The sequence below is a fragment of the Mycobacterium sp. MS1601 genome (assembly GCF_001984215.1).
Lineage (GTDB): Bacteria > Actinomycetota > Actinomycetes > Mycobacteriales > Mycobacteriaceae > Mycobacterium.
Map to the genome: position 1 here is coordinate 2,900,199 of NZ_CP019420.1, position 56,686 is coordinate 2,956,884.

Annotated in this window: 54 protein-coding genes and 2 pseudogenes (2 of these 56 only partly in view); 21 read left to right on the forward strand and 35 right to left on the reverse strand. The window is 65.4% G+C overall.

Annotated elements, in window-relative coordinates; genetic code table 11:
- From BVC93_RS14165 to BVC93_RS14210, 10 genes are all read right to left on the reverse strand, one after another.
- A protein-coding gene (locus tag BVC93_RS14165; RefSeq protein WP_083738022.1) for a metal-dependent hydrolase family protein crosses the window boundary here: on the reverse strand, positions 1-20 show its 5' end (the start). Its footprint begins 1,180 nt before the window's first position; the window shows 20 of its 1,200 coding nt (coding positions 1-20); it begins with the start codon at positions 18-20; its stop codon lies off the left edge, out of view.
- On the reverse strand, positions 17-988 hold the full coding sequence (locus BVC93_RS14170) for a TRAP transporter substrate-binding protein (RefSeq protein WP_192860320.1): 972 nt from the start codon (positions 986-988) through the stop codon (positions 17-19). Before BVC93_RS14170 ends, BVC93_RS14165 begins: the two co-directional genes overlap by 4 nt.
- 209 nt (positions 989-1,197) lie before the next feature.
- Positions 1,198-2,595 carry a dihydropyrimidinase gene (gene hydA, locus BVC93_RS14175; RefSeq protein ID WP_236950361.1) on the reverse strand — a complete coding sequence of 466 codons (1,398 nt, stop codon included), beginning with the start codon at positions 2,593-2,595 and terminating at the stop codon, positions 1,198-1,200.
- Positions 2,592-2,993, reverse strand: coding sequence for an allophanate hydrolase-related protein (locus BVC93_RS14180; protein ID WP_083738025.1), 402 nt, complete (start codon positions 2,991-2,993; stop codon positions 2,592-2,594). Before BVC93_RS14180 ends, hydA begins: the two co-directional genes overlap by 4 nt.
- 31 nt (positions 2,994-3,024) lie before the next feature.
- Positions 3,025-3,456, reverse strand: coding sequence for an EamA family transporter (locus BVC93_RS14185; RefSeq protein WP_157516916.1), 432 nt, complete (start codon positions 3,454-3,456; stop codon positions 3,025-3,027).
- Positions 3,453-3,881: an EamA family transporter gene (locus BVC93_RS14190; RefSeq protein WP_206780399.1), complete on the reverse strand. Its 429-nt coding sequence runs from the start codon at positions 3,879-3,881 to the stop codon at positions 3,453-3,455. The genes BVC93_RS14185 and BVC93_RS14190 overlap by 4 nt, the downstream gene beginning before the upstream one ends.
- A gap of 31 nt (positions 3,882-3,912) precedes the next feature.
- Positions 3,913-5,181 carry a CaiB/BaiF CoA transferase family protein gene (locus tag BVC93_RS14195; RefSeq protein WP_083738028.1) on the reverse strand — a complete coding sequence of 423 codons (1,269 nt, stop codon included), beginning with the start codon at positions 5,179-5,181 and terminating at the stop codon, positions 3,913-3,915.
- Between the two features lie 31 nt (positions 5,182-5,212).
- Positions 5,213-6,100: a dihydrodipicolinate synthase family protein gene (locus BVC93_RS14200; RefSeq protein ID WP_083738029.1), complete on the reverse strand. Its 888-nt coding sequence runs from the start codon at positions 6,098-6,100 to the stop codon at positions 5,213-5,215.
- A gap of 26 nt (positions 6,101-6,126) precedes the next feature.
- Positions 6,127-7,302, reverse strand: a complete 1,176-nt coding sequence (locus BVC93_RS14205) for an acyl-CoA dehydrogenase family protein (protein WP_192860321.1) — start codon at positions 7,300-7,302, stop codon at positions 6,127-6,129.
- A 16-nt stretch (positions 7,303-7,318) separates the two neighbouring features.
- Positions 7,319-8,755 carry a class I adenylate-forming enzyme family protein gene (locus BVC93_RS14210; protein ID WP_192860322.1) on the reverse strand — a complete coding sequence of 479 codons (1,437 nt, stop codon included), beginning with the start codon at positions 8,753-8,755 and terminating at the stop codon, positions 7,319-7,321.
- A gap of 99 nt (positions 8,756-8,854) precedes the next feature.
- Here BVC93_RS14210 and BVC93_RS14215 point away from each other — a divergent pair, with 99 nt between their 5' ends.
- The 4 genes from BVC93_RS14215 to BVC93_RS14230 all read left to right on the forward strand — a co-directional run bounded on the left by BVC93_RS14215 (position 8,855) and on the right by BVC93_RS14230 (position 13,341).
- The gene (locus tag BVC93_RS14215) at positions 8,855-10,342 is read left to right on the forward strand and encodes an amidohydrolase family protein (protein WP_083738032.1); all 1,488 of its coding nucleotides are present in this window, start codon (positions 8,855-8,857) and stop codon (positions 10,340-10,342) included.
- A 46-nt stretch (positions 10,343-10,388) separates the two neighbouring features.
- A complete protein-coding gene (locus BVC93_RS14220) occupies positions 10,389-11,144 on the forward strand; it encodes a GntR family transcriptional regulator (RefSeq protein ID WP_083738033.1) in 756 nt (251 codons plus the stop codon).
- Positions 11,145-11,318: 174 nt separating this feature from the next.
- The gene (locus tag BVC93_RS14225; protein WP_192860323.1) at positions 11,319-11,951 is read left to right on the forward strand and encodes a TetR family transcriptional regulator; all 633 of its coding nucleotides are present in this window, start codon (positions 11,319-11,321) and stop codon (positions 11,949-11,951) included.
- A 142-nt stretch (positions 11,952-12,093) separates the two neighbouring features.
- A complete protein-coding gene (locus BVC93_RS14230) occupies positions 12,094-13,341 on the forward strand; it encodes a mechanosensitive ion channel family protein (protein WP_083738035.1) in 1,248 nt (415 codons plus the stop codon).
- On the opposite strand, the gene BVC93_RS14235 is transcribed toward BVC93_RS14230, so the two are convergent.
- Positions 13,235-13,957: a VTT domain-containing protein gene (locus BVC93_RS14235; RefSeq protein ID WP_083738036.1), complete on the reverse strand. Its 723-nt coding sequence runs from the start codon at positions 13,955-13,957 to the stop codon at positions 13,235-13,237. The two genes, BVC93_RS14230 and BVC93_RS14235, sit on opposite strands and share 107 nt — an antisense overlap.
- Before the next feature lie 198 nt (positions 13,958-14,155).
- On the opposite strand from BVC93_RS14235, the pseudogene BVC93_RS14240 reads away from it, so the two are divergent.
- Positions 14,156-15,047: pseudogene (locus BVC93_RS14240) on the forward strand (DUF1295 domain-containing protein).
- A complete protein-coding gene (locus BVC93_RS14245; protein ID WP_083738037.1) occupies positions 15,044-16,165 on the forward strand; it encodes an FAD-dependent oxidoreductase in 1,122 nt (373 codons plus the stop codon). The pseudogene BVC93_RS14240 and the gene BVC93_RS14245 overlap by 4 nt, the downstream one beginning before the upstream one ends.
- Here the strand turns inward: BVC93_RS14245 and BVC93_RS14250 are convergent.
- The 5 genes from BVC93_RS14250 to BVC93_RS14270 all read right to left on the reverse strand — a co-directional run bounded on the left by BVC93_RS14250 (position 16,162) and on the right by BVC93_RS14270 (position 21,021).
- Positions 16,162-17,298: an acyl-CoA dehydrogenase family protein gene (locus BVC93_RS14250; protein ID WP_083738038.1), complete on the reverse strand. Its 1,137-nt coding sequence runs from the start codon at positions 17,296-17,298 to the stop codon at positions 16,162-16,164. The genes BVC93_RS14245 and BVC93_RS14250 overlap by 4 nt on opposite strands.
- Positions 17,291-18,484: an acyl-CoA dehydrogenase family protein gene (locus BVC93_RS14255; protein WP_083738039.1), complete on the reverse strand. Its 1,194-nt coding sequence runs from the start codon at positions 18,482-18,484 to the stop codon at positions 17,291-17,293. Before BVC93_RS14255 ends, BVC93_RS14250 begins: the two co-directional genes overlap by 8 nt.
- A 63-nt stretch (positions 18,485-18,547) precedes the next feature.
- Positions 18,548-19,783: a lipase LipE gene (gene lipE / locus BVC93_RS14260; protein WP_083738040.1), complete on the reverse strand. Its 1,236-nt coding sequence runs from the start codon at positions 19,781-19,783 to the stop codon at positions 18,548-18,550.
- Positions 19,783-20,250, reverse strand: coding sequence for a hypothetical protein (locus BVC93_RS14265; protein ID WP_083738041.1), 468 nt, complete (start codon positions 20,248-20,250; stop codon positions 19,783-19,785). Before BVC93_RS14265 ends, lipE begins: the two co-directional genes overlap by 1 nt.
- A 51-nt stretch (positions 20,251-20,301) precedes the next feature.
- Positions 20,302-21,021, reverse strand: a complete 720-nt coding sequence (locus tag BVC93_RS14270) for an HAD family hydrolase (protein WP_083738042.1) — start codon at positions 21,019-21,021, stop codon at positions 20,302-20,304.
- A gap of 289 nt (positions 21,022-21,310) precedes the next feature.
- Here BVC93_RS14270 and BVC93_RS14275 point away from each other — a divergent pair, with 289 nt between their 5' ends.
- Positions 21,311-22,417: a GGDEF domain-containing protein gene (locus BVC93_RS14275; protein ID WP_157516918.1), complete on the forward strand. Its 1,107-nt coding sequence runs from the start codon at positions 21,311-21,313 to the stop codon at positions 22,415-22,417.
- 30 nt (positions 22,418-22,447) lie between these two features.
- Here BVC93_RS14275 and BVC93_RS14280 read toward each other — a convergent pair whose 3' ends face one another.
- Positions 22,448-23,044 carry a TetR/AcrR family transcriptional regulator gene (locus tag BVC93_RS14280; protein ID WP_083741046.1) on the reverse strand — a complete coding sequence of 199 codons (597 nt, stop codon included), beginning with the start codon at positions 23,042-23,044 and terminating at the stop codon, positions 22,448-22,450.
- 118 nt (positions 23,045-23,162) lie between these two features.
- On the opposite strand from BVC93_RS14280, the gene BVC93_RS14285 reads away from it, so the two are divergent.
- Positions 23,163-25,442: an MMPL family transporter gene (locus BVC93_RS14285; RefSeq protein WP_083738044.1), complete on the forward strand. Its 2,280-nt coding sequence runs from the start codon at positions 23,163-23,165 to the stop codon at positions 25,440-25,442.
- A gap of 33 nt (positions 25,443-25,475) precedes the next feature.
- Here BVC93_RS14285 and BVC93_RS14290 read toward each other — a convergent pair whose 3' ends face one another.
- Entirely contained in the window at positions 25,476-26,102 is a 627-nt protein-coding gene (locus tag BVC93_RS14290) for a TetR/AcrR family transcriptional regulator (protein WP_083738045.1), read from the reverse strand.
- Between the two features lie 44 nt (positions 26,103-26,146).
- On the opposite strand from BVC93_RS14290, the gene BVC93_RS14295 reads away from it, so the two are divergent.
- Together BVC93_RS14295 and BVC93_RS14300 are read left to right on the forward strand one after the other, a co-directional pair.
- Complete coding sequence (locus tag BVC93_RS14295; protein WP_197687554.1) at positions 26,147-27,883, forward strand: glycoside hydrolase family 3 protein; 1,737 nt, start codon at positions 26,147-26,149, stop codon at positions 27,881-27,883.
- A gap of 10 nt (positions 27,884-27,893) precedes the next feature.
- On the forward strand, positions 27,894-28,769 hold the full coding sequence (locus BVC93_RS14300) for a rhomboid family intramembrane serine protease (RefSeq protein WP_083738046.1): 876 nt from the start codon (positions 27,894-27,896) through the stop codon (positions 28,767-28,769).
- Here BVC93_RS14300 and BVC93_RS14305 read toward each other — a convergent pair.
- The 3 genes from BVC93_RS14305 to BVC93_RS14315 all read right to left on the reverse strand — a co-directional run bounded on the left by BVC93_RS14305 (position 28,762) and on the right by BVC93_RS14315 (position 32,066).
- Positions 28,762-29,982, reverse strand: coding sequence for an MFS transporter (locus tag BVC93_RS14305; RefSeq protein ID WP_442929086.1), 1,221 nt, complete (start codon positions 29,980-29,982; stop codon positions 28,762-28,764). The genes BVC93_RS14300 and BVC93_RS14305 overlap by 8 nt on opposite strands.
- Positions 29,983-30,063: 81 nt before the next feature.
- On the reverse strand, positions 30,064-30,942 hold the full coding sequence (locus tag BVC93_RS14310) for a LysR family transcriptional regulator (protein ID WP_083741048.1): 879 nt from the start codon (positions 30,940-30,942) through the stop codon (positions 30,064-30,066).
- Positions 30,939-32,066 (reverse strand): GGDEF domain-containing protein, encoded by a 1,128-nt coding sequence (locus BVC93_RS14315; RefSeq protein WP_083741049.1) that lies wholly within the window; start codon positions 32,064-32,066, stop codon positions 30,939-30,941. The genes BVC93_RS14310 and BVC93_RS14315 overlap by 4 nt, the downstream gene beginning before the upstream one ends.
- A gap of 449 nt (positions 32,067-32,515) precedes the next feature.
- Here BVC93_RS14315 and BVC93_RS34020 point away from each other — a divergent pair, with 449 nt between their 5' ends.
- The gene (locus BVC93_RS34020) at positions 32,516-32,896 is read left to right on the forward strand and encodes an SRPBCC family protein (protein ID WP_236950362.1); all 381 of its coding nucleotides are present in this window, start codon (positions 32,516-32,518) and stop codon (positions 32,894-32,896) included.
- A gap of 34 nt (positions 32,897-32,930) precedes the next feature.
- Here BVC93_RS34020 and BVC93_RS14325 read toward each other — a convergent pair whose 3' ends face one another.
- Complete coding sequence (locus BVC93_RS14325; protein ID WP_083738047.1) at positions 32,931-33,674, reverse strand: glucose 1-dehydrogenase; 744 nt, start codon at positions 33,672-33,674, stop codon at positions 32,931-32,933.
- Between the two features lie 76 nt (positions 33,675-33,750).
- Here BVC93_RS14325 and BVC93_RS14330 point away from each other — a divergent pair, with 76 nt between their 5' ends.
- Positions 33,751-34,830: an NAD(P)H-dependent amine dehydrogenase family protein gene (locus tag BVC93_RS14330; RefSeq protein WP_083738048.1), complete on the forward strand. Its 1,080-nt coding sequence runs from the start codon at positions 33,751-33,753 to the stop codon at positions 34,828-34,830.
- A 38-nt stretch (positions 34,831-34,868) separates the two neighbouring features.
- Here BVC93_RS14330 and BVC93_RS14335 read toward each other — a convergent pair whose 3' ends face one another.
- Positions 34,869-36,536, reverse strand: a complete 1,668-nt coding sequence (locus BVC93_RS14335) for an acyl-CoA synthetase (protein WP_083738049.1) — start codon at positions 36,534-36,536, stop codon at positions 34,869-34,871.
- A 51-nt stretch (positions 36,537-36,587) separates the two neighbouring features.
- Complete coding sequence (gene zwf / locus BVC93_RS14340) at positions 36,588-38,087, reverse strand: glucose-6-phosphate dehydrogenase (protein ID WP_083738050.1); 1,500 nt, start codon at positions 38,085-38,087, stop codon at positions 36,588-36,590.
- Between the two features lie 91 nt (positions 38,088-38,178).
- Here zwf and BVC93_RS14345 point away from each other — a divergent pair, with 91 nt between their 5' ends.
- Positions 38,179-39,531 carry an FAD-dependent oxidoreductase gene (locus BVC93_RS14345; protein WP_083738051.1) on the forward strand — a complete coding sequence of 451 codons (1,353 nt, stop codon included), beginning with the start codon at positions 38,179-38,181 and terminating at the stop codon, positions 39,529-39,531.
- Here BVC93_RS14345 and BVC93_RS14350 read toward each other — a convergent pair.
- The 8 genes and pseudogenes from BVC93_RS14350 to BVC93_RS14385 all read right to left on the reverse strand — a co-directional run bounded on the left by BVC93_RS14350 (position 39,503) and on the right by BVC93_RS14385 (position 45,524).
- Positions 39,503-40,465 (reverse strand): threonine ammonia-lyase, encoded by a 963-nt coding sequence (locus BVC93_RS14350; protein WP_083738052.1) that lies wholly within the window; start codon positions 40,463-40,465, stop codon positions 39,503-39,505. The two genes, BVC93_RS14345 and BVC93_RS14350, sit on opposite strands and share 29 nt — an antisense overlap.
- Positions 40,466-40,540: 75 nt before the next feature.
- Positions 40,541-40,723 (reverse strand): annotated as a pseudogene (locus BVC93_RS34620) (hypothetical protein); the annotation flags it as partial.
- 280 nt (positions 40,724-41,003) lie between these two features.
- Positions 41,004-41,741, reverse strand: a complete 738-nt coding sequence (locus BVC93_RS14360; protein WP_083738054.1) for a L,D-transpeptidase — start codon at positions 41,739-41,741, stop codon at positions 41,004-41,006.
- A gap of 69 nt (positions 41,742-41,810) precedes the next feature.
- The gene (locus tag BVC93_RS14365; protein ID WP_083738055.1) at positions 41,811-42,566 is read right to left on the reverse strand and encodes an alpha/beta hydrolase; all 756 of its coding nucleotides are present in this window, start codon (positions 42,564-42,566) and stop codon (positions 41,811-41,813) included.
- Positions 42,563-43,336, reverse strand: coding sequence for an SGNH/GDSL hydrolase family protein (locus BVC93_RS14370; protein ID WP_083738056.1), 774 nt, complete (start codon positions 43,334-43,336; stop codon positions 42,563-42,565). The genes BVC93_RS14365 and BVC93_RS14370 overlap by 4 nt, the downstream gene beginning before the upstream one ends.
- A 20-nt stretch (positions 43,337-43,356) precedes the next feature.
- The gene (locus tag BVC93_RS14375; protein ID WP_083738057.1) at positions 43,357-44,355 is read right to left on the reverse strand and encodes a magnesium transporter CorA family protein; all 999 of its coding nucleotides are present in this window, start codon (positions 44,353-44,355) and stop codon (positions 43,357-43,359) included.
- Positions 44,352-44,957 carry an FMN-binding negative transcriptional regulator gene (locus tag BVC93_RS14380; RefSeq protein WP_083738058.1) on the reverse strand — a complete coding sequence of 202 codons (606 nt, stop codon included), beginning with the start codon at positions 44,955-44,957 and terminating at the stop codon, positions 44,352-44,354. Before BVC93_RS14380 ends, BVC93_RS14375 begins: the two co-directional genes overlap by 4 nt.
- A gap of 174 nt (positions 44,958-45,131) precedes the next feature.
- Complete coding sequence (locus tag BVC93_RS14385; RefSeq protein WP_083741050.1) at positions 45,132-45,524, reverse strand: TIGR03668 family PPOX class F420-dependent oxidoreductase; 393 nt, start codon at positions 45,522-45,524, stop codon at positions 45,132-45,134.
- A 30-nt stretch (positions 45,525-45,554) separates the two neighbouring features.
- Here BVC93_RS14385 and BVC93_RS14390 point away from each other — a divergent pair, with 30 nt between their 5' ends.
- Complete coding sequence (locus BVC93_RS14390; RefSeq protein WP_083738059.1) at positions 45,555-46,463, forward strand: TIGR03564 family F420-dependent LLM class oxidoreductase; 909 nt, start codon at positions 45,555-45,557, stop codon at positions 46,461-46,463.
- Between the two features lie 17 nt (positions 46,464-46,480).
- Here BVC93_RS14390 and BVC93_RS14395 read toward each other — a convergent pair whose 3' ends face one another.
- Positions 46,481-47,422: a hypothetical protein gene (locus BVC93_RS14395; RefSeq protein WP_192860324.1), complete on the reverse strand. Its 942-nt coding sequence runs from the start codon at positions 47,420-47,422 to the stop codon at positions 46,481-46,483.
- Between the two features lie 45 nt (positions 47,423-47,467).
- Positions 47,468-48,625 (reverse strand): DUF3500 domain-containing protein, encoded by a 1,158-nt coding sequence (locus tag BVC93_RS14400; RefSeq protein ID WP_083738061.1) that lies wholly within the window; start codon positions 48,623-48,625, stop codon positions 47,468-47,470.
- A 249-nt stretch (positions 48,626-48,874) separates the two neighbouring features.
- Between BVC93_RS14400 and BVC93_RS14405 the strand changes: the two genes are divergently transcribed.
- From BVC93_RS14405 to BVC93_RS14435, 7 genes are all read left to right on the forward strand, one after another.
- A complete protein-coding gene (locus tag BVC93_RS14405) occupies positions 48,875-49,666 on the forward strand; it encodes a sugar phosphate isomerase/epimerase family protein (RefSeq protein WP_083738062.1) in 792 nt (263 codons plus the stop codon).
- On the forward strand, positions 49,663-50,850 hold the full coding sequence (locus tag BVC93_RS14410; protein ID WP_083738063.1) for a Gfo/Idh/MocA family protein: 1,188 nt from the start codon (positions 49,663-49,665) through the stop codon (positions 50,848-50,850). Before BVC93_RS14405 ends, BVC93_RS14410 begins: the two co-directional genes overlap by 4 nt.
- The gene (locus BVC93_RS14415) at positions 50,847-51,938 is read left to right on the forward strand and encodes an ABC transporter ATP-binding protein (protein WP_192860325.1); all 1,092 of its coding nucleotides are present in this window, start codon (positions 50,847-50,849) and stop codon (positions 51,936-51,938) included. Before BVC93_RS14410 ends, BVC93_RS14415 begins: the two co-directional genes overlap by 4 nt.
- 10 nt (positions 51,939-51,948) lie before the next feature.
- Positions 51,949-52,842, forward strand: a complete 894-nt coding sequence (locus tag BVC93_RS14420) for an ABC transporter permease (RefSeq protein ID WP_157516921.1) — start codon at positions 51,949-51,951, stop codon at positions 52,840-52,842.
- Positions 52,839-53,639: an ABC transporter permease gene (locus BVC93_RS14425; RefSeq protein WP_083738065.1), complete on the forward strand. Its 801-nt coding sequence runs from the start codon at positions 52,839-52,841 to the stop codon at positions 53,637-53,639. Before BVC93_RS14420 ends, BVC93_RS14425 begins: the two co-directional genes overlap by 4 nt.
- A 66-nt stretch (positions 53,640-53,705) precedes the next feature.
- Positions 53,706-54,767 carry an ABC transporter substrate-binding protein gene (locus tag BVC93_RS14430; protein WP_083738066.1) on the forward strand — a complete coding sequence of 354 codons (1,062 nt, stop codon included), beginning with the start codon at positions 53,706-53,708 and terminating at the stop codon, positions 54,765-54,767.
- Between the two features lie 100 nt (positions 54,768-54,867).
- Positions 54,868-55,872 (forward strand): LacI family DNA-binding transcriptional regulator, encoded by a 1,005-nt coding sequence (locus tag BVC93_RS14435; RefSeq protein ID WP_083738067.1) that lies wholly within the window; start codon positions 54,868-54,870, stop codon positions 55,870-55,872.
- 64 nt (positions 55,873-55,936) lie between these two features.
- Here BVC93_RS14435 and BVC93_RS14440 read toward each other — a convergent pair whose 3' ends face one another.
- Positions 55,937-56,686, reverse strand: partial view of a HugZ family pyridoxamine 5'-phosphate oxidase gene (locus BVC93_RS14440; protein WP_083738068.1) — the 3' portion only. The gene runs 57 nt beyond the window's last position; the window shows 750 of its 807 coding nt (coding positions 58-807); the start codon falls outside the window, past its right edge; its stop codon occupies positions 55,937-55,939.

The window sequence follows — 56,686 nt, forward strand, 5'->3', positions numbered from 1 at the left end:
TGCGGCACTGCGCTTTTCATGGCGTGTCGCGAACCTCGTCGATCAGTGCCTGCCCACCGACGGCTTCCGCGTTCTGTGCATACACAGGCTCGACCGCGTCCACGAAGGCCTGGCGCTGCTCATCAGTGAGCTCGACGACCTGGACACCCTCATCGGGAAGCATCTCGATGGCTGCGTTGGCCTGCTTCTGCACTTCGGCCAGCTCCGCTTCGGCAGCGGCCTTGCCTGCTTCACGAACCACCTGCTGGTCTTCTTCGGACAGTTTCGCCAGTGAGCTCTCTGACACCAGTACCGGCGCAAGTCTGACGAATTGACTCAGGAGAGTGACGTTGTCGACGACCTGGTAGAACTTCAGGTCGACGATGTCGACGACACCGGAGTCCAATCCTTCCACGATTCCGCTCTGCAATCCCTGATACAACTCTCCGAAGGCGAGCTGTGCGGGCAGAGCCCCCAACGCCTCGTAGGTCTGGGTGGCGATGGCACTTGTCGAAGTTCGGATCTTCAACCCCGCCATGTCCGCTGGCGAAGACACCGGGCGAACCGTGTTCGCAAGTACCGCTTCTCCGATGGATCCCCATCCCACTGTCTCGGCGCCGACCTTCTCCTGGATGGCGTCGACCATCCGCTGACCGACAGGCCCCTCCGTCACCCGCAGCGCCTGAGCTTCATCACGAAACAGGAAGGGCAGGAAGAACAGCTGCAGCTCCTCGACAGTCGGCTCCAGTGACGGCACATTGACGATCGTGGCGTCGACCGCGCCACTCTTGAGTCCATTGATGGCCACCGACTCCTCACCGAGCTGCGCGGCGGGGAAGATGTTCACCTGGACACGTCCGTCCGTGCCCTCTTCGACCTTGGCTTTGAACTCTTCAGCCGCCTTCTGATAGGGGCTGGACGTCGGACTGTCATGGGCGAACTTCAACGTGACGGTGCCTCCACCGGCTTCGTCGGAGCCGCCGCCACACCCGATGGCCGCAGTCCCCACCAGACCGACCATCAAAGCCGTCAGAAACCGCCGACCCCTTCGGTGCTTGCTTTCCTGCATCGTAATCGCCCTTTCGTGAGAACCCCGGCAGGCCATGTCCGACTGGCCAGTTCGTAATACATATCATGTATTACGAACTGGGCGGCACCGTTTGTGCCTCTCGACCGGATCTTTAACACGATGGGAACATGGGCGCCGCCGCTATCCCCTCAGTACAGCGTCACGTCGACAGGAGCGGACTGGATGCTGCGCCCAATCGTGGTGTCGCCGTTGGTGAGGGAGCCGTTCTCGACGACGACGTGCCCGTTGACGATCACCGTCACCGGCCAGCCCGTCACCTCACGCCCTTCGTACGGGGTGTAGTCGGTGGTCATGTGCAGCTCAGCCGTGCGGACGGTCCGGGTGAGGGCCGGATCCCAGACCGCGATGTCGGCGTCGGAGCCCACCGCGATGACACCCTTGCGCGGATAGAGGCCGTTGAGCCGTGCCGGGTTGGTGGCGCTCAGCGCAACCAGCTTCTGCACCGACATCCCGCCCTGGTGCACCAACTGGTCGAACAGCACCGGCATTCGCGTCTCCACCCCGGGCAGGCCGTTCGGCATGATCCGGACGTCACCGGGAGTCTTCTCCTTCTGCGCGGTGTCGTAGCAGCAGTGGTCGCTGGCAAGCGTGTCGATGAGCCCGCGATGCACGGTGTCGCGCAGACCCTCCACCGTCTCCCGCGGCCGTAACGGCGGGCAGCAGACGAAGCGCTCCGGGTTGGCTCCCGAATACTCGCTGTCATCGAGGGTCACGTGGTGTGCCACCACTTCGGAGAACGCCCGGACACCGCGCATCCGCGCCCGGTTCACCAACTCGACGGCTTCGGCGCTCGACTGGTGCACGAAGTAGACTGGTGTGTCCAGTGCCTCGGCGATGGCCAGGATCTCAGCAACCGAGGCAGTCTCGGACAGCTCGGTCCTGCTGAGATGGTGATGACATGCTGAGATCATTTGTGCCGCAGCAAGCTCCAGCTGGGTGTCCTCGATGATGTGATTGGCCTCGGCGTGCACCACCGCCATCCCGCCCAACTCTTTGAGCGTCTTCATCACCTTGAGGATGGTGTCTTCGTTGGCCATCACCTCACCGCGGTAGGTGGTGAACATCTTGACAGTCATGATGCCGATGTCGGCCGCCTTGGCGAGCTGAGCCGGCACAGTGTCATCCCACTCGACCACGCACGCGTGTAAAGCACTGTCACACAGCGCCTCTGAAGCCAGCGCCTGACGCTCGACGATGGCTTCCCAAGGCGACTGACCAGGCCGCGGGATGGCGAAGTCGATGATGGTTGTGGTTCCCCCGAGCACCGCAGCCTTGGTGGCCTCCAGGTAGGTGTCGAGGCTGGTGAACTCCCCCGACGTGAAACCCACGTGACAGTGCGGGTCGACACCGCCCGGCAGCAGCAGCATGCCACCCGCATCCACCACCCGCTCGGCCGAATCGGCAGGTGTTCCGGGAGCCAGAACTGCAGCGATGCGCCCGTCGCGGATCCCGAGGTCAGCGGGGCCCGACCAGTCCGAATTCACCACGGTGCCACCGCGGATCAATAGATCATAGGGCGCCGTCACTGGTTCGAACCGATCGAACGCAGGTACTCGCGCCAGCCACCACGGTCACTGATGTCGACCACACCGTCGAACTCGTGGGCTCCTTCCCGGACCTGCATACACAGTGATCCCGAGCCATCCTCCAGCTCGATCACCGTCAACTCCAGCTCCGGTGGTTCGTTGGGTAGAAGGTGTTGCCGCAGAATGTCGTAGGTGACCTGGTACACCTCGCCGGGAACAGCGTGGCCCTGTTCTGCGGGGCCGGCCACGCGCAGGCCGGGGAACTCGTCCCGGAACGAGTGGAATCGGTACTTCGCCGATGTCCTGGCCGGTCCCAGGAACGTCGCACCTTGCAGCGCGAAGTTGATCGACCCACCGGACATCGCCTGTCCGTTGACGAACATCCTGAGTTCTGACATGGGATGAATGCTCCTTCTGATCACTTGACCATCAACACTTCTGAGGCCCAAGACGGACTGGGATCCGTTGGGCAAGAATCACCGAAACCACCACCAAGCCGGCTCCCACGACCTGCACCGCGGTGAACGGTTCAGCGAGCATGGTGACCGACACCCACACAGCCAGCACTGGTTCCCAGGTGCTGAGCACCGCCGACGCGGTGGCACCCAGATCCGTCAGCCCTACCAGGAGGGTGGGCAACCCGACCACCGGCACCAGGGCGAGGCCGCCGATCAGCAGCCATCCCGTTGCCGTCGTCGGACTAACCGGATCGTTGCGCAGGACAGCCAGGACGGTCAGAGCGCCCGCGCCCATCGCGAGTCCCACTGCGCACACCAGAAGGCTTGGCGCATCATGCATCCGGACTTCGGCGTACAGGAAGTAGCAGGCGTTGGCCACGGCCGCCCCGGTGACCAGGATCATGCCGACCACCGATCCCGCCCGGGGTCACCGACCGTGAGCACCAACCCGAGGAACCCGGCGACCAATGCGGCCAGTACCGAGCCGGTGAGCGGCCGCCGCAGGAAAAGCCACCCCGCCATCGCGACCATCGTCGGGAACGTAAAGAACAGCAGCACCGCAATGGACGCCGGTGTCGACTTCAGCGCCACGAAAAACATCAGTGTCTGAGCTGCATAGAGTACTCCGAGCACCACTGCGCCCGGCAGATGCTGGCGCGCCCCCCGGATGCGGTGCCGCTCGAAGATCAACGCCAACAACAACAGTCCCAGTGCGGCGAACCAGAACCGCAGCGGCAGCAGTTGCGACACCTCCAAGCCGTGTGCGTACGCTTCTTTCGCGAGAATCGGCATGATGCCGAACACCGACGCCGAGACCAGGATGAGCACCGTACCTCGCAGTCGCGAACGATGCCGGTGGTCAGGAACCGGCATCGCGGAGCCGAGCGAGGCGGGGATGTTCGAACACAACACCCGTCTCGGTCAACCTATCCACCTCGGCGTCGTCGAGGCCGAGGATATCCCGCAGGATCTCCCGGTTGTGCTCCCCGAGATCCGGTGCCACTCCGCGGGGGTCGGAGGCGGTGTTCCTCAGCGTGATACCGGAATTCATCACTCGTACCTCGCCGACGATCGGGTGCTGATACCGGGGCAACATGTTCCTGGCTTCCAGTTGAGGATGCGCGACGGCTTGAGCGACACTGTTCACCCGCTCCGCCGGCACACTGGCGGCCACTAGTGCATTCACAGCTTGTTCCGCGGATGGTTGTGTTGCACACCATGTCTCGACCGCGCCGTAGATGACGTTCCGCTCTCGGGTGCGACCCTCGTAGTCCGCGTATCGCGGATCAGCCAGCAGGTCATCTCGGCCCATTACTGTCGCCAGACTGCGCCAACTGCTGTCGTTGCCCGCCATGATGCAGATCCATTCTCCGGCGACGGCGAAGAAGCCCCAGGGAACCCACGTGACGTCTCGGATGCCGCGACGCGTCATCTGGACCTCGCCGCCGGTGGCCAGATACTGCTGGACGGCCATGTCGTGCATCTGGAACGCCGACTCGAGCAGCGAGATGTCGATGTATTCGCCGCGGCCGGTGCGTTCTCGGTGGTACAGCGCGGCACAGATGGCTGCAAGTGCGCGAGCGGAGGCGATGTTGTCGGCGATCGGCAGCACCGTCGGCATCGGAGCTCCGTCGGGATCCCCGGACAACTCGGGAACCGCGGCGGCTGCCTCCGCAACGGGCCCGTAGCCGGGCCGTTGCGCATAGGGCCCCGTCTGCCCATACGCCGAGACCGAGCACATGATCAGCGACGGATTGATCTCGACCAGTTGGTCGTACCCGAAACCCAGCTTGGTCATCACGCCGGGGCGGAAGTTCTCGATCACGACGTCGGCTTCGGCGACCAGCTTCCGGATGATCTCCTTGGCATCAGCGTGTCGCAGGTCGATACTGAGACTCTTTTTGCCCCAGTTCAATTGCATGAAGCCGGCGCTGAGACCATCGTCGTAGATGTACGGATCCATGCGGGTGTCGTCACCGTAGACGGGACGTTCGATCTTGATCACCTCAGCGCCGAGGTCGCTGAGGTGCCGGGCTGCATACGGCCCGGCCAACACCCGGCCGAAATCCAAGACGCGAACGCCGCTGAGCAATCGAGCGGAGGCCGATTCGTGTGAACTGGTTGACATCACTGCAACCCTTCGGTGTTGGGAGAGGTGGTCATCGCGGAAGGAGCCCCAGCTGGTCCAGAATGGATCGCAGGCGGTCCAGTTCCTCGCCCTGCAGCGGGCGACGCGGCGCACGGGGCGCGCCTGCCGGCCGATTCATCAGCGTGAGAGCGGCTTTCGGCATCTGCACGAATTTGTTGGTGTCTTCTTCCATCTTCATCAGCGGGAATATCGCTGCATGCATCTCGGCGGCGGTGGCGAGATCGCCCGACAGCGCGGCGTCAGCCAACCGCGCACACTGTGACGGGGCCATCAGTCCGGGAATGGACACCCAGCCGGCGGCGCCGACAGCCATGGATTCGTAACCGAGCAGTCCCGCGAAGACTTTCATCGATCCGCCACTGAGCGCGGTGATCTCCAGTACTCGCTGCACATTGAAAGACGTGTCCTTGACGTAGCGGATCGTCTCTTCAGCGGCAGCCAGATCGGCGAGGAACTCCGGGGTCAGTTCGACACCCGTGGTGAAAGGATTGTTGTACACCATCACCGGGAGATGCGAGGCGCGGGCCACACAGCGAAAGTGCTCAGTGAGCTCGTCCTGGTCGACCTGCGAGTAGTACGGCGGAGCCACCATAACGCCATCGGCGCCGATTTCCGCCGCGAACTCGGCGCGTTCGACAGCCAGCTTGGTGGAATCAGCGGTGATCCCCAGGATCACCGGAACCCGTCGCCGTGCTGCATTGACCGTCTCCGACGCCATCAACCGGAACTCGTCGTCATCGAGTTGGAGGAATTCCCCTGCGCTACCCCCGGGGATCAAGCCGTGCAGGCCCTCTGCGATCCACCAGTCCACATTGTCGTGGATGCCGGCTACGTCCAGTGAACCGTCCGGAGTGAATGGGGTGATGGTCGGGATGTAGGTTCCGCGGAACTCCGTCATCGCGTGATTCCTTCCAGGCGTTCGGGTCAGGTCAGTTCGGCGAAGCTGGGCTTGAACTCGTTGGCCAGTTCCCGTGCGATCACGATCTGCTGCACGTTGCTGGTGCCCTCGAATATCTGACAGACCCTGGCATCGCGCAGGCAGCGTTCGACGGGATTCTCGCGGGTGTATCCGTTGGCGCCGAAGACCAGCATTGCCTGCTCGCAGGCCCACACTCCGGCATCGGCTGCAAACAACTTGGCTTCTGAGGCGACCCGAGCCAGACCAGGTGCCCCGCTGTCCCGGATTCGTGCCGCGTGCAGGTAGAGCAGCCGTGCGGCATCGAGTTTGGTTGCCATCTGCGCCAATTGGAACTTGATGCCCTGGAACTTGAAAATGGGGCGACCGAACTGCTCGCGCTGTAGGCTGTAGGCCAGCGCGGCGTCGAGGGCACGTTGTCCCAGACCCACGGACATCGCAGCCGTCGAGATCCGGCCCAAATTGATCGTCGCGAGTGAGAGTTCGAGCCCTTGGCCGGGCTCACCCAGCATGTTGGCCGCCGGCACCACCACCTCGTCGAAGCTCATCGAGCTGGTACCGAGCCCGCGGACTCCGTGGTTGTCCTCCGGTTGACCCTTGTGTACGCCCTCCCAGCCGGTCTCCACCAGGAATGCGGTCGGAACGCGTTTCTGCTCGGGCCCATCGGTCATGGCGACGACGATGATGACGTCGGCCTGAGCACCCGCGGTAACCCACGCCTTCTGTCCGCTGATCACATAATCTCTGTCACCGTTGGAGCGTGCCACCGTCTTGAGATTGCTGGCGTCAGACCCGGCCTGTGGCTCGGTGAGTGCGAACGACGCCTTGATCTCGCCGGTGGCAATGCGCGGAAGGTATTTGGCCTTGAGCTCGTCGGTGCCATGCAAGCTGATGAACAGGCCCTCTTCGATGGCACCGACCTGCGAGTTGGCGATCGAACCGGAGGCGTACGCCAACTCTTCCTGCACCAGCGCCTGGCTCACCATGTCACCACCCTGTCCCCACTCTTCGGGAAGCAGCAGGCTGAGAAGGCCGAGGTCACCCATCCTTCGGAACAAGTCCTTCCAGTCCTCGGTCTGGGCGTCGATTCCGCGGGCCCGCGGGCCGACCTCCTTGCGCGCGAAGGCACGCACCGTGTCCCTGAGTTGTCGCTGCTCGTCGGTCAGTAGTGAATCGATGTTCATTGGTGGCATCCTGTACTCAGTGGTTTCGTTCTTCGAAACTGGTTGCGGTGGTGGACAGATGGATCTCTGACGGGATAGCGCGGCTGTCCTCGACCACGGAGCGCAGATGGTCGGTCAGCGAGCCAGCATCGAGGCCGCTTCCGGCCGAGACGACCACCGACGCCCGGACGCGCTCCCCGAGTCGGTCATCGGGCAGGACAGACAGGTCGACGTCCTCCACGCCCTGCACAGACATGATATGGCTACGAATATCGTTCAGCGAGAACGAGACTCCACCGGAACGGACCGATTCGGAGCGCCGACCGACGATATGGAGGCCCCCCTCGGTGTCGAAGTAGCCGAGGTCACCGGTGTCATACCAACGTTCGACCGTTTGCAGGGGTTGCCCCCAATACCCCTCGAACATATAGGGACTGCGCACGCGAATGCCTCCGGGTTCTGAGGGGCCGGCTCCTGACTCAACCGATATACGGTTGGGGTGCAGCGGCTTCCCGACACTCGAGAGAAGCGTCGGGTTGTCCAGTCCGCGAACGTGATCCTCACGCGTCAGTACCGTCACCGGCTCTGGAACCTCGGTCATGCCGTAGTCCTGGATGAGCCGGTCGCCGAAACGTTCGGCGAGCGCCCGCTTAAGGTCCACGGTCACCGGACCGCTGCTGTAGTAGAGCGTGCGCAGATCGGGGAGTGATTCGGCACTGTAATCCTGCTTCACCATCTCGGCGAGACCGACACTGACGCTGAACGTTGCCGTTATGCTGTTGTCGCGCAGTGCATTCGGCAACTCGGTGGTTCTCGTAGGAAGGATCAGGTTGTGAGCCCCGGCGGCCACCGACCCCCATAACAGCCAACCCGCGCCTCGCTGGATCGGCAGATGGTGCAACACCGAGTCGCTCGCTCGGATACCGGTAACGCGCCCAATCGAGGTGGCCGCGAACCAGTAGGACTCTGGGGAAAGAACCACGAGTTTGGGCTGCCCGGTCGAGCCCGACGTCGCGGCAACCACCCGGCCGTCGGCGAGATCGGAAACACCGGAACGCTCTCGAGGCGCCCAGGCGACACTCACCGAGGCGGTCCGTTCGTCGACCAGAAGAAGTCCGGCATCACTGCGGGCCGCCTCGGCGAACTCGCTGCCCGGCGCCAGCGCGTACCACCTCGGCTCGCAACGGGTCCGCACATCGTCGAGCAGGTACGGCGCGTCTGTCGGGACACCCACGAACACGGCTCCGAGATCGACGAGAGCCGCTTGCAGGACCAGGTAGGCGACCGAGGACCGCAACGCCACAGCCACTACGTCGCCCGGCTGGAGCCGGGGCCGCAGCATCTCCTTCAGCGCTGAAATATGTTGCAGGAGTTCTATTCCCGTGAGACTCAGATTGGTGTCGTCGACGAGGGTCTGGCCTCCTGCTCTCGAGAGCATCGGCGTGAGGTTGCGCAGGAACGCGTCCCCGTCCATGCACTCTCCCATCACTCACGCCACAAGGGCATTTCTCATACGTATGATATATTACGCTTTGTCTAATCGGCTACCGAACCGCGAAAGGGCGTCAGCTCCGTGACGAGAGTTCTGCTTCGCAATCTGACCGTTGAGCTCCCGGATGGCCGATTCGCGCCGCGCAATCTCCAGATCGTCGACGGTTCGATAGCTGCCATCACCGAAACAAGCGATGTCCCCGCTGGTTTCGCGAACCACGACATGTCGGGACAGCTCGGGGTTGCGGGCCTGGCGAACTGTCACACGCATTCCAACGAGAACTGGTTTCGCGGGCTGTTCGACAATCTGCCGCTCGAACCCTGGATGATCTACTCCTATCCCACTCTTTTTGCGCCCGAGCCCAGCGAGCAGGATGTCTACCTGCGCACCATGGTCGGGGCGATGGAAGCGGCCCGTACCGGAACCACCGCTGTCGTTGACTTCATCTACGAATTCACCGGCTTCACCGAAGCTCGACTGGCGGCCATGGTGCGCGCCTACCGCGACGTCGGTATCCGGGCGCTGATCTGCCTGGCCATCGCCGATCGGCCCTTCGAAGACACTGTGATACTGGACCGGACACGGCTCAGCGATGAGACGCGGCGCAAGCTGAACGCTCATCCCCCTATGTCCAGCGCGGAATCGATGGACCTGATCCGGGCCATGGTGTCCAAGTTCCACGATCCCGCCAACGGCATTGCGATCGGTCTGGGGCCGTCCGGCCCCCAGCGGTGCACTGACACCATGCTTCTGGAATCACGGGCACTTGCCGACGAGCTCGACCTGCAGATCCACACCCATGTCCTGGAAACCAAGATGCAACGGCGTTCCGGCATGGATCTCTACGGCAAGTCCATCGTGGGCCACCTCGGCGATATCGGGTTCCTTTCCCCCAGAACCCATCTCGTCCATGGTGTCTGGCTCAACGAGGACGACGCCGACACCTTGGCGGGCACCGGAGCCACAGTGGTGCACAACCCGATCTCGAACCTGAAACTGGGTAGCGGGGTCAGCCCCATCACGGTCCTACGCGAGCGCGGGGTACCCGTCTCGCTGGGCACCGACGGGATGTGCGCAGGCGACGGTCAGAACATGTTCGAAGCAGTGAAACTGGCCGGAATCCTACACAAGGTCGAACCCGTCCCGTATGCGCGCTGGATCGGCGGGCGGCAGGCGTGGGAGATCGCCACCTTGGGTGGAGCAGTCGCGACCGGTGCTGCGGGTCAACGGGGTTCGATCTCTGTGGGACAGCAGGCCGATATCTTGATGTTGGATCTCAACGACTATGCATTCACCCCGCTCAACGATCCGATGTTGCACCTCACTCTGCAGATCCCGACCCAGGCTCTCACCCACGTGATGGTGGCAGGACGGTTCGTGATGGAAGCCCGGGTGTTGACCGGCGTGAACGAGGTGCAATTGCTCGATGAGATCCGCGGCCGCGCCGGTGACGTGGTGGCGGCGCACAAAGAGGCATTCGATTTCGGCGACCAACTGATCCCCAGCCTCGCTGCCGGTTGGGAGGAGGTGCTGGCGTGGGACGCGTCGACGAACAGCTATCTCCGATAGGCTCACGCGATCGACGTCACCTGACGTACGGCGGGGTGAGGGACACATGAACACGGGCATTCAATCAAGCGCAGGCGTCACTCAATCACTGCGCGGACGAGGTTCGCTGACCGACCAGGCCAAGGAGTCCATCCTGAGGTCGATCATCGCCGGCGAGTATCCCGGCGATCGTCTGCCACGCGAGGATGATCTCGCGCTCCAACTCGGCGTCAGCCGCACGACGATCCGGGCGGCATTGCAGGCCCTCGAACGCGCCGGACTCGTCGCACGCCGCCAAGGCATCGGTACCGTCATCAACCAGCACGTCCGGCCCGCCACGCTGGGTTTGCAGCGGCTCGCCGGATTCGAGGTGCTTCTCTCCGAGTCGGGCTACTCCGCGGCAATAGACGTGACCACCGGATTCGTCGACGCCGACGAGGAGTTGGCCGGCGATCTCCAGGTGGATGTCGGCACAGAGTGTTTCGTCATCCGTAAGACGTTCTCGGCAGATGGCTCACCCGCGGTGTACGTCGTCGATGCTGTATCGGCGAGCATGCTGAACCAACGGCCCGAACCGGGACACATCCCCGACAACCTCTACGAGTTCTACCACAGGTTCCACCAACTGCGCCTCGATCACTCAGTTGTCGACATCAGCCCACATGTCGCCGGCACGGAGACTGCTGAGCGTCTGTCGCTCGAAGAGGGGTCGGCGCTGCTTGTCCTCACCGAACACCACTACACATTCGAAGGTGTGAGGATGGGTAGCAGCAGGGCCGAAATCAACGACAAATACCTGCATTTCAGCGTCATCCGGCGATAAGGTTGGCAACGGCCCAGCCGCTAAATGTACTCGGCGGCTGTCGCACCGGGGCCATCTTTTCGGTGCAACTCCCTAACGTGCATAGGTTGGTGCCCTGCGACGCTGTGCGCGGGAGGAATGGCAAAGATCGCCCGACGGGGTGGCAGTTATTGCCGTGTGCGGCAATATATAGCCATGGCCCGACCGCGGAAGTCCCTGCTGACCAGGGAGAAAGTGGTCGACACCGCTATCACACTAATCGGTGCCGGCGGGCTCGAAACGTTCTCGATGCACAAACTGGCCGCCATGCTCGGTGTCCGGGCCCCCTCGCTGTACCACTACTTCGACGACAAGAACGCGTTGCTGGAGGCCGTCGCACGTGAGGTCACCGCCATCGACACGGTGCCTGCCGCGCCGATCCCCGGCGGAGACTGGGCCGATTATCTGATCGCCCAGTCCGTGGCCCTGCGGCGGCGCATCGTCCGCCACCCCCAATGCGCGCCCCTGCTGGTCCAGTTCATGCCCCGGGCGGAGATGTTCGGCGACTACGAACAGCTCTGCGGCTACCTCAAGGCGTGTGGTGTGCCGGCCCGGCTGCATGTGCGGATTGTCGACGGGATGACGGCGTTGACCATCGGTGCCGCCTTTCTCAATGAGAACGCCGCGCACTACGCCGTCGGCGGCGACGGACCCACGCCGGAACGGGCGGGCTACCCGATGCTGCGCGAGGCGCTGGCGGCGGTGGAAGGGCAGACCCCCGACGAGTTGTTCGCGTTGTATCTGCGGACCTACCTGGACAGCATCCGACGCGAAATGTCAGATAACTGAGCAGAATTGACGCTTTAGCGTCGAGATACCCGCACTGTGGTCCATCTCACGGCAGTCAATTCCGTCGAGTCGACAGCGGTCCTTTTCGACCGTACGGTCGAAGCAGACCCCTGAACCCGATCATCGGAGCCATGAGTCCGCGATGCCCGAAGAAATCGAGCTCGATTCCGCAACCTCTCTTGCTGTGACCCTCGCCTGGGTGGCAGGCGCCATTGCCGTTGCCTACCTGCTGGGCCTGCTGGTGCCGTTTTTGCTCAGGCGCCTGGGCAGGCGCAGCGCATCCATCCTCGACGTCGCCCTGCTGACCCGCACGCCGTTCCGCTTCCTGCTGATGGTGATGGCAGCCAACGTCGCCATCCGTAGGTTCGCCGACCCCGGCGCCAGCTGGCGCGCATGGGTTGACCACACCCTGGTGATCCTGCTGATAGTCGCGGTCACGTGGTTGGTAGCCAGCCTCGTCAAGGTGGTCGAGCGCCGGGTGATCGCCAAGTTCGGCGGCGGCGACGAGGAGATGACCGACGCCGACCGGCAGCGCAGGCGGGTACGCACCCAGGTCACCACGGTGCGCCGCCTGGTCATCGCCATCGTCGTCCTGTTCGGCCTCGCGGCTGCGCTGATGACGTTCCCGGCATTCGCCAATATCGGCACGACGTTGTTCGCCTCCGCCGGTGTGCTGTCGGTGGTCGCCGGTCTGGCCGCGCAGACGTCGCTCGGATCCGTGTTCGCCGGGATGCAGATCGCGTTCTCCGATGCCATCCGGGTGGGTGACGTGGTGGTGCTGGAAGACGAGTGGGGACGCATCGAGGAGATCACCCTCACCTACGTCGTGGTGAAGCTGTGGGACCAGCGCCGACTTGTGCTGCCCACCACCTACTTCACCACCACCCCGTTCCAGAACTGGACCCGCAACGCCACCGAACTGTTGGGCACCGTCGAGTTCGACGTCGACTTCACGGTGCCGTTGGACGCCATGCGCGTCGAACTGCAGCGCCGCCTCGAGCAGAGCGACCTGTGGGACGGCCGCAAGGGCGTCGTCCAGGTCACCGACGCGGTGGGTGGTGTGGTCCGGGTTCGAATGCTGGTCAGCGCGCCCGATGCCACGTCACTGTTCGATTTGCGGTGCTTCGTCCGCGAGGGACTCGTGGAATGGCTGCAGCGCCATCACCGCGGCGCGCTGCCGCATCAGCGGTTGGAGGACATGGTGTCTGCGCCGCCGCAGGAAGTGCGGTCCAGCAACGGCAACCAGAACGGCAACGGCCAACGTAAGGCTGCCGCAGGCTTGTTCAGCGGCAGCCGGGAGGCCGAGGAACGGGCTCGTGAATTCGACAGCACCGTCGCCGTCGACGAACGCGACGACGACCACCGAGTTCCGCGCGGTGACGACGGGTGATCGTTGCGGCCCGCGCGACGGTGACGATCACCGGAATGCAGGACAGCACCGCGATGGCGACCACCATCAGTTCCAGATGGTGTGCCACGAACTCGACATTGCCCAGGAAGTAGCCCACGGTGGTGAGGCCGATACCCCACAGCGTGCTGCCGATGACGTTGAACAGCACGAAGTTCCGGTAGCGCATGCCGGCGATGCCGGCCACCACCGGGATAAACGTCCGCACCACGCCGATGAACGGGGCGATCAAGAGCGCCTTCGGGCCGTGCCTGTCGAAGAAGGCGTGCGACTCGGTGAGGTAACGCTGTTTGAAGAAGCGGGCATCGGGTTTGGCGAACAACGCCGGGCCGATGCGGCGTCCCAGCCAGTAGCCGACCTGCCCGCCCGCGGCGGCCGCTGCCGCTGCGCACAACCCCACCGACCACAGATCGACGGCGGAATGTGGCTGTGCCGCAATCAGACCGGCGGTGAAAAGTAAGGTATCGCCGGGCAGGAACGGGAACAGTAGGCCAGTCTCGGTGAAGACGATGACGAAGACGCCCACCAGAACGGCAGAGGCGAACGGCCCGTGCTCGCCGAGCCAAAACATCGGATCCATGACCTCGGGCAACGCCATGGGTGTCACAACCGGCGAAACTACCTGTGCCACATTGCGGACGAGGAAACGGCGTGCGAATGGAGCCAGGCGGTCAGCCTGCTCCTTCGACGGTCCACAGCACCGCAAGTGGCCTCCAGGACCGGAATTCAGGTGGCCGATTGTCGACTGCCACCGAACTGAAACGTGTTACAGTTCGCCGATCCGAACGAGGGGCTGGTGACCGGAGTGCGTAGCAAGGCGACCTCGCTGTGGATCGTCACGTTCGCCTATGCGGTGGCCGTCGCAGTGGCGGCAGGTTGGCTGATCTGGGGTCCGCAGACCGGTCGACTGTGGCTTGATGCGCTGGTGGCGGACCTGCTGGCCATGCTGGTGATCTTCGTATTCTCGCGTTCCTTCCGGAATTCCAGCTTCTACGATGCCTTCTGGAGTGTCATACCGCCGTTGCTACTTGCCTTCTGGTGGATCCGCGGGGATGGGGCAGCCGATCGGCTCCAATGCTGGCTCGTCGCCATAGTGGTGGTCTTGTGGGCCGTCCGGCTCACCGGTAACTGGGTGTACGCGTTTCCCGGCCTGCACCACGAAGACTGGCGCTATCCGATGTTCAGGGAGAAAGCCGGCGCACTCGAATTCGTGGCCGATCTGGTTGCGATTCACCTCATTCCAACTCTTCAGGTGTTCCTGGCGATGCTGCCGGTGTACGTGGTGATGACCCGTCCGGGCGGTGATCTCCGATGGCTCACCGTGCTGGCCTTCGTGCTCGGTATCGCCGCGGTGGTGTTGGAGCTGGCCGCCGATGTCCAGATGCACCGCTTCGTCAAGTCCAGGGCGCCCGGAGCGGTGATGGACCGCGGTCTGTGGGCCTGGTCGCGCCACCCCAACTACTTCGGTGAGTTCACCTTTTGGCTGTCGTTGGCGCTTTTCGGTATCGCGGTCGCCCCTGCGGACTGGTGGTGGCTGTCACTGGGAGCTGTTGCGATGCTGGCCATGTTCCTGGGCGCCAGCATCCCGATGATGGAAGAACGCAGTTTGGGGCGGGCCCGACTACCAGGACGTCATCAACCGGGTGTCCCGGTTCGTGCCCCGCCCGCCGCGGAAAGTGCGTGCGTGACCGAGCGCCGCGTCCTGGTGGCGGGCCTGGGTGACACCGGAGTGCTCACTGCCATTCGGTTGGCCCGAGACTTCGACGTCATCGGAATCTCGACGAAACCGGGACTGCTCAGCGGCCAAGAGCTCGGAGTAAGGCTGGCGCGGCCCGAGGCCTGGGCCCGCGACTACTGGATTCCCTTCGAGCGGTTCCGCGGCCTGGACCGGGTGCGGACCATCCAGGGCACCCTCACCGGCGCAGATCTCGACAGGAATTCGGTGACCGTCCGCCGGCCCGACGGCGACGATGTGACAGTCGGTTACGACGCCCTGGTGATCGCCACCGGTGTCACCAACGGCTTCTGGCGTAGGCCCACCATCCAAACGGGCTCAGATATCGCCGGGGATCTGCGCGCCGCACACCAGCGGTTGGCCGCGGCCGACTCGGTGATGGTGCTCGGTGGCGGTGCGGCAGCGGTCAGCAGCGCGGCCAACCTCGCGGCGGTGTGGCCGCAGAAGACCGTGCATCTGTACTTCCCCGGTGAGCGGGCATTGCTCCAGCATCACCGTCGCATCTGGAACACGGTGCGCCGCCGCCTCGTCGACAGCGGGGTCGTGTTGCATCCCGGTCACCGCGCCGTCGTCCCCGAGCGCTTCGGCTTCGACTCGATCACCGATCAGCCCGTGCACTGGAGCACCGGTCAGCCACCGGCGCGCGCCGACGCCGTGCTGTGGACCATCGGCGCGGTGACACCGAACACCGACTGGCTGCCCGCATCCTTGCTGGATGCGCAGGGCTATGTGCGGGTGCTGCCCGATCTGCAGGTACCCGAGACCTCCGGGGTGTTCGCCATCGGTGACGTCGCGGCCACCGATCCGCTGCGCAGCTCAGCACGCAACCGCGCCGACAAACTGTTGGCGCACAACGTAGCTGCGTGGTTTGCCGAAAAGCCGTTGCGGGATTACCGGCCGCCGAAACGCAAGTGGGGGTCGGTGCTGGGCGTGCAGGCGGACGGCCTCGAGGTGTTCGCACCGTCCGGGCACAGATTCCGCTTCCCGGCCTGGTCGATAGACCGCATTCTGCAGCCGTGGATCGTGCGCCGCGGAATCTACCGCGGCATCCGCGGACCAACGCGCTCCTAAGCGCCTGTGGCAACCCGCGGAACCCGTTCTGCCGCAGCTGTATCCAATACCATCGCCGCCACGCGGTCCCGGTGCTGCTCGGCTGAACCCAGTAACGCCGCATCGGTGGCCGCCCGCTTGAAGTACAGATGCGTCTGGTGTTCCCAGGTGAATCCGATACCGCCGAGCACCTGCACGGTGTCGGCGGCGATCCTGGCCGCCGCGGCCGAGCATGTTGCCTGCGCGATGGCGGCCGACAACTCGGCGTCGTCGCTGCCGTCGGACAGCGCCCACGCCGCGTGATACGCCGTGGAGCGGGCATGCTCGGCGTCCACCAGCATGTCAGCCAGTCGGTGTTTGACGGCCTGGAACGAGCCGATTGGCCTGCCGAACTGCAGGCGATTCTTGGCGTAGTCGACAGCCAGATTCAGCAGGTGAGCGGCGATGCCGACTTGCTCGACGGCCAGCAGTGTGGCCCCGACCTGCAGTGCGTGGGTGATCACCCGCGTCGCCTCGGTGGGGCCGGCGATCAATTGCGCTGGTGCGGAATCGAACCGCACCGTCGCCTGCGGACGGGTCAGATCCAGGGTGACCAGCTCGGTGCGGTCGGTGGCCGAGCCGTCGACGGTGTACAGCGCTGTCCCGTCCGGGCCTGTCGCGGCAACCAGTAGTGCGTCGGCCGTGCCGGCATCGACTACGCGCTCGACGGTGCCCGAGACGGTTGCGCCGTCGGAGGTGACTGTTGTGGAGTCCAATGTGGCTGCGCGATCGGCGATAGCGAAGGCCGCGGTGCGGCGGCCTTCCACCAGATCGGCCAGCAACGCATCGCGTTCCGGTGAGGCGGGGGCGGCCACCAACGCCGGAATCGACAGGAAGACGGTGCCGAACAGCGGACCGCAGGCCAGCGCCGCGCCCATTTCCTCGACAGCCACCGCCTGGTCGACCAGCGTGCCGCCGGCGCCGCCCTGATCTTCGGGGGCCGACAGACCGAGCACCCCGAGTTCGGTGCCCAGGCGTTGCCACACCTTGAGGTCGAATCGTGGTGTCGACTCCATGAGTCGGCGCACCGTCTGCTCGTCGAAGTTGTCGCCGCAGAACTTGCGGACCGCTTGGCGCAGCTCCTGTTGCTCTTCGGAAAAGACGTACTCAGCCACGGGGGATCTCCTTCCAGGGCATACCGGCATCGGCGCGCAGATCACCGGGCAGCCCCAGCACCCGCTCACCCAGGATGTTGCGCATGACGTCCGAGGTGCCACCCTCGATGGTGTTGGCTCGGCTACGCAGGAACCGCTGTTGCACCGGGCCGCGCCAGTCCGCCTGGTCGTCCTCGTGTAGCAGGTCGTAGGTGTGGTACAGAACCCCTTCTGCGCCAAGCAGATCCATGCACCACTGGTAGATATGCTGGTTCAGCTCGGCGCCCACCAGCTTGCCGATGGACCCTTCGGGACCGGGTCCGCCCACGCCGGCCGAGGCCCGCGAGCGCTCCGAGGTCAGCCGCTGCGCCTCTGCGCGCAACCACAGCTGGGTGAGCCGGTCACGCAGCACCGGGGTCTGCAGGTCGGGACGCGACGCCCACAGCGCGGTGGCGTCGGCGATGGTGCCTGCTCCGCGGCGTGTTCCGCTGCCGCCCAGGGCGCTGCGCTCGTTCATCAGGGTGGTCATCGCGACGCGCCAGCCGTCGTTCACGGCGCCGAGGCGCATGGTGTCCGGGATGCGGGCGTCGGTGAAGTAGACCTCGTTGAACTCGGCCTGCCCGGTCATCTGCCGCAGCGGGCGGGTCTCGACACCGGGGGAGTGCATGTCGATGACGAAGTACGTCAGCCCCTTGTGCTTGGGCAGGTCCGGGTCGGTGCGGGCCAGCAGCAGCCCCCAGCGGGCGCGGTGGGCCAGCGACGTCCACACCTTCTGACCGTTGATCACCCAGTCGTCCCCGTCCTTCACCGCGGACGTCGCCAAACCGGCCAGGTCCGAGCCCGCACCCGGCTCGGAGAACAGCTGGCACCAGATGTGCTCGGTGGTGGCCAGTGGCCGCAGTAGCCGCTGTTTCACCTCGTCGGTCTGAGCGTGCTCACGGACCGTCGGCGCCGCCATCCCGTAGCCCATCGGATTGAGCCCCAGCGGGACCGGGCCGCCGGCGCCCTGCAGGATGCGGTCGGCCACGGCCTGTAGCCCCCGCGACACCCCGAGGCCGCCCTGGCCCTGCGGGAAGTGCACCCAGGACAGGCCGGCGTCGAAGCATGCGCCGAGAAACTCCTGGACCGGGACGGACTTGGGGTGGTGCTCGGCCACCACCCCGCGGGCCAACTCGGCGACCCGCTCCTCGTCAGATGTGGTGCTCATCACGCCACCATAGGAAATTGACTTGCGTCAACTTTCGCCGGGGTCGCTGTTCTCGTCGCGAGCTCAGCGGAGCGGGATCTCGCGGGCGATGGTGTCGAGTAGCGCGGTGTACCTGCCCGCTTCGGGGTGCCCGCTGGGCTTGCCGCTGCTGACCACTGCGGCGGCCAGATCGCGGGAAGGGTCGGCCCACACTGCGATGTCGGTCAGCCCGGTGTGCCCGAAGGCTGCAGCGGCGTCACGACCGAACGGCCCGAACCGCTTGGAGCCCAACATGTATCCGGTGCCCCAACGCATCGGCTTCAGCCCGACGGCCAAGTCGGGACGCAGGCGTCGGGCTTCGGCGCTGGCGGCGCGCAAGGTCTGCGGCGAGAGCACCTCAACCCCGTCGAGTTCGCCTCCGCGGACCAAGATCTCGGCGAACCGGGACAGCTCGCAGGCATTGGACACAGTGCTCGACGACGGGATGACGCTGGTGAGGAACTCACGCGTGTTGGAGAACGGGATGATGCGCTGCGGCGTGCCGCCGACAGCGATCTTGAACGCCTTGGCAATCGGTGCGGGCAGCGGTTTGCCGGTGACATGGCTGGGCGCCACGAGTGGGACATCGTCCGGTGCCACACCGTAGTTGGTCCAGCGGAAACCGAGGGGATCCAGGATTTCGGTGGCCAGGATCTCGCGGATGTCGCGTCCGGTGGCGGCCGAGACGATCTCACGCATCAGCGGTCCCCACGTCAGCCCGTGGTAGATGTGCACCAGGCCGGGCCGGTAGACGGGTTTGAGCTTGCCCAGCATCTCGCGGGCGTACTCGCTGTCATTCATGCGCTTGAGGTCCACCCGCGGACCGGTGGCGAACGGCACCCCGGCACTGTGGGTCATCACGTGCCGGATGGTGGTGCGATCTTTGCCGTGGCTGGTGTAGGTCGGCAGGTAGTCACACACCCGGTCGTCGAGGGAGAATTCGCCGCGCTCGACGAGCATGTGCACCACCGTGGTGGTGATGGCCTTGGCGGCGGAGTAGACGCAGAACGGCGTGGCGGTGGTGACGGGGATCTTCTCGGCACCGGGTTGGTCGGCGGGGCCGTTGCCCCAGCCGTGGCCGATGGCGCGGTTGAGCACCACCCGGCCGCGATGACGCAGGCACACCTGGATGGCCGGATGCATCCCCGCGGCGTACCAGTATCGGGCTGCCGACCAGATGCGATTCAGTGCATCCGGGTGGAGGCTGCCCGGGTGCTCGTCGCCGGTATCGGTGACGGAGTCCAGGTCGGCCGGTACGGCGATCCGACCGTCGGCAGTCATCAGGGAGTGGGTGTGGCGGGGGCTTCTGCGGGTGCGGGAGCCGACGGCGCGGGCGGCGTCTTGGGACCGGTCAGAACCCGTCCCAGCTGGCTCAACACATCCAGAGGGGACGCGGGGGCGGGCAGGCAGCCAGGAGCGCAGTCGGTCTTCTGCCACGGCTGGCAGCCGTTGGTGGTGAAGGTGGTGTCGGTGGCCTCGATCTGCACGGCTTGAGCCTTCTTGCTCATGGCGTTGTCCAGGATCTCGTCGCCGCCGACGCGCTTCCAGTAGCAGGCGTCGCCTTCGACGGGACCGGCAGTCTGCCAGGTGCCAGGAGCGATGTCGGTGCCCACGGCATAGGTGCCCCCGGAATCGATGCTGGTCTTCGGCCCATCCGGAGCGGGTGTGGGCTGGGGTTCGGCGTATGCGGTGCCGGCCGCACACAGACCCACGAGCGCCAGTGCCGATAGCGATGCCGCCGATTTCATTCTCCACACAACCGACAAGGGTAGACGAGCTAACTGAGAGAAGACACCGCTCTAGGCGCCGCGAGAGGTGGCGGTGCTCACCCGCAGCACGGGCCACCCCGCGTCGGCAGCGGTAGCCGCCAGCGTCCGGCGCGGGTTCACCGGGCGCGGATTGCCCACCAACCGCATCGACGGCAGATCCTCCTCGCCGTCGGAGTAGAAGTAGCTCGACTGAAGTTCCAGTTGATGCTGCTCGCTGAACGTCAGCAGCGCCTCGGCTTTGCGGGTGCCCCAGATGATGGGTCTTTTGATGTCGCCGGTGAGCCGGCCGTCGGCATCCACCGCGAAGTGGTTGCAGAGCACGTGGGTGATGCCGAGCGACCGCGCCAGGGCATCGATGTGGATGTTGAGCGCCGAGGTCAGGATCACGACCGTGTGGCCTCGCCGTTGGTGTGCGGCGACGACGTCGCGCATCTGCGGGAACATCCTGGACTCGATGCGTCGGGTGAACAGGTCAGCGCCCAACACGTCCAAGTCGGCCAGCGATTCACCTCGCAGGTATCCGGCTGCGCGTACCACCAGGCGTTCGAACTCCATGCGGCCCAGGCGATACCGGGTGGCGGCCTCCACGATGCCGAGTACTTCGCCGATTCTGGCTTGCCGCCGCTTGATGCGATGCCCCGCGTGCGGCACCGCGGTGAACCCGTCCACCAGTGTGCCGTCGACGTCGAAAAACGCGCCGACGTGTGGGCCTTGCGGTCCCTCGGAGACCGCGTCCGTCGCGGATTCCATGGGCTGATCCTCCGGCAGATGACGAGGTTGCCCAGACTACCGTCGATCGCCAAAGGCAGCCGAGACTGCGTCAGTTCGTTTGCCAAAGATGCTTGCCAATTGCTTCACATCGCAAAGGCTGCCCGTCGTCTGGAAACGCGGGATGAGCGTCAGCGCATCGAGCAGGGATTACTGATGAATCTATAGGGCGGAGCTGGGTCCTATAGTTGGTTGCTGGCCAGACGGACTCGGTTTGCCGGCCAACCGAGCTGGCCGATGTTGGTTCTGTTGCCGCTGACGGGAGTGGCGAGTGGAGTACTCGAGAAGTGTGGCGCTGTTCGGCCGCCTCGTCCACGACTGGTGGAGCGAGCCGGTCGACTATGCCGCACAGGTGCAGTACTTCAGCAAGCGGTCAATCGCGACGGCGGTCCAGGTGCTCATCGGCCTGGGAACGGGCCTGAACGCGGTGATCTCAGCCGTTGTCTTGCTGCCTTCCGCCACCAACTCGGGGTCGCGGTTTGCCGTTGCGGTGTTTGTCGCGTTACAGCTCTTCTGGGCGTGGGTTTGGTGTCGCGGCCCTTGGCCGCCGCGGTGGGCGTCGGGTGCGTTCGTCGCCACCGCCGACATCGCGATCACCGTGATGGTCCTGCTCGATGCGAGTTGGGCGACAGGCCTGTTCGGGTTGAGCTTCTACACCATGCTCTCGGTGTACCTGATCTTCTTCGAGGGCCCCAAAGCGCTTGTGGCGCACATAACGTGGATTCTTGCGACAACGGCAGCCCTGGCCATTCGGATCGGCCTTGCCGCGCAGTTCGATGTTGCCGGATTCGCTGCAATGACACTGCTTCCGGTGGCGCTCATCGTCGGGACACCCCTGGGCATACAAGCCGCGATCTGGGCTCTTCGCAAGGACGCCAATGAGTCCATCAGCGATCCGCTGACCGGTCTGCTCAACCGGCGCGGCCTGCACATGCAGTTTGCCGACCTCCTGCACAATGTCACCACAACGGAGGCCGAGGTGACCGTGATGGTCATCGACCTGGATCGCTTCAAGGTGATCAATGACAACTTCGGACACACGGTGGGCGACGGGGTTCTGATAGGCACCGCGCGGCGCATCAAGTCCTCAGTGCGGGGAACTGCGCTGGTAGCGCGGGTAGGCGGCGAAGAATTTGTTGTCGTCGACCTGGCTTCGGGCTGGCGGGCCCATCACGACCTCGATCGCGTCAGACTGGCAATCGCCGCTCAGACCGACTACGCCATCACCGCAAGCGTCGGCGTGACCGGCGTGGCTGTCGCCAACTTTGTTGCCCCAGGCGGTGATCCTGCTGCGTTGCTCGATGCCACCATCGAGCGGGCTGACCAGGCGATGTTCATCGCGAAACGCAACGGCGGTAATGCAACAGAGCTGCTCTAGTTCTGCTGCGTCTGAGATTCAGACAATTCGCTACGGAAGTGGTTGAGCCCCAGCAGGGTTCAGGGCATCGGCCATCAGGCTCAGATAGCGGCGGCGGAGTTCGGCCGGCTGGTTGAGTGCCACCGTGGCCGTGGTGACCATCGCCACGAAGTTGGTCACATCGTCGGCGGTGATGTCCAGGCGCAGCTCGCCTTTCTGCTGGCCGCGCTCGACTACTGCCTCGACCAAGTCCTGGTTGCGGCGAAACAGTGTGACGGTGAGTTCGGACAGTTGGTCGAGCGAGGACAGCAGGGGCCGCTGTTGCACCATGACGTCGGTGAGCCGCTCGATGACGTCGAGGAAGGATTCGCGCGGGGCATCGCTTTCCACCAGCGCGGTGATCACCGGCTGCACCTCGGTGAGGAAGATGTCCTCGTAGACGGCGGCCGCCAGCGCCTGCCGGTTGGGAAAGTGGCGGTACAGCGTGGCGTTGCCGACGCCGGCCCTGGCGGCGACGTCGGTGAGCGTGGCCGAGTCGCCGTGTGCCGAGAAGACGTCCTTGGCCGCCTCGACAATGCGGTTGACGTTGGCGAAGGCATCCGCGCGGCGACGCTTGGCCGGCGGCGCCTGGGGCGCGGTCTCGGTCACGGTGTTCTCCACAGTGCAGTGCCTTCCCGAATTGTGGTCCGCGTCATCCTGTCAGGCCACGGTGGCGTCGACGACAAATGATAGCCCACTCCCATATTGGGAGCCTACTCTCAGTTGCATGTCGACCTTCCTTCATCGCCTGGGGCGCTTCGCGTACGCCCGCCCGTGGGCTGTACTGGGTGTCTGGCTGGCGTTGATCGCCGTTGTCGCCGGCCTGTTGCTGGTCAATCCCCCCAAGATCTCCAACGAGATGCGGATCAACGGCACGCCTGCGCAGGAGGTCATCGACCAGCTGGCCACCGACCTGCCCGAGATGTCCGGCGGTCAGGGCATGATCGCCTTCGTCGCTCCTGACGGTCAGCGCATCGACCACGGCGCCAACCTCGCGGCTCTGATGTCGGCGGTGGATGCGGTGTCCCACGCCGAGCACGTCCTCGACCCGCGCGCGGCGGCACAGGAGGAGCTCGCCAAAGGCGCCGCCAGCCCGACGTTGACAGCGGGCGCGGCCATCGAACGCGTCCAGCACCAGCTGCCGCCGCCGGCCAATGCACCGGCGCCGCTGACCATCGACGGTCAACCGGTGCCCGGGCTCGTAGTCTCGGCCGACGGCCAGACCGCCCTGTTCCAGTTCCAGTTCGACAAGCAGACCAACGACCTGCCCACCGGTGCGGTGGAGCACGTCGTCGATCAGGCCACCGCCGCCGCCACCGGCCTGCAGGTGTTGCCGTCGGCGTCCATGGCACAGCTGCCGGAGATCATCGGTGCAGGTGAGGTCGTCGGCGTCATGGTGGCCGCGCTGGTGCTCGTCATCACCCTCGGTTCCCTGGTGGCCGCGGGGTTGCCGCTGGCGACCGCGCTGACATCGGTGGCGGTCGGTGTCGGTGGCACGTTCCTGCTCTCACATGTCTTCGTCATGCAGTCCATCACCGCGGTGCTCGCCATCATGCTGGGCCTGGCCGTCGGCATCGACTACGCCATGTTCATCGTCAACCGGCAGCGTCGCCTGATCCTCGACCACGGCCACAGCGCCGCCGACGCGGCCGCGCGTGCGGTGGGTACGTCCGGCAGCGCCGTGGTGTTCGCCGGTACGACGGTGGTGATCGCGCTGGTCGCCCTGTCGGTGGCGGGCATTCCGCTGCTCACCACCATGGCGCTGGCCGCTGCGTTCACTGTGCTGGTGGCCGTGCTGGCCGCGCTGACCATCCTGCCCGCGTTGCTGGGCCTGGTCGGCGAACGCATCTGCTCGGCCAAGGCACGCACCCAGATCTCTGTTGCGGGCAACCACCGCTTTGCGACGGCCTGGGTGGGAGCGGTGCTGCGGCACCGTGTCCCGGTGGTGATCGCCGGCATTGCGCTGACCGCTGTCCTCGCCATCCCTGCCCTCGGCATGCACCTCGGTCTGCCCGCCGGCTCCGGCTACAACGAGGGCACTTCTCAGCGGGCCAGCTACGACGTGGTGGCCGAGCACTATGGCGACGGGTTCAACGGCCCGCTGCTGGTGGTGGCCGAAAAGTACGCGCTGACCCAGGCGGAGATCGCCGAGGTCTACACCGACCTGCGTCTCCTCGACGGCGTGCAGGCGGTCACCATGCAGCTGGTGTCGGACGGATCGGACAAGGCTGTCTTCTCCGTGGTGCCCACCGCAGGCCCCACCGACGAGGCGACTGCCGATCTGGTCCGCGCCATTCGCGACCATGCGGGGCCGCTGGCCGATGCCACCGACATCGACCTCGGCGTCACCGGCATCACCGCCATGGGTATCGACATCTCAGACCGGATTGCCGCCGCTATTCCGCTGTACATCGGTGTGGTGGTGGGTCTTTCGCTGCTGGTGCTCACCCTGGTGTTCCGCTCGATCGCAGTGCCGGTGAAGGCCACCGTCGGCTTCCTGCTCAGCATCCTGGCCACTTTCGGCGCGACGACCGCGGTATTCCAATGGGGCTGGTTACAGCAGCTGTTCGGGCTCAGCGCCACCGGGCCGATCATGAGCCTGCTGCCCATCATCGTGACTGGCGTGCTCTACGGCCTGGCGATGGACTACCAGGTGTTCCTGGTGTCGTCGATGAAGGAAGCGCACGTGCACGGACTGCATGGCGACGACGCCGTGGCCCATGGCTTCACCCAGGCCGCCCGGGTGGTGACGGCCGCGGCGGTGATCATGATGGCGGTCTTCGCGGGCTTCGTGTTCAATGCGGACCCGATGATCAAACAGATCGGATTCGCCTTGGCCTTCGGCGTTTTCATCGACGCCTTCGTGGTGCGGATGACGATGGTGCCCGCGGTGATGTCGCTGTTGGGCGACCGTGCCTGGTGGCTGCCGAAGCGGTTGGACCGGAGGCTGCCCGATCTCGACATCGAAGGCGACAAGCTCAACCGGGAGCTGGCGGCCACTACTTGAGTTCGACGACCCGGCGTGCCGAGTGGGCGGCCGTCATGGGCCAGCCAGGCCGTTGCGCAGCTGAGCAAATCCTCTGTGCACCAGTGCTTCTGCTGATTCAGTCGGAGGCGGCGACTCGGCCAGCATCTCCACGATGGCGGCCGTGACGGCGCTGCAGGCGTGGTAGACCAGGCGCGGGTAGAGGTCGGTGTGCGGATCGGTGCCGGTGCGCCTGGCGATCTCGGCGACCATGCGCGCCGTCATCGCGTCGTGGGCCACCATGGTCCTGGCGATCAGCGAGGGATATTGGCTCACCAGTCGCACCACGCTGACGGTGCGGTCCACCGCATCGGCGGAGGACACCAGTTCGCTCACCGCGGCGGCCAGGGAGTCCAGTACGTGTTCGTCGGGGTCGCGGAGCGCGAGAGTGTCGGCCACCTGGCGGTGGACGTCCTCGAGCAACGCCAGAATGGCGTCCTCCTTGCTGGAGAAATAGTTTCTGAACGTACGGGCGGACACGTGGGCACGTTCGGCGATGGCGTCGACGGTGACCGCGTCCAGGCCGTGCTGTCCGGCGAGGTCCAAGGCCGCCTTGCTCAGTGCGGCTCGGGTCTCGGCTTTCTTCTGCTCCCGCAATCCCACGCGCGCCATTGCGCCACTGTAGAGCACGAGCTTCCTCATTCTGCAAGTTTGCAGGGATTGGAAAGGTCAGGCACCGTGGATGCATGGCCACCCCGCAGCAACGTGCCGACGAATTGCTCACCCACCTGGATCTGCCTGCCAAGGTCGGGCTGATGTTCCACACCATGGTCGGCATCGGCGAGCTGGGCGATCGGCTGGCTACGTTCGGACTGCCCACCGTGGCGGCCCTGCTGGACAAAGGCATGACCCACTTCAACCTGCTGGGCGCGGCACCGCAGGGGCGGGAATTTGCGCAGTGGCACAACCAGATTCAGCAGCAGGCCGCCGCGCGTCCACATGGCGTCCCGGTGACCTTCTCGACCGACCCGCGGCACCATTTTGTCGACAACTATGCCGCGCAGATGATGGCGGGCGCGTATTCGCAGTGGCCGGAGACGTTGGGTCTGGCGGCCATCGGTGCTCCCGAACGCATCCGGGACTTCGCCGACATCGTGCGCCAGGAGTACCTGGCCGTCGGCATCCGGGTGGCGCTGCATCCCCAAATAGACCTCGCCACCGAACCCCGGTGGTCGCGGATCAACGGCACCTTCGGCGAAGACGCCGATCTCACCTCCAGGTTGGCGGTGGCGTACGTGCAGGGTTTGCAGGGCCAACAGCTGGGCGCCGGGTCGGTGGCGGCCATGGTCAAACACTTCCCGGGTGGCGGTCCCCAACTCGACGGCAACGACCCGCACTTCCCGTGGGGCCGCGAGCAGGTCTACCCGGGCGGCAACCTCGAATACCACCTGCGGCCGTTCCGGGCGGTGCTTGACGCCGGCGCCGCCGAGGTGATGCCGTACTACGGCATGCCCATCGGAACCGATTGGGAGGAGGTCGGTTTCGGCTTCAACCGGTCGGTGGTCACCACATTGCTGCGGCAGGAGCTGGGGTTCGACGGTGTGGTGTGTACCGACTGGGGACTGATCACCGACAACCCGGACCTCGGCGATCTCGGCACCGCCAGGGCCTGGGGTGTGGAGCACCTGAGCCGCGAGGAGCGGATGCTGCGGGTGCTCGACGCAGGGGTGGACCAGTTCGGTGGAGAGCATTGTCCGGAGGTGCTGCTGGAGCTGGTGCAGTCCGGCCGGGTCAGCGAGCAGAGAATCGACGAGTCCGCTCGGCGGCTGCTGCGGGTGAAGTTCGCCCTCGGGTTGTTCGACAACCCGTTCGTCGACGAGGGCGTGGCCGCCGAGACCGTGGGCCGCGCCGATTTTGTTGCCGCGGGGGTACAGGCGCAGAAGGACTCGCTGACCCTGCTGACCAACAAGGTGTTGCCGCTGCAGCGGGGTATCAAGCTGTTCGCCCCGGACCTCGCCGATGACGCGGTGCGTCGATACGCCACCCCGGTAGGATCGCCGGACGAGGCCGACATCGCTCTGCTGCGACTCAAGGCCCCGTTCGACCCACCGGGTGAAGGCATGCTGGCGCAGCTGTTCCACCACGGCACACTGGAGTTCGCTGCCGCCGACATCGAGCGGGTGCGTCGGATCAGCGCCACGGTCCCCGCCGTCGTCGACGTCTACCTGGACCGGCCCGCGGTCCTCACCCCGTTCGTCGACACCGCGGCAGCGCTGCTGGTGAACTATGGCATCGGCGAAAACGCCTTACTGGACGTGCTGTTCGGCAAATCCGGTCCACATGGCCGACTGCCGTTCGACCTGCCCCGCTCGGATGCGGCCGTCGCCGCGGCCCGCACTGACGTCGCCTTCGACACCGAGGCACCGGTCTTCCGATTCGGCCACGGACTGCGGTATGGGGGATCACTAGAATCGCCGGCATGAGAGCTGGCCGATGAGCTATCCCGGCACACCACCGCCGCCGCCCACCGAAGTTCCCACCTGTTACCGCCACCCGGACCGGCAGACGTACGTCCGGTGCAACCGCTGCGGTCGCTTCATCTGTGGTGAGTGCATGCGCTCGGCAGCCGTCGGGCACCAGTGCGTCGAGTGCGTGAACGAGGGCAACAGAGAAGTCCGGCAGGTCCGCGGGCAGTTCGGCGGGTTGCGCCCCAACGGCACCGTGCCGGTGGTCACCTACACGCTGATCGCGGTCAACCTGGTGGCCTTTGTACTGCAGATGGCCATCCCGGACTTCCAGTCCAGCCTGGTGCTGTGGCCGCCCGCCGTCGCCGACGGCGAGTGGTACCGCCTCGTCACCTCGGCGTTCCTGCACTACGGCGTCATGCACATCCTGTTCAACATGCTGGTGCTCTACGTCATGGGCCCCCAGCTGGAGCAGATGCTCGGCAGGCTGCGATTCAGCGTGCTGTACGGGGCGAGCGCCATCGGCGGATCCGTCGTGGTGTATCTGCTGTCGCCGCTGAACTCCGGCACTGCCGGGGCCTCGGGTGCCATCTACGGCCTGTTCGGCGCCACGTTTGTGGTGGCCAAGAAGATGAACCTGGATCTACGTCCCGTGCTCGCGGTGATCGGGCTGAACGTGGCCTTCACCCTGATTGTGCCGCTGATCAGTTCGCAGAACATCAGCTGGCAGGGCCACCTCGGCGGGCTGCTCACCGGCGCACTGGTGACGGCGGCCTTCGTCTATGCACCCCGGCAGCGTCAGAGCCTGGTCCAGTCAGGCCTGATCGTCGCCCTGTTAGCCGTGTTCATCGTGCTGATCGTCTGGCGAACGCAGGCTCTCTACGCCCAGTTCGGCATCACCTGAGCGACGGCGCAGGTCGCTGTCGTAGCACCGTCGCGGCAATGGCCGTCGCCAGCAGTACCAGGCTCAGCACTGTCGCGGCCAGGGCCGGCCAGCCGTGGGAGTCGAAGGCCACGCCACCGAACCAGCCCACCAGGCTGGACCCACCGTAGTAGGCCAGGTTGTACAGCGACGATGCCTGCGCTTTGCCGGTCCCGGCGTCGGCTGCCGTCCACCCGGACGCGATGGCGTGCGCTCCGAAGAATCCGATGGTGGCCACCACCAGTCCGGTCAGCACCACCAGCAGCTGGGGCGACAGCGTCATCACCACCCCGGCCGCCATCAGTGTCACCGACACCAGCAGCACCCGTCGTCGTCCGAACCGGGTGGCTTCCGCACCGGCGCGCGACGACGCCCAGGTTCCCGCCAGGTACGCCACGAAGACCAGGCTGACCAGATGTTCCGGCAGGTTGAACGGAGCGGCCACGAGCCGGAAGCCCAGGAAGTTGTACAGCGCGACAAAGCCGCCCATCAGCAAAAACGCCTGAGCGTAGAGCGCCAGCTGTCGTGGTGAGCGCAGATTGACGGCCAGCCGGTGCAACACGCCGCGTGCCGACGACGGCACAAAGCCACGCGGCCGCGGAGCCAGGGCGATGAAGCCTGCCGCGGCCAACGCACACAGCACCGCGACCACAAACACCCCCACGCGCCAGTGCACGGTCTCGGCGATGGGGCCCGCGACCACCCGGCCCAGCAGCCCGCCGATGGTGGTGCCCGCGACATAGATGCCGGCCGCCCGCGCGGAGTGACGCCGTTCCACCTCCTCGGTCAGGTAGGCGATGGCGACAGCGGGCACCCCGCCGAGGGCGATGCCCTCGACGAAGCGACCCGCCAGCAGCACGGGATAGGTCGGCGCCAACGCCACCAGCAACCCCGCAACGGTGGCTGCCGTCACCGAGATCGTCATGGCCCGCACGCGGCCCACCCGGTCGGCGACCATCGACCAGGGAATCACCGAGATGGCCAGGCCCGTGGTGGCCAGTGAAACCGTCAGCGCCGCGTCGGCCGCCCCGATCTTGTAGTGCTCGGCGAGCTGGGGCAACACGCCCTGCAGAGAGTAGAGCTGGGCGAAGGTCGCGACGCCGGCGCAGAACAACGCGGCCAGCAGCCGCCGGTAATCGCTGGATCCACGCGCGTGGCCTGCCCAGTCCGGGCTGCCCGACGGCTGGATCTCGATGGACACCCGGTCCACGCTAAGGAGCGAAATTCAATGTGTCCAATGCATGAAATCAATCAACTCCATGCGTACATATCATGATCAGTGGTCGAGGGTTTTGACGAAACCGGCGAACCGTTCGGCCGCGGGAGGCAGTTGTCGCTCTGTGCTCCAGGTCAGACCGATATGCCGCTGGGCGTCGCGGTGTGGCAGCGCGACGTACTCGCAGTTGGGTTCGCCGCGTCCCGGACGTGGCTGCGGCACCACCGCCACTCCGAAGCCGGCGGCCACCATGCCTTCGACAGCGGGGATCTCCATCGCCTCGACGGCGATCCGCGGTGTCACGCCGGCCTTCGCGAACAGCTCGTCGGTGAGATGCCGCAACCCGAAACCCACGGGCAGTGCCACCACGGGTTCGTCGGCGATGTCGCCGAAACGCACCGAGGGGCGGCCCACGAAACGGTGGCCCCGCGGCACTGCCAGACACAACTGTTCGACGTAGAGCGGGTGCCACCCGACGCCGGGACCGCTCGGCCGCGGCGAGGTGATCGCCAGATCGGCGTGCCCGGTACGCAGGCGCTCGACGATCTCGTGCGCGGCGCCCTGGTACAGATCGAACTGCACCTGAGGGCCCGCGGTGCGGAACCGGCGCAGCAGTTCGGGCACGTACCAACTGGACACCGAGTGCAGGAAGGCCAGGCGCACCGTGCCGGTGTCCGGATGACGCAGTGCGGCAATACGTTCCACCGCCGCATCCAGATCTGCGGTGGCGCGTCGGGCATGGTCGGCCAGGATTCGCCCGTATGCATTGAGGATCAGCCTGCGGTTGATCCGGTCGAACAGCGGCGCACCCACCTGGTTTTCGAGCCGGGCCAGTGCCCGCGACAGGGTGGGCTGGCTGATCTGCAGTTCGGTGGCCGCGTCGGTGACATGTTCGGTATCGGCGAGGACCAGGAACCAGCGCAGTTCGTCGAGGTTCACCACTGGTCGTCGGCGTCGGACCTGTTCTCGGGTTCGATCGCCGCCGGCATCGGGCACACCGTGTAGCGGGCCTGGTTGCCGCCGCCCCGGCGGGCGTCGGCCATGGTCTGGCCCGCCAGCTCGATCAGCTCGTCGAGCAGTTCCTGCGGCGGGCAGTCCGCCAACACCCGCAGCGGGGTGCACACCACGCCGATGCTGGCGGTCAGCCGCGGCGGGGTGGTGGCCACCGCTCCGCGGACCCGCTCGACCAGAGGTGACGAATCCGTCGAGGAGAAGGTGTCGGCGATGACGAACTCCGCGTCACCGATATGACCCACCACGGCGTTGCTCCTGGTGGTTTCGCGCAGGGTCTGCGCCACCGCCACCAGGGCCCGCTCGCAGGCGACGGTGCCACCGGCGCTCTTGAGCAGGCTGAAGTTGTCCAGCGTGATCAGCAGCAGCACCAGGTGTCGATCGTCGACTCGCCCCCGCGCTGAGATCAAAGCGCCGGTGGCACGGTAGAACGCGTCCCGGTTGGGCAGCCCGGTCAATGTGTCGATCTCCGAGGCCAACACGTTGATACCGAGCAGGTGCACCATCGCCTGACATGCAGCGGGCACCGTGAATGTGACCATGGCCAGGAACGCCAGCGCGGCGAAGGTGAACACCGGATCGGACTCGGTCGCCAGCCGTGTGCCGAGCAGTACCGAGGTCACCGTCGCAACCGCGACGGTGAACACGATGTGGCGGGGCTGATGGAAGAAGGCGACGTACCCACTCAGGGCCGCGAAGGCCGTGGACCCCAGCAGTCCGGCAGCGGGGTCCGGTTGCACCAGGCAGCAGACGGCGATACCGACGGCAGCCGACACCACGAACGCCGATGAACCGGCCTGGCTCGGCCAACGTCGTCGCAGCCACATGGCCGCGAAGGCGACGCAGATGACGGCCACCGACACGACGGCCAGCTGATTGACGGTGCCCTGGGGTCCGCGGGGGCTCTGCAGCATCGCGACATTGACGATTCCCAGGGCCACGACGGTGACAGCCAGCACGCGGCAGACAGTGGTCTGCAGTCCGCGTGCGGCAAGCAGAGAAGTCATCCAGTAGAAGTGGTCGGGTTGGCGCCACCAGCGTCGGATCGCCATCACCACGGGCCACCCTCCTCGTTCGGTCTTCAAAACGGTATCAAGCGATACAGAGCCTGGTCGAGAACAAAAAGGCAGCTCGCGGGCGTCCCGCACGTCAGCCAAGCGGTGCGTGAAGTTCGCGACCGAGGGGCCTTTCGTAGCTGTTCGTGGACAGTTTCGTGACGAATTTGAGGTGCCGCCGCAGTTCGCCACATCCTTCGAGCGATCCGGCAACGGCGGATCACGCCTTTGCCAAACAGCAGTCACCCTGGGAACCGCGAGTCGATCAGCTCGATGACTTTTTGGCCCGCAAGCCGTCTACATCACCAGAACGCCCACAGAGGAGAAACAGCCATGACCGAACCGCACCCCATCGACGTCGATCCCGCCACCGACCTGGTGCTCGAGCGTGTCGTCGACGTCAGCCCCAAGCAGTCTGGGACGCGTGGACCGATCCCGAGCAGTTGGTGCAGTGGTTCACCCCGGCACCCTGGTCCACCGTCAAGGTCGAGGTGGATGTGCGCCCCGGCGGGAAGATGCACACCGTCATGGCCTCGCCGGAAGGCGACGAGTACCCGTCCACCGGGTGTTATCTCGAGGTGGTCGAAGGTCGTCGGCTCATCTGGACCTCGGCTCTGGGCCCCGGCTATCGCCCGGTTCCGGTCCCGGACGGGGAATTCCACATGACGGCGGTCATCGACATCGTGCCCGAGGGGGACGGCACCCGCTACACCGCAATCGCGTTGCACGACAACGCTGCTGCCCGCAAGCAACACGAGGCGATGGGCTTTCACGAGGGCTGGGGTGCCGCGCTGGATCAGCTGGTCGCGCTGGTCGAGAACCGCTGACCCTCAAGCCTCGACTGGCCAGGCGCTCTCGCGGTCAGAAGAGGTTCTTGTGCGGCACGTCGGTGACGAGACCGCCGTCCATCACGAACTCACTGCCGGTCGAGAACGACGACTCGTCGCTCACCAGGAACACGATGAAGGTGGACACCTCCTCGGACTTGCCGGGCCGGCCCAGCGGCGCGGTCACCATGTCATCGGGGAAGTGTTTGGTCATCGGGGTCCGGATGAAACCGGGATGCACCGAGTTCACCCGGATGTTGAACGGGCCCAGCTCCAGCGCCGCCGACTTCGCCAGGCCGCGCACCGCCCACTTGGAGGCAACATAGGGGTGCACCATCGGCGCGCCGCGCAGGCCCTCGATGGACGAAACGTTGATGATCGACCCGCCGCCGGCGGCCTTGAGCTGCTCCACCACGGCCTGCATTCCGAGGAACGTTCCGGTGAGGTTGACGTCGATCACCTTCTGCCACTTGGCCATATCGAACTTGCCGATCTTGCCCAGCGCGACGATGCCCGCGTTGTTCACCAGGGCGGTCAGGGAGCCATAGGTGTCGACGGCGGTCTTCACCGCGGCGTCCCACTGTTCGGCTTCGGTGACGTCGAGGTGGACGTAGCGCGCTGAATCGCCGAGTTCGGCGGCCAGCGCCTCGCCCTTCTCGTCGAGGATGTCGCCGATCACCACCTTGGCGCCTTCGTCGACGAGCATCTTGGCGTGTGACGCCCCCATGCCCTGCGCGCCGCCGCTGATCAGTACAACTTTTCCATCAACACGTCCCATGGGGCGTCAGGCTACCCGACTGCGAGAAAACTAGAACCTGTTTCAATTCCGCGTCCGAGCGGACATACTGCCAACCATGACCATCCGCGTCGCGCTCGTCGGTACCGGCAACTGTGGCCGCATCGCCTTGACCCAGCTGATCGAAGACCCTCGCTTCGAACTCACCGCGGTCGGGGTGTCCACCGCCGAGAAACTCGGCAGGGACGCCGGCGAACTGGCCGGCCTGGACGTGCGCACCGGTGTCGTCGCCACCCCGGGTATGGAGCAGGTGCTGGCCACCGTGCCCGACTGCCTCGTGTACTGCGCGATGGGCGACACCAGACCCGTCGAGGCCACCCGGGATGTCACCGCCGCGTTGGCGGCCGGAATCAACGTGGTGGGTTCGGCTCCGGGCGGGCTGCAGTTCCCCTGGAGTGTGCTGCCGGACAAGGTCATCAAGCGGGTGGAAGACGCCGCGCTGCAGGGTAATTCGTCGGTGTTCATCACGGGGGTCGATCCCGGCTTCGCCACCGACCTGATGCCGTTCGCGCTTGCGGGCACCTGTCAGCGCATAGAGCAGATCCGCACCATGGAGATCGCCGACTACGCCACTTACGACGGTGAAGTGGTGATGAAGATCGTCATGGGCTTCGGCAATCCCATGGACCAGCCGGGCATGCTGCTGCTGCCGGGCGTGCTGAGCGCGGCCTGGGGCACAGCGCTGAAGATGCTCGCCGCGGGCATAGGCGTCGAACTCGACGAGATCACCGAGAACTACGAATTGGAGCCCGCGCCTGAGGACATCGACACCGCCTGCGGCGTGATCGAGAAGGGCACCGTTGCGGCCATGCGCTTCGAGATCAACGGCATGGTCGACGGCAGGGCTGCGGTGGTGGTCGAACACATCACCCGCGTCCGTGAAGATCTGCGGCCGGACTGGGCGCAGCCCGCGCAGCCCGGCGGCTCCTACCGCGTGGAGATCACCGGCGAACCGTCGTACGCCGTCGACATCTGCCCGACCAGTAGCCGTGGTGACCACAATTACGCGGCCATCCTGGTGGGGGCCGGACGCATCGTCAACGCGATTCCCGCCGTGGTGGAGGCGGCCCCGGGCATCCGGACCACCCTGGACATGCCGCTGGTCACAGGCAGAGGTGTTTACCGCCCCGCTGTCTGAGTCGTTGACACCGCAGTGGTGTCAACGGCGAAGCGGTGTCAACGACGAAGTGCGGCAGCTTCTTCGGCGACGGATTTAGCCCACCGGTAGTCGGCCTTGCCCGCGGGGGAGCGCATCACCTTGGGCGTGCGGATGAACGCCTTGGGGATCTTGTAGCGGGCAATGGTGCGTTGGCATACCTCGATCAGTTCGTCATCGGTGACCGACGCACCTTCGGCCAGCTGGACGACGGCCACCACCTCACTGCCCCACCGCTGCGACGGACGTCCGGCGACGACGACGTCGTACACCGACGGGTGTGCGGCCACCGCGCGCTCCACTTCCTCGGCGAAGATCTTCTCGCCGCCGGAGTTGATGGTCACCGAATCCCGGCCCAGCAACTCGATTCGGCCGTCGGCGAGTGCACGTGCCTTGTCGCCGGGCACCGACCAACGCACCCCGTCGATGGTCGGGAACGTACGCGCGGTCTTGGCCGCGTCACCCAGATAGCCCAGCGGAATCAGATCCCGTCGCGCCAGCCAACCCTCCCCGTCACCAGGTGCCAGCACCCGGGTGAACTCGAGATCGACCACGGCGGTGTCGGATCCGGGATTGAACACCGGTGCGGTACCCGCAGTCTCGCCGGCGACTTCACCGATGACGGCGCTCATCTGCGCGCCGGACTCAGACGAACCCACCGCGTCCATCAGTAGCAGATTCGGCAGCGCGGCCCGGATGCGGTCACGCACCGTCGGCGACATCGGCGCGCCGCCGTTGGTGATCGAGATCAGGCCGGACAGGTCGTAGTCACCGGTCTCGATCTCGTCGATCAGCGGCCGGGCCATTGCATCACCCACCACCGGGATGCTGCGTACCTCCTCGCGCTCGACCAGCCGAAGGACGTCGGCCACCTGCAGTTTTTCCACGTCGTCGGGAATCACGATGGCGCCGCCCATGGTGATGATGTTGTAGGCGGCCCACTGCGCCGCGCCGTGCATGAACGGCGGCAGCATCAGCAGCGACATCACCCCGGCGGCGGCCTTGGCTCGCTCGGCGATGGCGGCATAGGACGTCAGTGCTTCGGTGCTGCCGAACGGCCGACCGCCCATGGCCGAGATGAAGATGTCGTGCTGGCGCCACAGCACGCCTTTGGGCATGCCGGTGGTGCCGCCGGTGTAGAGGATGTAAAGGTCGTCACCGGTGGGGCTGGGCATCGCCGGCGCGGGTGTTGTGACGATGGACTCGTAATCGACTGCGCCGGGCAATAACTCGTTGCCCGTGTGATCGGCCACCTGGATCAATACCCTCAGGTGTGGCAGTCGATCGCGGATGGCGGCCACCCGCGGGGCGAACTCGGCGTTGTAGGCCAGCGCTGTGGCCTTCGAGTCGTTGAGCAGGTACAGCAGCTCTTCCTCGACGTAGCGGTAGCTGACATTGAACGGCGCCACCCTGGCGCGGTAGGCCGCCACCATGGTCTCGAGGTACTGGTTGCCGTTGCGCAGGTACAGCCCGATGTGGTCCTGTCCGGACTCGTGGCCGTCCAGCTGGTCACGTTCGGTGTGGCAGCCCAGCCCGGCCGAAGCCAGATAGTGCGCCACCCCGTCGATCCGCGCGTCGAGCTGCGCATAGGTCAGCCGCAGGTCGCGCCACACCAACGCCGTGTTGTCCGGGATGGCCGTCGCCACGGTGGAGAACACGCTGGACAGGTCGAAGGAGGCGCCGCTCATACCACCAATCTAGAACACGTTCTAGATTGGTGGGTGGCGCGGGTCACACGTTCATGACTTCTTTTCCCGCCATGCCCGCTCGAACGGCAACCGCCACGCATTCGGGGCGATCAGCTGGTGAATGGCATTCGGGCCCCAGGTGCCGGGCGGATACGACTTCACCGGCGGCGGATCGTCCAGTAGTGCCGCCGACCGCTCCCACAACGATTCGATGCCCTCGGCGGTGGTGAACAACGTGTGGTCACCGCGCATCGCGTCCAGGATCAGCCGCTCGTAGGCCTCCAGCACGTTGCCGAGCGACTCGGTTTCCTGTGTGGAGAACTGCATGGACATCTTGTCCAGCTTCATCCCCGGTCCCGGACGCTTGCCGTAGAAGGACAGCGACACCTTCGACGCGTCGGCCAGGTCGAAGGTGAGATGGTCCGGTCCCTGCGAGCCGACACCGGAGCCGGCCGGGAACATGGTCCGCGGCGCCTCCTTGAACGCGATCGAGATGATGCGCTGTCCCTCGGCCATCCGCTTGCCGGTGCGCAGGTAGATCGGCACGCCGGCCCAGCGCCAGTTGTCGATGCCGACCTTCAGCGCGATGAACGTCTCGGTGTCGGAGTCCCGTGCCACCCCTTCGGTTTCCCGGTAGCCGGTGAACTGGCCGCGCACCACGTTCTCGCACTTGATGGGCAGCATGGAGCGGAACACCTTGTTCTTCTCCTCGCTGATGGCCCGCGGCTCCAGTGCGGTGGGTGGTTCCATCACCACGAACGCCATCACCTGGAACAGGTGCGTGACCACCATGTCCTTGTAGGCGCCGGTGCTCTCATAGAAGTTGGCGCGCTGGTCCAGACCTAGGGTTTCGGGGATGTCGATCTGGATGTGGTCGATGAAGTTGCGGTTCCAGATCGGTTCGAACAGGCCGTTGGCGAAGCGGAACGCCAGGATGTTCTGGGCGGCTTCCTTGCCGAGGAAGTGGTCGATGCGGAAGATCTGCCGTTCGCGGAAGGTCTCGTGCACAAAGTCGTTGAGCGCCACGGCACTTGCCAGGTCGGTGCCGAACGGCTTTTCCATCACCACCCGCGACCGCTCCACCAGGTTGGCATCACGCAGCATGGTGATGACGGCCCGGGCGGCCTTGGGTGGGACGGACAGGTAGTGCAGCCGCTGGGTGTCCGGGCCCAGTGCGGCCTCGGCGTCGGCGACAGCGGCGGCCAGCGCCTGGGGTCCGGCGCCCTGCGGCACGTAGGAGACCCGGGAGGCGAACGCGTCCCACTCCTGGTCGGTGAGCTTGTGGTTGCCGAAGGCGTTGATGGCCTCGCGGGCCACCTCGCGGAACTCCTCGTCGGTGTAATCCTCCAGGGAAGTGCCGACCACTCGGATCTGCGGCGCCAGAGCCGATTTCACCAGGTATGCCATTCCGGGCAGCAGTTTGCGTTTGGCGAGGTCGCCGGTGGCGCCGAACAACACGATCACGTGCGGAGCGAGCGTTTCCTCGCCGCGACGCAGCGGGCGAGAACCGGGGGACGGGTAGGCAATGGTCTGTGGCGTGTCGGTGGCCATCTGACGGATGATTCCACCCCTGCAGTGCGCGCGCAGGTCTTACCGGTAGCCGGGTGGTCAACAGTGTGCAAAAGGCGTTGAGTACCTGACCATGAACACAGTCGACGTCGACCTCATCGTCATCGGATTCGGCAAGGGTGGCAAGACTCTGGCTGCCGCCCTGGGCAGCCAGGGTCGTCGAGTGGTGATGGTGGAGCAGTCCGCCCAGATGTACGGCGGCACCTGCATCAACATCGGCTGTGTCCCAACCAAATCCATGGTCTTCGGATCCGAGCGGCTGGAACCGGGGACGCCGCACACCTTCGCCTACCGGGCGGCCGTCGACACCACCGCCAAGCTGACGGGCTTCCTTCGTGGCCGCAATTTCGCGATGCTCGACAACCTCGACACCGTGACGGTGTTGACCGGGCGGGCCCAGTTTCTGGATGGCACCACCGTCCGCGTCGACGATGTGGACGGCACCGTCCACATCGTGCGCGCACCGCAGATTGTGGTGGGCACCGGCTCCGAACCGGTGCTGCCGGACATCCCGGGACTGGCGGGCAACCCGCGGGTGGTCACCAGTACCGAACTGCTGGTGCAGCCCGATCTGCCCTCACGGCTGGTGGTGCTCGGCGGTGGCTACGTAGGCCTGGAATTCGCCGCGATGTTCGCCGGATACGGGTCGACGGTGACGGTGCTGGAGAAACATGACCGCCTCCTCGGCGGAGAGGACGACGATGTGGCTGCTGCGGTGGGCGAGTTGCTCGACCAAGCGGGTATCCAGGTGATCACCGGCGCCCAGGTCAACAGAATCGACGGCGGTACAGTACATTTCGATATCGGCGTCGTCGAAGGTGACCTGGTGTTGGTGGCGCTGGGTCGGCGGGCGGTGACGGCTGGTCTGGGGCTCGATCTCGCGGGGGTGGACACAGGTGCGGACGGATCGATCGTGGTCGACGAGCATCTGCGCACCAGCACGCCGCACATCTTCGCCGTCGGCGATGTCAACGGCGGCCCGCAATTCACCTACATCTCGCTCGACGACTACCGCATTGTCCTCGACCAGCTCACCGGATCCGGTGCCCGCAGCACCACCGACCGCAGGGCCGTGCCGTACTCACTGTTCCTCACTCCGCCCCTGTCGCGGGTGGGGCTCACCGAACGGGCTGCGCGGGAACAGGGGCTGACGGTGAAGGTGGCGGCCATGAAGGTGGCCGAGATGGCGACGGTGCCGCGGGCCCGCATCGTCGGTGACCCGCGCGGCATGATGAAGGTGGTGGTGGATGCCCACACCGACGCGATCGTCGGGGCCGCGCTGCTGTCCCACGACTCGCACGAGGTGATCAACACCGTGGCGCTGGCCATGCGCCACGGCATCACCGCCACCGCCCTGCGTGAGGAGATCTACACCCACCCGTCGATGACCGAGGCGTTCAACCAGCTGCTGGGGGCGTTGCGCTGACCCAGCGGCGGTAGTCGTCGGCGTCGACATTGCTGCCGCACACGATGGTCACGACGTGCCTGCCGGCGAAGCGCTCGCGGTTCTCCAGCAGGGCCGCGACGCCGAGTGCCGCCGACGGTTCCACGACCAGGCCCGCGTGCTCCAGCAGCAGTTGCATCCCGGCCTTGATGGTCTGCTCGTGTACCAGCACGGCGTCATCGGCGACCAGCAGTAGGTCGTCGAGCACCTCGGCGATGGGGAACCGACCCGCCACCCCGTCGGCGATGGTGTTCAGCGAGTCGGTGGTGACCACCCGCCTGGCGTGGAATGAGCGTGTCATCGCCGGCGCACCCGCGGGCTGTACACAGATCACCTCGACGTGCGGCGCAAGTTCCTTGAGGACGTGGCCCACGCCGGTGGCCATCGCGCCGCCGCCCAGCGCGATGAGCACGGTGTCGAACTGGGTGCCCGTCAGTTCCAGGCCGATGGTGGCGGCACCTTCACAGGTCTCGAGGTCGAGGCTGTCTTCGAGCAACCGGATATTCTGCTGGCGGGCAATCGAACTCGCGCGTTGACGGGCTGTCTCGATATCGCCGTCGACCAGCTCCAGATGCGCACCGAGGGCGCGGATGCGGTCCAGTTTGACGGCGGGTGCGGATCGTGAGGCCACAACGATGGTGTCCAGCCCCCGCTTGCGGCCGGACCAGGCCAGAGCCTGACCCAGATTGCCCGCACTGGCGCAGACCACCGGACTGGTGAGCTGGCCGGTGACGACCTCGGTGCCGCGGCCCTTGAAGCTGCGGACCGGGTTCGCGGTTTCCAGCTTGACGCTGACCGCGCAGCCCAGTCGCGGCTCGAGTGCTTCGCAGCGAAACAGGGGTGAGTCCAGGAACACTGGGTCGATCAGGTCGCGGACGGCGCGGATTCTCGCGGTATCCAGGCGGGTCCGAACCACGAGCCATGACCCTACCCACCGAACTGGTTCACGGCAGGCCGACGCGCATCTTGCGCGGGCGTGCCGCGCACCCGATCACTGCGAACCGACCACCCCGTTGCTGCACGGCTCGTAGCGGACGAACTCCCGCGTGAAGGTGGCGGTGCCGTGCGACAGGGAACGCAGGTCCACGGCGTAGCGGATCAGTTCGCGTTGCGGCACTTCAGCCTTGACCTCGGTTCCGGCGTCTGAGGTGCCGGTGCCCAGCACTCGGCTACCAAGTGAGGCGATGGAGCGGTAGCCGGTGTTGCCTGCCAGTCCGTCACGGTCGATCTCGGCGACGATGTCGACGATGCGCCCGTCGATGGCATTGCGGTGACCCGACAACTCCGCCAGTTCCTCGGACAACGCCTCCATCCGACGCTTGGGGCTTACCCCATCAGCGGCGAAAGACGTTGTTTCAGTGGACATGCCAACATCAAAACAGGGACCACCGACCACTGGGTCGGCTGTAGACGGGTACCTCCGCGACTCCTTCGTCGCCGGTTGGCCGCCCCGTCTAGGCGTTGATGATGATCGGGTCGCCGACGCTCACGGTGTCGAAGTACCAGGCCGCGTTGTCGGGGCTCAGGTTGATGCAACCGTGGCTGACGTTGGCATAGCCCTGCGAGCCCACCGACCATGGCGCGGAGTGCACGTACACCCCACCCCAGGTGACGCGCACGGCGTAGTTGACGTCCAGCAGATAGCCCTCGGCGGAGTCCAGCGGAATGCCGATGGTGCGCGAGTCCATCACCACGTCACGCTCCTTGGCCAGCGCGGTGAACGAACCGGTGGGAGTGGCGAATCCGGGCTTGCCCATCGACGCGGGCATCTGCCGGGCCTCCACCCCGTCGATGCTGACGGTGAAGGTGTGTTCAGAGATGTCGGCGACGCCCACCACCGAGGCACCGGTGTTGAAGGTCAGCGGGGTGTTCCCCACCGACAGCTGGATGGTCGAGTGCGCGGGCCAGAACCCGTCGGGGGTGAAACGGACGGTGTCGGTATCCAGCCATTCGAGTTTGCCGGTCATGCCTGCCGGTTCGACCACCCGGATGGAGTCTTCGATCGAACGTCGGTTCACCGGGGTGCTGACGGTGATGTCCACCGGGTGTGCGACACCGACGGTCTGTCCGGCGGCGGGCACCACCTGAGTGACGACGGGCGTGGATACCGCGGCCGACGCCGTAGGAGTGGTGATGAGGCCGCTGAAGGCCAGGACGAGGACGAATCGAAGCGTTGTACGCACGGTGACCATCCTTTCGCTGAGACGGACCACCGATGGTAGTGGCTCACTACCGATTCGTCGCTGAACTGGGGATTGCTGTTACAACAGCAGATCGGACAGCCAGCTGTGGATGCGCTGCGCCACCATCGGCCAACCGGGCTCGAGCATCAGGTTGTGGCCCATGTCGGGAAAGAACTCCGCATGGGTGCGATAGGCCTTGGCGGTGGCGCAGACCTCCCGCTGGCTGAAGAAGCCGTCGCTGGCGGCACCGAGCACCAGCAGGGGTGTCGACACCTTGGCCGGCTCGGCGAGGTCGGCGTAGAGCAAGTCCCGGTACAGGGCACGGGTGCTTTCGTCGCACAGCCTTTCGGTGTAGCGGGCGACCAGATGTGCGGGGGTGGAGTCGCTGTAGAAGGTGTTGCGGGCGACTGCCGGGGCCCCGAAGAACAGCAGCGGCCTGCGTAGCGCCGCGGGGCGTCCGCTGTGGCGGGCATTGCGCCGGGCCACCCGCAGTGCCGCCTTGCCCAGTCCGTACGGCGGCGCCGACGCCAGCAGCACCCCCGCCGGGGCGGTATGCGCGGCCAGGTACTTCTGCACCACGAACCCACCCATCGAGTGTCCGATCACCACCGGAGGACGGGGCAGGGTGTCGGCGGCGGCGCGGACGTCGGCGACGTAGTCGGCTACCGTCGCACCGGTCGGATCACCCGGATGTTGACGCAGGTTCAGCGCCACCGCCCGGTAGCCGCGGCTGGCGAAGAACTCCAGGAAATGCTCGTCCCAGCACCATGCTCCGTGAAAAGCACCGTGTACGAACAACAATGGCGTGCCGTCGGGATCACCGCGGTCGATCATTCGTGGGAGTCTATGCCCCCGAGTTGCGGGCGTTTGGCCGATTTGCCGTATCCGGGTGGACGACTGCGCAGCGTGCGCCAAATCCACGGCGCCAGCATGTTGCGGGTCCACTGGGCCTGGGCCCGCACCCGCTGCGCGGGCCTCGGTGTCTGGCCGGTGCCTCGAGCGGTGGCCCAATCATGGTTGCTGTCAGGTAGTCCCAGTGCTTCGGCAGCCGCGTCGGCGAACAGTTGATGGCCGTACGGCGAGGCGTGCATGCGGTCGACGCTCCACACTTCGGGATCCATCATCGACGGCGCGTTGAACAGATCCACAAGCCCAAAGCCATGCTGGGCAGCGGAATTGGCGATCACCGCATTGATCTGCTGCAGCCGCGCCGCCAGCACCCTGCCCACCGGAAGGATCCTGGCGACGTCCGGAAACGTCGTCGTCACCACCGTCGCACCGGTTTCCGCCAGGCGCGTGTACACCGTCTCCAGCTCCACCAGCGCTGTGTCGAACCATCGGCCCGGGCGCACCATGTCGTTCATTCCGACGCAGACCGTCACCAGGTCGGGTTGCATGGCCAACCCCGCCGGCAACTGGTTGTCCAGGACGTCGCGGGTGGTGCGGCCCCGAACCGCCAGGTTCGCATACTGCAGGCCCGGATACAGCCCGTTCAGGCGGATCGCGAGGCGATCGGCGAAGCCTCGTAAACCGCTGTCGTCGTCACCATCCCAGAGTCCTTCGGTCTGGCTGTCGCCGAGCGCCACATAGCGCGAGTACGCCATGGCGGGCACCTTAGCGGGTTTTACAGCCAGTCTCGGCGACGGAACGCCACATAAAGGACGACCACCAGAAGAACGATCAGTGCCGTACTGGCGACAAACCCACCCCAGGAGTTGAATCCGGGGTAAGGAACGTTCTGACCGTAGAAGCCCGTGATGGCCGTCGGCACCGCGATGATGGCCGCCCAGCCGGTCAGCTTCTTCATCACCGTGTTCAGTCGCGCGTCCTGCAGCGAAAGGTTGGTCTCGAACACCGTGGTGATCATGTCGCGCAGCGACTCGGTCCATTCGGTGGCGCGCAGCACGTGGTCATAGAGGTCTGTGTAGAGCGGGTCCAGTTCAGGGGCCCGGTGGGTTTCGGCGCGATGGTGCTGGATGGTGTTCACCACCTCGCGCATGGGCAGCACCACGCGGCGCAGGTTCACCAGGTCCTTGCGCAGTGCGAAGCTGCGACGCTGGATGTTGACGTTGCGTTTGGGCGGGTCGAACAGGGTGTCTTCCAGTCCTTCGATGCCGTCGTCGAGTACCTGAACCGCGTCGAAGTGCCCGTCCACCACCACGTCCAGCAGCCCGTGCACCAGTGCGCCGACGCCGAACTGCTGACCGCCCAGCTCCTCCCAGCGTCTTTTCACCTGGTCGATGTCCCACATCGGCGCGAGTCGCACCGTCACCAGTGCGTTCTTCAGGACGAACGCGGAGATGCGGTGTTTGGTCAGCAGTGTCTGCGGCTCGTCGGTGGGGGCGGCCATGTCGACGGCGTACACGGTGAAGAACGTGTGGCTGGGGTAGACGGTGGCCTTGACACGTTCCGAGGGCGCGACGGCATCTTCGACCGCCCAGATGTTGAGGCCCAGTTCCTGGGCCAGAGCCTGCAGGGCGTCGTGGTCGGGGTTGTACATGTCGACCCACACCAGGGTGTCGGGCTCGGTGAGGTAGTCGGAGATCTTGTCGAACTCGAAGTCGTCGTGCAGCTTCCCCGAGCGCCAGACGCGGCCCTGCAGTTCACATCCCGGTGGTGTCACAGGCTTTCCATCGCTTCTGCCATCTCGGTGTGGCCGTCACGGTGTAGTCCGTTGATGACTCCGCCTCGGTCGGCTTCGGATCGGTTCTGGCTCAGCTTCGCCTTGGCTTCGACTTTCTGGACGGTGATTTCGAGGCCGACGATGCCGTTGAGTTGGCCGCGGATGTATTGCTGCGGGGCGTCGGTGGTGCGCCAGGGTTGGCTTCTGGTTTGTTCATGGGTGTTTGTGAGGCGGTCGACGGCGTTTCTCAGCCAGTCGGAGTCGTCGTGCAGCGCCACGGTGCCGGTGAGATGTACCGCGCTGTAGTTCCAGGTGGGGACGACGCGGCCGTGCTCGGCTTTGGCGGGGTACCAGGACGGGCTGATGTAGGCCTGCGACCCGGTGCAGATCAGCAGCGCCGGGTCACCGTCGGCAATGCTCTGCCACTGTGGGTTGGCCTTGGCGATGTGGGCGATCACGGTGTCGTGTTCCCAGACGATGGGCAGCAGCGTCGACACGGGTACGCCGTTGTCGACTGTCACGAAGTTGGCCGTGGCCACCGCGGCGACCAGCGCGCGGATCTCCTGGTCGTCGTCGAGGCGGTTTGCCGACGGTACATACATGGTGGTCAGGTTAGCCCGGTCGATGAGCCGGCGAGGCACGAGCCGGGGAGGGAGGGCCGGGCTCCAGCAGGTTAGCCCGGTCGATGAGCCGGCGAGGCACGAGCCGGGGAGGGAGGGCCGGGCTCCAGCAGGTTAGCCCGGTCGATGAGCCGGGCAGGCACGAGCCGGGCTGCATCAGCCCAGCCCCCAAGTCCTCGTGCTCTCCACCGAGATCTCGATGACAGGGCCGTCGAGTGGAACCTGTTGGTACTGAGCATATTTAGCTCTGAGTGCGTGGAGTGCTTCGTTGTTCTCGCTGATGGTGGCCCGGCCGTCGACCCTGATCCACCAGAGTTGGGTCCAGTCCTCGTCATAGTGGTCGACCAGCAGGCTCACCTTGGGGTTGGCTGTGATGTTGCGCAGGCGCCTGAGCTTGGTGGTGGATTTCGGTTTGCCGTCGACGGCCGTGACGACGGCGTTCTGCCAGACGGCGAAGACGACCGGGACCAGGTGGGGTTGAGCATCGTCACCGACGGTCGCCAGCCTCGCGACCTTGGCCTCGATGAATTTTTCGGGGAGTGCCACCATCAGCTCAGAGTAGGTGTGCACACTTGGAGCATGCAGATAAGCATGCTCGAGTACACCGGTGAACCCTTTTCCATCGACGCCTACGTCACGCAGTTGGCGATGTTGCGCGATGAGGGTTTTGTCCGGGTGTGGAGCACCCAGCTTCCCTACGAGCGCGACCTGTTGACCGCGTTGGCCGTGGCGTTCCGCGAGGTGCCCGATATCGAGGTGGGCACTGGTGTGCTGCCGATACAGAATCAGCATCCGATGCTGATGGCTCAGCGGGTGCTGACCCTGAATGCCATTGCAGGAGGACGTTTCACGCTCGGTATCGGGATGACCCACGCCGCTGTCGCCGAAGGCATGTGGGGCATTTCCTACGCCAAGCCGATCCGGCGCATGAACGAGTACCTGGACGGCCTGCTGCCGCTGTTGAACGGCGAACCCGCCGATGTGTCAGGCGAGCTGGTGACCACGCGCGGGTCCGTCATGATTCCCGGCGCTCCCGCGCCTGACGTGTACATCGCAGCGCTGGGGCCGCAGATGCTCCGGCTGGCCGGCCGGCGGACCGCCGGGACGGTGACCTGGATGACCGGGCCCGCAACCCTGGGTTCCCATATCGGTCCCGTGATCCGTTCTGCGGCGGCCGAAGTCGGTCGTACTGCTCGAGTGGTGGCGGCCCTGCCGATCAGTGTCACCGACGACGTCGCCGGCGCCCGGGCGATGGCCGCCAAGCAGTTCGTGATGTACGGGCAGCTGCCGTCCTACCGGGCCATGTTGGACCGCGAGGGTTTCGCCGGCCCCGAGGACGCGGCATTGATCGGTTCTGAATCCGAGGTGTCCGAGCGCCTGGATGCTTTGCGCGACGCGGGGGTGGACGAATTCGTCGGAGCGACGTTCGAGCCGTCGCCCGAGGGTCGAGCACGGACGCGGGCGTTGCTGCGGAGTTGGGCGGTCTAGATTCCGCCGCACACCGGCTACTCGGCAAGCCCCAGTATCTGCACCGTGGTCTCACCGCGGTCGAGCCGGTCGATGATGCCCGCCTCGAACGCATCCCGCGCGCGTGCGGCGTCCAGGACCGTCGGCCAGGCGGCCGCGGGCACGGCAACAGCACCATCGCGGTCCGCGCGCACGATGTCGCCGTTGGTGATCGACGTTCCCGCGAAGCTCACCGTGGTGGCCACCTCGCCGGGTGTCACTTTCGCCGCGGCAGTGATCGCGAGACGGGTGGACCACACCGGCAGGTCGAGCCGGAGGAGCTCATCGATGTCGCGCACACCGCCATCGACGAGAATGCCCACGATGCCGCGACGCAGTGCGGCATTGACCAGCACATCGCCCACGTAACCGACAGCGACGTCTGCTCCGGCGACCACCAGCACGTCGCCCGGTCTGGCCTGCGCGACGGCGCGGTGCACCGCGAGGTTGTCTCCCGGCTGACACCGTGCCGTGAGTGCAGTTCCAAGCACTGCGGCCGCTCCAGCCCGGTGCAGCAATCCCCGGCTCTCACCTCGGCGTCCGTTCGCCTCGTACAGCGTGCTGACTCCGGGTACCTCCGACGGAGGGGGAAGCAGTCGGGCGATCTGCATCACCTCCACGCGTAGGCAGGGCAGGGGTTCGAAGAACGCAATACGCCTTGTGTCGGAAAGTGTTTCGATGACCTTCGGTGCGCCGATGAGGTGCGGCTGCCAGTCCGGACTCGCGAGAAAACAATCCAGATCATTGGTCTCGAGACTGACATGGGACCACCCTGTGGCCACGTCTGCGTCGGTGAAGATCGGCTGGACGAACAGGTTGACCGCCGTCTCGCCGATCTCCACCTGGAGATAGGCGGTGCCGTCGGCCCTGCCGTCCCCGACCACCCGTGATCCGATGGTGTCGCAGAAGAATGCGCGTGCCACCTCGAGGTCGGGGACCACGCCGCCAACATTGACGAGACGGAGGAAGGGTGTGCCTATCATCGGTTACTTGTTCTCCATGCTCTCTGGGTGCTCTGAGAAGTAGTGGGCGCGAAGCACATCGGTCGCGAAGTCAGTACGACGACTGCGCAGTGCGCTGTGGATGTGGTTCGCGGCGTTCTGGGTGTTGTCGAACTCGATGGAGATGGCCGCTGAATCGAAGCAGTAATACCGTCCCACGCCGTTCTGGGTGGATCCGGCCCACGCGAAGCGCAGGTCCGCGGGAAGCGCGTCGCCGGCTTGCCAACCGAAGACATCGCGATGGATGTCGGCGGGAAACCGGAGCACGTAGTGCTGCAGAAGCTCGGCAACGAGTTGTTGCCCGGCGGGTGCCAGAGTGGCCACGGCGAGCCCGCGTTGTGACGGCGCGCTCCTGCTGAACTCGACAAGACCGCCCGAGGGGTCGGCCACCGTGGCCATGTGGCCGGAAAGTCCCAGCTGTGCAAGGAAATCGAGTACATCTGCCCGATCCGCCGTTGCCGGATACAGATCGGCGGGCGGATCGGGCAGAGCCCGGTCATCCACCAGTGGGCGGTTACCCTGCAAGATGTCCGCCGGTGCGATGGTGTCGAACACCGCGTCCGAACGCTGTTGATCGGTGAAGGTGTCCAACAGCTCGATGGCGATCTCCTCCTCGCCGCGAAGAGGCTGGAAGCGATTGCGTCCGAGCGAGGGTGCGACGGCGGGGTTGACTCCGATGAAGTGGGGAGTGGCCGAGACCACGGTGCCGTTCTCGACGAAGGCATGCACCACGAGGTGGTGGCCGGCGAATTGCCAACCCCATTCCCGCGAAGCGGGATCGCCGTAGATCTTGACGTAGTAGAGCAGTGGATCGCGACTGCGACCGTGACCGGGGCGCCCCGGATACAGATCCATCCAGCCTTCCTCGTAGGCGAGGTAGTTCTCCAGGCCCATGATGTAGGTGGCCAGCGAGTAGCCCGCCTCGCTGAGTCCGCTGCGCAGAAGGCGAAGCGCCCGTTGCTGATCGGCCGGGTCCATGTCCACGAGCGGGAGTCCGTCCCGTTCCGCCGGTGTGAAGAACCAGACCGCGGTGCGGCGAGCCGATGCCGGGACGACGACGCGCGTCCGTTGTCCGGGAGGTAACGCCTGTAAGAACGCGGTGGCCTCGGACCTCATCCTGGCGACCGTCGATCCTGCCGTCATCTCTGTCCCTTCTGTTGCCGTCTAGCCCTGAGAGGTGCCGTACGAGCTGTAAGTAAACCAAAAGAAATCGATTTCATTCTGCGGTTCCTCCCCGTTGCGTCATCGCGAACCGTGTTACGGCATCTGAAAAGGCCTTACTGAGAGCCCTTATGGCCTTTGAAAAGTCATTCGGCGGTGTCCACCGCTTGACAAGGGCCGAGTGAGCTTAAACAATCGTGGCATGCGGAATGAAATCGATTGTACGGCTCGATGAGACTGTCGGCGACGGCCGTCATCTATCCGGAAGGCGCACTCGATGCTGCGCTCACCGACATCCACACCGCGGGGCTGGACGGCATCGAGCTGCAGGGCCATCACATCCGATGGCTGACCGCCGTACCGGCGCGCGTGGCGCAGTTCCGCCGTCGGCTCGAGGACACCCAACTGGTGGTGAGCGCACTCATGCTCGGTTACCTCTTCGACGACGCGTCACACGATGCTCACCTCGCCGTCCTGGACCTCGGCGCGGAACTCGGCAGCCGGGTGATACCGATCATGGCGCCCAGGCCCGGAATGGTCGAGCTACCCCGCTACTACGAACTACTCGAACAGATTGCTTCGCGTGCAGCGGATTCCGGTACAGTTCTGGCCGTCCACCACCATCTCGGCACCCTGATCAACACTCCCGAGCAGATCGATGCGTTTGTTTGCGCCATCGGTGGGCACACCGGCATCGGCCTGTGCCTCGATACCGCTCACTTGGCCCTGCACGGCACCGACATCGCCCCCGCGGTCGCGCGCTGGGCCCCATCTGTGACACACGCGCACGTGAAGGATCTCCGACCCGATGCGCGCATTGATGTGTGCACTGCTGGCGCCCGAGCAGCTCAACATGCCTTCCGGACACCGGGGGACGGGGTTCTCGATTTCGGCGGGGTGCTACCGGCGCTCCTGCGCTCCGATCCGCCACCCTGGCTCAGCGTCGAAATCGAAACCTTCCACCGCCCACCGCTCGAATCGCTGCGCACCGCCGCAGCCACTCTCAGAGGAGTCCCACGATGACTGTCCGAGCAGCACTCATCGGCCTAGGCTTCGCCACTCAGGAGCTCAAGCTCCCCGGGTATCTCGCCGAAGACAACGTCGACGTGGTCGCCATCGCCGATCCCGATCCGAAGGCGCGTGCGGCGGTGGCCGAGCGGCTCGGTCTGGGCAAGAGCCAGCAGTTCAGCTCTTACGAAGAGCTCATCGGCACAGCCGAAGTCGACTACGTGGATGTCTCGACCCCACACGCAACTCATCTCCCGATCTTCCGTCTGGCGGCGGCGTCGCAGGTATCGGTGGTGTGCGACAAGCCGATTGCCATGTCCATCGCCGAAGTTGACGAGATGATCGGCCTGGTCGAGCGTTCCGGGATCCGGGCCGGAGTGCACCACAACTTCATGCACTTCCCCTCGCACGCCGAAATGCTCAGGCAGGCGCGGGCGGGTGCGGTCGGTCGGGTGGAGTCGGTGTCGATGGGCGCCAATTCCATCTACGCCCCGGGGGTGCTGCCCGGTGACACCGGGTGGAGGGCCACGGCACGGTTTGCCGGCGGCGGCATCCTGATGGATTACGGCATCCACCTGCTCTACCTCTCACTCAACCTGCTGGGTGAGGATTTTGTGCCCAGGACCGTCACCGCCCGTGCCGACAAACGGCGGATCCGCGAGGACGCCGACGTCGAGGACACGGTGATGGTCCACGTCGAGGGAACCGACGGACGCACCGCCACCCTGACATTGATGTGGGGAACGGGAACCAGCGGACACACCCTGGTCGACGGATCCGAGGGCAGTATGGTGATCCACCACGCCAGCGGTCACTCAGCCCAGCACAACGTCGCCGACGAGATCCGCGTGGTGCGAACCCGCGACGACGCAGGTACCACTGTCCCGATAGAGTGGGAGCGGCTTCCCCTCACCTGGTACTACGGCGGTTCGATCGCGTCGTTCGCGCAATACGTGCAGACCGGAACACCCACGGGTGTGGCGACGTTGGACACAGCCCGCACCACCGTGTCGCTGGCACTGTCCGCCTACGAATCGATCGCCCTGGACCGTCCGGTAGAGGTCCCACTGGCGCCGTCCTCGCCGCTCTACAGCCTGGGCATCGTGGGGATCCGTGATCTGCCCATTGCCGCGGGCAACGTCATCCTCACCCGAGACCTGTACAGGCGGTGTGAGAAGGCACCGGGGGACCCGGCATGACCGGTGGGGGCGCGCCGTCGGTAGGTTCCGGTGCCGGCGGTTCGCCGAAGCACGGCGCGAAGGTCGAGATCGAGGGCCTGAAGAAGAGCTATGACGGAAACCATTGGGCAGTCCAGGACCTCGATCTGGTTATCGAGCCCGGCGAGTTCGTCACCATCCTGGGCCCCAGCGGTTCGGGCAAGACGACTGCCCTGATGATGCTTGCCGGGTTCGAGACCCCCACCGCCGGCTCGATCCGGCTCAACGGCACCGCGGTCGATCGGCTGCCCGCCTACAAACGCAACATCGGCATGGTTTTCCAGAGCTACGCGCTGTTCCCGACCATGAGCGTCGAGGACAACATCGCCTACCCCCTCAAGATGCGCAAGATCCCCAAGGCCGAACGCACCCGCCTGGTCGACGCCTCCCTGGAACTGGTTCAGCTGCAACAACACCGGCGAAAACGGCCCAACCAACTCTCCGGCGGCCAGCAGCAGCGCGTCGCCCTGGCTCGGGCGACGGTGTTCACGCCCGGCCTGTTGCTCATGGATGAGCCCCTCGGGGCACTCGATCGCAAACTGCGCCAGACCATGCAGAACGAGATCGCCAACATCCACCGCACCCTCGGTGTCAGTGTCGTCTCGGTGACCCATGACCAGGAGGAGGCGCTGAGTCTCTCCGATCGGGTGCTCATCATGGCCGAGGGGCGCATGCAGCAGCTGGGCACGCCGGTCGAGATCTATGAGAAACCAGCCAATGCGTTTGTCGCCGACTTCATGGGTGAGGCGAATGTCCTGGCGGTCAGCGGCAGTCGTTTGGCTGAATCAGCAATCCGGACAGTGGGACCGGGCGGCACCGCCCACCTCAACGGTGCCGCACAAGCCAGCGTGCGCCCGGAGATGATTCTCCTGCAAGCGGATCCCGCGGGTGAGGGCATCATAGACAGCGTCACCTATTGTGGCAGCACCGTCCGCTACGAGGTGGTGCTCCCCAGCCGGGAACGCGTGGTCGCGCGTCGGCAAGCCAGTCCCGAGATCACCCAGTTCTCGCGCCGGGACCGGGTTTCGCTGAGCGTCACCGCCGACGCCATCGTCGCGTTGGCGGACTGAGGTGGGCAGCGTGAATCTGGCCACCGTCGCACGCGGAGGTGACGCGGGCTCGCCGCAGCGCCAGCGTCCCAACCGGCGGCACCTCGGTCTCCTGCCGCTGCTGGTGTTCTATGCGGCGCTGCTGGTGTATCCGATGTGCCTGGTGGCCTCGCGTGCCTTCACCAGCGCCGACACGGGCGCGTTCACACTGGAGAATTTCACCAGGCTCGTCACCGAGCCGGTGTTTCGCAACGTCATCGTCGACACGCTGCGCGTCGCCACCATCACCACGGTGTGCTGTGTCGTCCTGGGTTACACAGTGGCCTACGTGATCTGCCACCTCGGGCCCATGGGCCGGTTCCTGGAGGCACTGGTGATCATTCCGCTGATGACCAGCGTCCTGGTACGCGCCTTCGTGTGGATCGCACTGCTGGAAGATCGCGGGATCGTCAACACGACGTTGATGAAAATAGGCATCACAGATGCGCCAATAACGTTGGTGTACAACGAAACCGGCGTCCTCATCGGAATGGTCCACGTGATGCTGCCGTTCACCATCATTCCGATGATTGCGGTGTTCCGTTCGATCGACCCACGTTTAGCTCAGGCATCCGAATCGTTGGGCGCCAACCCGTGGTCCACATTCTGGCGGGTATACCTGCCACTGAGCATGCCGGGCGTCGCCGCCGGCGGCGCACTGTGTTTCGTACTCTCCCTGGGCTTCTTCACCACTCCGGCGATGCTGGGCGGTGGGCAGACGATGCTGCTCGCCCAGTTGATCGACGTGCAGATCCAGCGACTGCTGCAGCTCAACCAGGCCAGCGCTCTGGCGCTGAGTCTTGTCGTCTTGGCACTGATCGTCTGGCTGCTGGTCACGGCACTGCGTCGAGTGCGCCGACTGACTGGAACGGACCGTGCACAGTGACGCCCTTCAGAATCGGTCGCGTACTTTTGATCGCCTTCGCCTTCGCGGTGCTGATCTTCCTGTTCGCCCCGACCGTGCTGGTGTTCGGGATGGCCTTCAACGCCGCTCCCGACCTTTCGTTTCCGCCGAGCGGGTTCTCACTGCAATGGTTCGAGAGCTATTTCTCCAATCGCGCGTGGATGGAGGCGACCACTCGCAGCGCGATCATCGGCGTCAGTGCGACGGTGTTGTCGGTGTTCATCGGCACGGCCGCCGGGATAGGACTCGCCAAGACCCGTGGACGGGCGTTCGCCGTGATGAGTGCCGTCATCGGCCTGCCACTGGTGCTGCCCGCAATCGTCCTCGGACTGGCGCTCTTCGACTTGTATTCACGCCTGCAGGTGGTCGGCAATATGTTCGCGGTGATCCTGGCTCACACGCTGCTGGGTATTCCCTACGTCTTCGTCAACGTGATCGCGAGCTTCACGAAGTTCGATTTCCGCCTGGAGCAGGCCGCGCAGGGACTCGGCGCGCACCCGCGACGATCGTTGGTCGACGTGACTCTGCCGGGAATCATGCCGGGGATCGTGGCCGGAGGCTTCTTCGCGTTCATCGCGAGCTGGGACGAGCTGGCGGTCACCATGCTGATCGCGGGGACCGACACCCGAACGCTCCCAGTGGTGATGTTCAGTGGTATCAGGTTCAACGTCGATCCCACCATTGCCGCGGTGGCGGCGGTGCTCACGGCGGTGGTGCTCGTCATGGCCGTCCTGCGAACACTCCTGGAACGCCGGCTCCAACGCGGCATTCGCCAGTGAAAACAGTTGTATCCCAGTCTTACTCAGACCCGGTATGTGACCGGCTGACCAACGAAAGGAAATGACGTGAAGGTCCACAAGATGGTTGCGGTCTCGTCGGTGGCGCTTCTGGCGGTCGTCGGCTGCTCCTCGGCAACCCAGGAGGGGAATGGTTCAGCAGGCACCGGTACGCAACCGGAATCTATTGTGGTCGCCGGTTACGGCGGCACCTTCTCCGATGCGCAGCGTGTTGCCTACTACGAACCCTTCACCACCGAGACCGGTATCGGCATCGTCGAAGCCGAGACCAGTATCGCAGCACTGCAGTCTCAGGTGGACACGGGCAACGTCCAATGGGACGTCATGGTGTTGTCGACCACCGACCTGGCGCAGGGGACGGCGAATGACCTCTTCGAGAGTGTCGATGGTGTGGTGGATCCGGCGAACTTCGTCACAGACACCGTGACCGATTACGGTATCGGGCTGGACTTCTCCTCGAACGTGCTCGCGTGGAACACCGAGAAGATCGGCTCTGCGGCTCCGCAGTCCTGGAGTGACTTCTGGGATTTCGACAAGTTCCCCGGCAAGCGCGCGGTTCCGTCGTGGGGCCCTGATGCCCAGTTGTTCGAATTCGCCTTGCTCGCTGATGGTGTCGCGATGGACAGCCTCTATCCACTCGACGTCGACCGCGCGCTGCGCAAGCTCGAGGAGCTGCGCGACGACATGATCGTCTACGACTCCAACGCTCAGGGACTCCAGCTGGTCACCGGGGGACAGGCCGACATGGCCCTTCTGCCCAACGGGCGGGTGGAGCTCGCTGCCAGGTCCAGCATGCCGATCGACTTCACGTTCAACGAAGGTGCGTTGGTGGTGGACTGGGCCGCCATTCCGAAGGGCGCACCGAATGCCGACGCGGCGAAGGAGTTCCTGCGCTTCGCGACCGAGGTTCCCCAGCAGCAGGCCTTCCTCGCCCAGATCCCCTACTCCGGAACCAACACCGGTTCACTGGAGGGGCTGTCGCCGTCGGTTCTGCGCACACTGCCCACCAACGAAGAGGCGATGGCGGTGCAGTTCCGTCCCGATGCAGCGTATTACGCAGAGCACGGTTCTGAACTGGTCACGGCCTGGCAGGGTTTCCTCTACGGCTAGGCGCGGCTGATAATCTTCCCCCCATTCGTACATTCTCGACTACGCATCCAGCGCTCCAGAGTGACAAGATGTTTCCCTTTCCCGAGTTACGGAACAAACCGTGAAGCCTCCCACCATCTATTCCATCGCTGAAGAGTTGGGTCTTTCGCCGGCCACCGTCTCGCGGTCCCTGAATGGTTCGCCGAGGGTGACCGAGAAGACCCGTGACCGGGTGCTGCGCGCGGCGGAGAACCAGGGGTACATCCGCAACCAGCAGGCGCGTGCGCTGCGGCAGACCAGTACGCGGATGATCGGTCTGCTGGTTCCCGATCTGACCTCAGAAGTGTTCAACGTGCTGGCATCGTGCATCCAGCTCGAGCTGCACGAGCGAGGTTATGGCCTGATCATCGGGCAGTCGCTCAATCAGGCCGAGCTCGACCGGAACTACCTGCAGGCATTCCAGAGTCAGAAGGTCGACGGCATCCTCCATGCACCGTGCACACCACACGGCGTCGACGACACCTTTGCCACAGTCCCTGTTCCCGTTGTCGAGATCATCCGCGAGAGCGACGGACAGCCCAGAGACTCGTTCTGCAATGCCGATATCAACGACGCCGTGCTCCTCACCTCGTACTTGGCCCGCCGCGGCTATGAGGAGATCTTCGTCGTGCTCGGCCCGCAGGAGTTCAGCAGCGCACGACTGCGCGGTGAGGGAGCGGGCAGAGTCACCGCCGCTCACCCAGGCGTGGCAGTGCATCTCTGCCACGGGCCTTTCACCGAAGAGTGGGGCTACCAGGTCGGAGCACAGGTGGCGGCCGCGAGTCAGACCGGCAGCGCTCGGGTCGGTATTGCCGTGACCAGCAATACCTTCATGGCCGGTGTTCTCGGTGCGTTGAAGGATCGTGGTGTCAGGGCGCCGAAGGACGTCGGAATCGTGGGGATGGAAGATCCGAACTGGTACCGGGTCGCGGATCCGCCGATCACCGCGGTGGCCGGGCCGACCTGGGAGCTCGGAAAACAGGCGAGCCGTAAGCTGCTCGAGCTCATTGAAGATGGCCAGGGCGCTGGACCGGTCACACGCACCGAACTGCATGGCGTCCTGCGTGAGCGCGAGTCGACGATGTGACTGCGTGATGGAACCACAGAGTTACTGAACGTCGACCGGCGCAACTGAATTCGGGATGGAGTGCTTACTCGGCCGACTGTGCAGCCTTCACCAAAGCTACCGTCGCAGCACGCATTTCACTCACGGCATTCAGGCGCTGCGGGTATCCGACTCGCGTGTAGGCGACCCCGCGTGGCGTCGTCACCTTGAGATCCAAGCCGTACCGATCAGCCCCGGTGCACAACGCGGCCGTCGCATCGGGGAACCCGCCGAGCGCCTGGGCCATCACGGCAAGGGAATCGGCATGGTCGGCATTCAGATGCGCGATGGCGCCGGAAGCTTCCAGTGTCACCGGATCCGGTTCAGCCGCAGCGTAGTCCGAGCCGACAGCCGAATCCATCCGACCGTATCCGCCGACCCAGCGGACACGATTGACCCGCAGCACCCACAAGGCGAAGTCGCTGTAGTCGATGTAGTACTTGGCGGCAGGCACGGCGGCCACATGTGCGGCGCGGGCAGCCTGCAACTCTGCACCGACCGGGTGCTCCACGACACCGGCCAGCGTGATGCGGGCATTGGCCAGCGGATCGGTATCGGTGGCGGGGGCGACGACGGCGATGCTGGCGCGCGGATCCCCGGCGAGGTTGCGACCGTGCTCGGCCATGTGCGACACACACAGCACGGGGGAGCCGTCGTCGAGCAGGCCGTAGGTCACCAGCGAGGCCCACGGGTCGCCGTCACCGGTGAGTGACGCGAGAATCCCGGTGTTGGTCGAGGCGGCGATGGTGCGGGCCTCTTCGGCGGCCGACGGCCGCACAGGATTGACGGCTTCGGT

Bases quoted from the DNA above. Each gene is read 5' to 3' on its own strand.
- BVC93_RS14220 (WP_083738033.1), top strand. From the start codon at position 10,389: ATGAACACGGGCATTCAATCAAGCGCAGGCGTCACTCAATCACTGCGC.
- BVC93_RS14360 (WP_083738054.1), bottom strand. From the start codon at position 41,741: ATGGTCACCGTGCGTACAACGCTTCGATTCGTCCTCGTCCTGGCCTTC.
- BVC93_RS14400 (WP_083738061.1), bottom strand. From the start codon at position 48,625: ATGACGGCAGGATCGACGGTCGCCAGGATGAGGTCCGAGGCCACCGCG.
- BVC93_RS14235 (WP_083738036.1), bottom strand. From the start codon at position 13,957: ATGGCGTTGCCCGAGGTCATGGATCCGATGTTTTGGCTCGGCGAGCAC.
- BVC93_RS14270 (WP_083738042.1), bottom strand. From the start codon at position 21,021: ATGGAATCCGCGACGGACGCGGTCTCCGAGGGACCGCAAGGCCCACAC.
- BVC93_RS14385 (WP_083741050.1), bottom strand. From the start codon at position 45,524: ATGGTGGCACTCCCCGAAAAATTCATCGAGGCCAAGGTCGCGAGGCTG.
- BVC93_RS14380 (WP_083738058.1), bottom strand. From the start codon at position 44,957: ATGTATGTACCGTCGGCAAACCGCCTCGACGACGACCAGGAGATCCGC.
- BVC93_RS14195 (WP_083738028.1), bottom strand. From the start codon at position 5,181: ATGTCAACCAGTTCACACGAATCGGCCTCCGCTCGATTGCTCAGCGGC.
- BVC93_RS14390 (WP_083738059.1), top strand. From the start codon at position 45,555: ATGCAGATAAGCATGCTCGAGTACACCGGTGAACCCTTTTCCATCGAC.
- lipE (WP_083738040.1), bottom strand. From the start codon at position 19,783: ATGACTGCCGACGGTCGGATCGCCGTACCGGCCGACCTGGACTCCGTC.
- BVC93_RS14335 (WP_083738049.1), bottom strand. From the start codon at position 36,536: ATGAGCGGCGCCTCCTTCGACCTGTCCAGCGTGTTCTCCACCGTGGCG.
- BVC93_RS14295 (WP_197687554.1), top strand. From the start codon at position 26,147: ATGGCCACCCCGCAGCAACGTGCCGACGAATTGCTCACCCACCTGGAT.
- BVC93_RS14290 (WP_083738045.1), bottom strand. From the start codon at position 26,102: ATGAGGAAGCTCGTGCTCTACAGTGGCGCAATGGCGCGCGTGGGATTG.
- BVC93_RS14365 (WP_083738055.1), bottom strand. From the start codon at position 42,566: ATGATCGACCGCGGTGATCCCGACGGCACGCCATTGTTGTTCGTACAC.
- BVC93_RS14185 (WP_157516916.1), bottom strand. From the start codon at position 3,456: ATGATCCTGGTCACCGGGGCGGCCGTGGCCAACGCCTGCTACTTCCTG.
- BVC93_RS14325 (WP_083738047.1), bottom strand. From the start codon at position 33,674: ATGGGACGTGTTGATGGAAAAGTTGTACTGATCAGCGGCGGCGCGCAG.
- BVC93_RS14255 (WP_083738039.1), bottom strand. From the start codon at position 18,484: ATGAGCACCACATCTGACGAGGAGCGGGTCGCCGAGTTGGCCCGCGGG.
- BVC93_RS14230 (WP_083738035.1), top strand. From the start codon at position 12,094: ATGCCCGAAGAAATCGAGCTCGATTCCGCAACCTCTCTTGCTGTGACC.
- BVC93_RS14370 (WP_083738056.1), bottom strand. From the start codon at position 43,336: ATGGCGTACTCGCGCTATGTGGCGCTCGGCGACAGCCAGACCGAAGGA.
- BVC93_RS14330 (WP_083738048.1), top strand. From the start codon at position 33,751: ATGACCATCCGCGTCGCGCTCGTCGGTACCGGCAACTGTGGCCGCATC.
- BVC93_RS14200 (WP_083738029.1), bottom strand. From the start codon at position 6,100: ATGACGGAGTTCCGCGGAACCTACATCCCGACCATCACCCCATTCACT.
- BVC93_RS14180 (WP_083738025.1), bottom strand. From the start codon at position 2,993: ATGTCAGAACTCAGGATGTTCGTCAACGGACAGGCGATGTCCGGTGGG.
- BVC93_RS14415 (WP_192860325.1), top strand. From the start codon at position 50,847: ATGACCGGTGGGGGCGCGCCGTCGGTAGGTTCCGGTGCCGGCGGTTCG.
- BVC93_RS14210 (WP_192860322.1), bottom strand. From the start codon at position 8,755: ATGGACGGGGACGCGTTCCTGCGCAACCTCACGCCGATGCTCTCGAGA.
- BVC93_RS14285 (WP_083738044.1), top strand. From the start codon at position 23,163: ATGTCGACCTTCCTTCATCGCCTGGGGCGCTTCGCGTACGCCCGCCCG.
- BVC93_RS14405 (WP_083738062.1), top strand. From the start codon at position 48,875: ATGAGACTGTCGGCGACGGCCGTCATCTATCCGGAAGGCGCACTCGAT.
- BVC93_RS14315 (WP_083741049.1), bottom strand. From the start codon at position 32,066: ATGGCGATCCGACGCTGGTGGCGCCAACCCGACCACTTCTACTGGATG.
- BVC93_RS14410 (WP_083738063.1), top strand. From the start codon at position 49,663: ATGACTGTCCGAGCAGCACTCATCGGCCTAGGCTTCGCCACTCAGGAG.
- BVC93_RS14345 (WP_083738051.1), top strand. From the start codon at position 38,179: ATGAACACAGTCGACGTCGACCTCATCGTCATCGGATTCGGCAAGGGT.
- zwf (WP_083738050.1), bottom strand. From the start codon at position 38,087: ATGGCCACCGACACGCCACAGACCATTGCCTACCCGTCCCCCGGTTCT.
- BVC93_RS14300 (WP_083738046.1), top strand. From the start codon at position 27,894: ATGAGCTATCCCGGCACACCACCGCCGCCGCCCACCGAAGTTCCCACC.
- BVC93_RS14225 (WP_192860323.1), top strand. From the start codon at position 11,319: ATGGCCCGACCGCGGAAGTCCCTGCTGACCAGGGAGAAAGTGGTCGAC.
- BVC93_RS14205 (WP_192860321.1), bottom strand. From the start codon at position 7,302: ATGAACATCGATTCACTACTGACCGACGAGCAGCGACAACTCAGGGAC.
- BVC93_RS14265 (WP_083738041.1), bottom strand. From the start codon at position 20,250: ATGAAATCGGCGGCATCGCTATCGGCACTGGCGCTCGTGGGTCTGTGT.